Genomic DNA, 55320 nt, shown 5'->3' on the forward strand with positions numbered 1-55320 from the left:
TAGAGGCAGCAGATGCTATGACAAAAGCTGCAGAGGTGAATTTAGTTGCTAGAGAATATATTGGAGGTGGATACGTGAGTGTTCTAGTACGTGGCGAAACTGGAGCAGTAAATGCTTCTGTTAGGGCAGGAGCTGATGCCTGTGAGCGTGTTGGAGACGGATTGGTGGCTGCACATATTATTGCTCGGCCTCATGTCGAAGTGGAACCTATCCTTCAAGTTAGTGGAGCAACTCGTCGCCTTTGATGAAGGATTGATTGCTAATGCTCCTTTTATTTAAGTAAGTTTGCTTAAGACGAAATTTCTCTAAAGTTATGCACAAATGGAATGAGAGAAGTCGCCCTTTGAGGCTCGAAAGGAGATTGGAATTTCTAACTTATGAGTCGACTAGAGATTTCCTTGATCGACTTGGTGATCTTTGTGAGAACAGAAAGCGCTTCCCTGACATAAGTTTTGGTAAAACGTATGTAAATTTGACTTTGAAACCTGAAGATGAAAATCAGATAACAGATCTTGATAAGAAATTCGCTTCAGAAATAGATGAATTGACAAATAACTAGCCCTTTAAGGATCGAATATCACTCTTTACCTTCAGAGATGTCACGTTTAATTAGTGCCATTAAGTAAGCAGGAGCCTTATACCTTCCAGGTAGGCACCTATTAAGGGTCTCTAAATGCCCCCAGCAGACTGTTCTCTCAATCTCTTGGCGAGTGCGACCTAGTTCAAGAAGCCTCCTAAGAGCTTTGCAGTAGAGAGGATAACCAGCCTCGAGTTCTCCAATTGTTAGCTTGGCTGCGGACATGTTTTGTCGCAGGTCAACACTTAATCTAGACAATTATGTGACCGGCATGCAAATCAAATATCAAAAATCAAGCGATTTTTTGACTTTCAACCAAGCCACGCTACACAGTCGATCTCTACAAGCCCCCCTTTTGGAAGAGCAGAAACCTCTATACAGGCTCTCGCAGGACTAATGTTGTTCTTGAAAAAATCAGAATAAATATTATTTACTTTCTTGAAGTCTTCTAGGTTGACCAAATAGATAGTTGTTCGGACAACATTGGAAGTATCTCCACCTGCGGCCTTTAGGACCTCTAAAAGGTTTTTAAGAACTTGATGTGTTTGTTGCTCGACATCCTCCTTTCCAACAATATTTCCTGTAGAAGGGTCAAGTGCAATTTGCCCAGAACAATAAAGCCACCCTCCTGCAAGAATGGCTTGATTATAAGGACCTACTGGAGCTGGGGCTGCTTTTGATTCGATTGCTTTCTTCAATAACGCAGTCATAAAAATAGTGATTTAATTATGTTTGGGTTTATCTTTTCTAACATCTTATTTTCACCAACTGTCTTTATGTAAACGTAGTTTAGATAATTCTTTTGGAGTTGAAGAACGAATGAATAAATTACTTTTCCTTTCTTCGTAAAGCGTTGTTGGAAGACTCAATAGACCCTTCGATCTTTTACTAATAACCTCAGCAAGTCTTCTTTTTATTTCTATATCTTCAGGATAAATTGATTTAGCCCAAATTAAGTTGTTTTCTGTGTACTCATGAGCACAATAAATTTTCGTGTTGGCGGGTAGCTTATTGATTCGCTTTAAAGAATCAAACATTTGATGAGCAGTGCCTTCAAATAAACGGCCACAACCAGCCCCAAATAAAGTATCACCGCAAAAAAGAACAGGGTTTCTCTTCACTCCTGATGCTTTTGAAGCATGTAAATAGAATGAAATATGATGTTTTGTGTGACCTGGTACGCTTAGAACTGTAATTTCTTCTCCTAGTAGAGAAAAAGTTTCGTTGTCTAATACTGAACGAGTTTGAAATGGGATTCGAGCTATATCTTCTTTAGAAGCAATTACTGAAGAAGCTGGCCAAACCCTTAGTAAACCTTCAGTCCCACCAATGTGATCATCATGGTGATGTGTTTGTAAGATCGATTCGAGAGTTAGATTCTTTGATTGCAACCAGCTTATAACTGGCTCAGAAATCGCAGGGTCAATTACGACAGCTTGATTTTTTTTCACCCAGATCCATATGATGTTGTCCTTTAGTACAGGGATAGGATGAATTATGAAATCGTTTTTTTCTTGCTTCATAGCTTTAAAACTAATTCAAATAGTTAGAGTCAGGTTGATTAATTAACTCATGATTACTGTTGCCTTAGCCAAAGGAGCCCTGTTAAAAGAATCTGTTGCAAGATTCGCTAAAGCAGGATTGGACTTTTCAGCAGTCCTTGATCCTAGGAATCGTCTTCTAATGGTACCGTCAGTCTGCGGGAGAGCTAAGGCCCTTCTTGTTAGGAATGGGGATGTGCCTGTTTATGTTGCTTATGGGCAAGCTCATTTGGGAATTGTAGGATTTGATGTTTTGAGTGAGAAGCAAATGCCAGTAGCAAGTTTGGTAGATCTTGGGTTTGGTAGTTGTCGTATGTCTGTGGCAGTAAAAGAAACCAGCGTTTATAAGCATGCTGTTGACTTACCCCCTCATTGCAGAGTCGCAAGTAAATTCACGGGTTGTGCAAGACGTTTTTTTGAAGGGATTGATCTTCCTGTCGAATTGGTTCATTTAACAGGCTCTGTTGAGCTTGGTCCTTTGACTGGTATCGCTGAGGCAATTGTTGATCTAGTAGCTACAGGGCGCACATTGCGCGAAAATGGCTTGATTGAAATAGACCAACTCTTTTATTCAACCGCTCGATTGATAGCACATCCTCTTTCTTTGCGATTAGACAATGGCACTCTTCAGGAGATTGTGGAAGCAATTCAATCTCATAATGATACTTTTGCCCCCTAACTATAATGAGCGTTAAAGACTTACATAGACTTAAAAGAATTGCTCATTATCTCCACAAAGATAAAAAGCGATTGTTAATAATTCTTTTGTTGCTGCTACCTCTTTCTTTTGCAGGAGCAATGCAGCCATTACTTGTTGGACAAGCAATAAGTGTTTTGAAAGGTGAGCAGACTTTTATGTGGTTAAGAGTGCTGTCCATGGGCGGTGAAATTAAAATATTAATAATCTTTTTGCTTGTTTCTGTCCTCATTCGATTAGCCCTTCAGGGTTTTCAGTCGTATACAATTCAATCCGTCGGTCAAGGCTTAACAGCTCGTATTAGGAAGGATTTATTTTCACATGCAATTAATTTATCGCTGAAATATCATGATTCAATGCCTGTAGGCAAATTGCTTACAAGGCTAACTAGTGACGTTGATGCATTGTCTGAAGTCTTTGGGAGTGGAGCTGTTGGGGTGATTGCAGATGTTGTGACTCTGGCTGTAATTTCCATTACAATGGTTTTAATTGATTTGAAATTAGGAATATTACTTTTAACAACACAAATTCCGGTTACTCTTTTTATTCTTTGGTTACAGCAGAGATATAGAAAGTCTAATTATCGAGTTCGGGAAGAATTGTCTGAACTCAATGCAGATTTTCAAGAGAATCTTCAAGGAATTGAAGTTGTTCAGATGTTCAGAAGACAATCTGTCAATGCGAGGCGATTCAATCAAACTGGAATTGCATATCGCAATGCCGTTAATAGCATTATATTTTACGACAGTAGTATTTCCGCTTTTATTGAATGGGTCTCATTGGCCGTAGTTGCTTTGGTAATTGCCATAGGAGGTTGGTTTGTAACCTCAGGATCAATGGGTTTAGGAACTCTTACGACTTTTATCCTTTACTCTCAGAGACTCTTCGAACCTTTGAGACAACTTGCTGAAAGATTTACTCAAATTCAAGGAGGCTTGACAGCGGTAGAAAGAATTGGTGAATTATTAGAAGAAAAGATTGAAATATTAGATGTCTACTCTAATGAAGAGAAAAGTAAGAACGATTTAATCAAGTCAAAATCAGTTGGCTTAGGAGAGATTGTGTTTGATAATGTTAGTTTTCACTATAGATCCGATGACCAAATCATTAGCAATCTCAGCTTTCGGATATCACCAGGAGAGCATGTTGCACTTGTTGGCCCAACAGGATCAGGAAAAACCACCTTAATCAGGTTGTTATGTAGATTATATGAACCTCAGGAAGGAAGGATACTTATAGACGGAGTAAATATAAAGGATATTCCTTTGATTGATTTAAGAAGACAAATAGGTGTTGTTCTTCAAGATACTTTTTTATTTAGTGGTAATGTTGCCGATAATCTTAGGTTAGATGCATCTATAACTGATGAAAAACTAACTGAAATATGTAAAGAATTAGGCTTGATACCTTTGCTGAATAGATTCCCAAATGGTTTACATACATTGTTAAGAGAGCGAGGAGGTAATATATCTTCTGGTGAAAGGCAATTGCTCTCAGTTGCACGAGTGGCAATTCGAAGTCCTAAAATCTTGATTTTGGATGAAGCCACAGCTTTTATGGATCCTTCTACTGAAGCAACTCTGCAAAGAGATTTAGACAGACTGCTTGAAAAAAGGACAGCATTAGTGATTGCACATCGGCTTGCGACAATTGAACTTTCAGATCGTATTTTGGTTATGAAGAAAGGAAAGCTGATTGAACAAGGTAGTCACCAAGAGCTCCTCAAGCAAAGTGGTCTCTATTCCCAGTTGGCAAGGCTGCAAGAACAAGGCCTGGCTAAATTCTGATAGGTATAGATGTAAAAATGATTAGGAAACTAGGAGAAGGAAAAATAAGACCACTAGGCTGGGGAAACAGTCGTCAGTTGATTAATGAGTGGCACCATGTCTATGGTGAAGAGTCATATGAATGTATATCGACTAATAAAAAACATCAATTTATCTTCAGCCAATCTAAGCCTTTCGATTTAATTGAGCTGGAACAGTTGCTTCAGTCAGTTGGGTGGAGTAGAAGGCCTCTTCGGCGTGTTCAGAAAGCATTGGACAATAGCTTGTTGAAGGTTGGTTTGTGGCAGCATGACCCTAGATTTCCTAGATTGATAGGCTTTGCAAGATGTACAGGTGACGGAGTCCTTCAGGCAACGGTATGGGATGTTGCTATTCACCCTGTCTATCAAGGCTTTGGCCTTGGCAAAGAGTTGATGTCGTATGTCATGAAAAGTCTTAAGATAATGAATATAGAGAGAGTTATTCTTTTTGCAGATCCAGGAGTCGTAAGTTTTTATAAAAGTCAAGGGTGGATGCTTGAGCCAAATGGCTATCGTTGTGCATTCTGGTACGCTAATTAAGATTTAATTCTTTGAAGCATCACTTAGTTGAATAGTATTTTTTTGCTAGAGTTTTTACATCGACTCCTTTCTCCCAAAGCATTCTTAGAATTGCATTCTCCAAAGAATTCAGAAATATATTGCTTTGATGATATTTACGACTACTTGTTCTAAGTGCCATGCCTATTCGTTTGAGCTTATATTGCTTGTTAAGTCGTTTTATCAGATCAAGATCTTCCATTATCTGAAGGCTTCTATAGCCACCAATCTTGAAATATAAATCTTTGCTTATTAGTAGACCTTGATCACCATAGGGCTTGTGAAAAAAATTGCTTCGTAATGCGACGCTTTTTTCTAACAAGAACCAACAAAGTCCTTTTCTATTGATCTTGAAATCGAAAAACCAGCCATGCTTTTTGTTTAATGGGTTTCGGATGATCTGGTTTATTGTTGATGGCCAGTCGCTACTAAGCCTACAATCCGCATGTAGAAAAAGAAGCCAATCTCCTGATGCTTTACAAGCACCTTTGTGAAGCTGATCTCCTCTATTGGCTTCTTTTGTCTTTAGGACTTGTGCGCCTCCAATTTCAGCAATAAAAGTACTTAAATCTAAACTGCTTCCGTCAACTATGAATAACTCGAATTGGTAAGGGCATAGGTTTATATCTGCTAGTAAAAGAGGAAGTCTCTCTGCTTCATTAAGAGTTGGGACAATAATACTTAGCTTTTTTTTAGGACTCATGAATGCCATGAAAACAAGTCTGCTTCAACATCAAGATCAGATCTCTTGACGATTGATTTATGTTTGAGACCTTCTAGATCTGCTCGCCTAAGTGTCTCTTTAAAAACAGAACTCGTACCCCAATTTATTCCGGTAAAAGGCCAAGATATTATTGGTGAAAGAATATTTTTTGAAAAAGCTATTAGCCAGTACCCACCATCTTTTGCAGGCCCTATTACTAAATCATTCCTTGCTAAATAATTAACAGCGGAATCTATGTCTGATTGGCATAGGCTGGGCACATCTGTACCTATAAGAATAGTATCTCTTGGTTCTGCTCTGCCAGCGCTGCTTTTCCTTTGAGCAAGGACTAATTGTCGCTTCATCTTAACCCCAAGATTTCCCAACCCTTGTGCACCTGCTTGACTAATCCCTTTACTCCTTGCCCAGGTTGCAATCTTTTTGTTCCCTATTCCATCTACAGCTAATTTGATATCTAATATTCCTTTCTCGCTTAGCTTTTTGGCTACAGCAATTGTGTGATTAGTTAACTGCCTTTGTATCCTTGCAGCTTTATAGGGCCCTATATCCTTGCTTAGCCTCGTTTTGCACCTCTTAGGTGCAGGCCATCGAGTCATTAAAACAAGAATAGGCTTACGCATTTTTAGAGACAAATGATTGCGCAAGTAAGCAATTTTGCATTTGCTTTGTTCTGAGGTTTGATAATTGAAATGTTTTTACAGTAATTTTTCTTTGCATGATGTATTTCTTTAATAAGCTTTTGAATGTACTAATCATAACCCTTTTCGCTTGAACACCTTTGTACGCCTTGATTAAAAACAAAGAGGGGATAATTTTCCGAATAATTTAAGATATGATTCTCTGATTAATTTCTGCTTAATCCTAAAACCACGTGTAGATTCAGCCTCTGATTAAAAAATTCTTGGCTAATGCGTGAAGAGTCATGGGCAGAGGTTCAGAGCTCGTTGAAAAAAAATCTAAGTAAGCCTTCTTATGAAACTTGGATTAGACCTACTCAATTTAGAAGTTTTGAGAATGGAGAGCTGACTTTAGTAGCTCCTAATAGTTTTTCAAGTGCTTGGTTAAGGAATAATTACTCTCAAACAATTCAAGAAACAGCCGAAAAAGTTTTTGGAGAACCAGTTACAGTAAATGTGAAAGTAAAAGAAATTACAGATAACTCTCCACAATCTCTGCATTCTCCTAATGCTGTTGAAACCTCCTTGAAGATTCCTTCTGACCCTATTAATAAATCAAAGGAAGCTTTGAGGTTGCCTAAAAAGACACGCTCCTTGCTTAATTTAAGATATGTTTTCAATCGATTTGTCGTAGGACCTAATAGTCGAATGGCACATGCTGCTGCAATGGCTGTAGCAGAATCCCCAGGACGTGAATTTAACCCTTTGTTTATTTGTGGAGGAGTTGGTTTAGGGAAAACTCATTTAATGCAAGCCATTGGGCATTACCGAATAGAAATTGATCCGGGAGCAAAGGTTTCTTATGTTTCAACTGAAACTTTCACTAATGATTTAATTCTTGCTATTAGGCAAGACAGAATGCAGTCTTTTAGAGATCGATATAGAGCTGCAGATTTGATACTTGTTGATGACATTCAATTTCTTGAAGGCAAGGAATACACTCAGGAGGAGTTCTTTCATACTTTTAATGCCTTGCATGATGCTGGAAGTCAGATTGTGCTTGCTAGTGATCGACCCCCTAGTCAGATTCCACGGCTTCAAGAACGATTGATGTCAAGATTTTCAATGGGATTAATAGCCGATGTTCAAGCGCCTGATTTGGAAACAAGAATGGCGATTTTGCAGAAGAAAGCTGAGCAAGAACAAGTGGGCTTGCCTAGAGACTTAATTCATTTTATAGCAGGACGTTTTACTTCTAATATCCGTGAATTAGAAGGTGCACTCACTAGAGCTATAGCTTTTGCTTCTATTACTGGTCTTCCTATGACAGTTGAATCTATAGCACCAATGCTAGATCCAAATAGTCAAGGCGTTGAGGTTACCCCTAGGCAGGTTATGGAGAAAGTCTCTGAAGTTTTTAACGTTACCCCTGAAGAAATGCAAAGTGCAAGTAGACGAAGACCAGTAAGCCAAGCAAGACAAGTAGGCATGTATTTGATGCGACAAGGCACTAATTTAAGTTTGCCAAGAATAGGTGACTCATTTGGTGGAAAGGATCACACTACGGTTATGTATGCAATTGAGCAAGTGGAAAAAAAATTATCTAGTGATCCTCAGATAGCTAGTCAAGTACAAAAGATTAGAGATCTGTTGCAGATAGATTCACGAACTAAAAAATGAGTTTTTTTGGCGCAGTATTTTAATTAGAGCTTTTAAGAAAACAAGATGGGTCTTGATCAAATCTATTTTGAATTGGGATTGAAGGACCTTCTGTAGTTCCATCAATTATAGCTGTTGCTTCTAATGCGATCCGTAATTTTCTCGCTGATAGTAGAGGCATGTCTCTAGGGACACAGATTCTATCTCTTAAATATCTTAATCCTAGTGCGCTGCCTTTTGTCGGTAAATAGGTCTCATTTAGAACCATTTTGCTTAGAGCCGCTCGTAATGGTTGGTCAAAATTTTCAGAACCTAAAGGATTAACGGCTTTTATTTGATCACGGTGTTTTAAAACTCTCATTAATGCAATTCCTGTATGAATGTTTTCCGCAAGAGGCTTAAAGGTTGTTTCGTCTTCACCAAGCCCTTCTCCACTATTGATTTTATTTGAAAGTAGATTTTGATTCGAATTTTCATCTATCCAGCATCCTCCCATTTGTGGTGGTAAATCATGAGAGTGAGTATGAAAATCTCCTTGAGTCCCTCTATATGCATCAAGCTTTTCAAGTGCTTTAAACCAGTGATCTATATTTGGAAAATCTTTACGAATTCTTACTCCTTTGTAGTAAGCCAGAGATGCATTCATCCTTTCTAAATAAGGAATGAAGACAATATCAGCACTGCCAGGGAATAATTCCATTGAATTGCTTCGAGAAGGGGCTAACCATGGGGAATTTGTTTTTGATAATTGGTCGTCTACTTCTTGAGCTATGACTTTGAATTGTTCTGCCCTTCTCGAGGCTTGCTTTTCCCAAAAGCTTGGTGGGCTACATAGCCAAATGCACCAAGCCCTAAAGAGTTTCCGTTCAAGTTTACGTAAATTTATGATTTCTGGATGCTCAAGGGGCATGCCTAAAGGCCCAAAGACCTTCTCTAGATTTAAAAGTATTTGGTCGCTTTCAGTTATAAGCTTCTTATCCAGTTCGATGGCAGGGAAAATACCGGACGGTACTTTTTCTAAGTACCAACTTTCCTTTTTCCCATAGCATCTCATTGTCACTTTCCTTACTTCATAAGGAATCCTTTTCCACTCAAGCCATAACCAAACCTTTTGACAATATGGACACCACGCATGCTTATCTCTATAAAGGACTACTCTTATAGAAGACTTCTCTTGATTAAAAAGTCTTATATAAGAATATGAGTTGTTAGGCCCATTAATCAGGTCCTCTTGCTCTGAAGAAAATTTCTCTAATTCTTCCCAACTAAGAGCTTCGCTGGCTTCTTTCATGGTAATTATGGAGAATAAGTAATGAGTTAACGGTAGGCTTTTCTTGGAAAACCATTCTTTTGATTTGATTGTATTAGGTGCAGGCTCTGGCGGATTGGCTGCGGCTAAAAGAGCCGCCAGTCATGGTGCCCGAGTTGCAATTATAGAGGGTGATCGTGTTGGAGGGACCTGTGTCATAAGAGGTTGTGTCCCTAAAAAACTATTGGTATATGGATCTCAGTATGGGGAATATCTAAAGCATGCCCCCAGCTTTGGTGTAGACATATCTGAGGCTAAAATAAATACAGCAACTTTACTAGGGAATATTCGGAGCGAAGTTGACCGTTTGAATAAATTGCACATTGATTTACTTGCTAAAGCTAATGTTGAACTTATTAAAGGATGGGGATACATCTCTAACCCGAATTTGGTTTCAGTTAAAGTTGCAAATGGCGTTTCACCTCTTGAATTGGCAGCTAAAAATATTCTTATAGCTGTAGGAGGACGGCCTCAACGCCTTGATATTCCTGGATCTTCTTTAGCTTGGGTTAGTGATGATGTATTTATGCAAAAAAGTTTTCCTGAAAAAGTTGTTGTAATTGGAGCAGGTTTTATTGCTTGTGAATTTGCTTGTATTCTAAATGGCTTAGGAGTTGAAGTCACTCAACTGGTTCGAGGGAATAAGTTGCTTAAGGGTTTTGATAGAGAAATTGTCTCAACATTGCAAGAAATGATGCTTTCAAAAGGGATTAATATTCACTTTGCTACTAATGTCACTGCCTTAAAAGGTGAAATTGGTAACCTGACTTTATCTACAAGTAAAGGTAAGAATATTAAGTCTGGAGCAGTCCTTTTTGCTATTGGAAGAAAGCCATTCCTTGAAGGCTTAGACTTAACCGGGATGAATCTGGTTGCTGACAATAAAATCTTAGTAGATAAACATCATAGAACTAATGTTAGTAGTATATTTGCTGTTGGAGATGTTACTAATCGGATTAACTTGACTCCCGTAGCTATTGAAGAAGGAAGGGTTCTTGCTGATAATCTTTTTGCTGGGAAGAATAGACATGTGAATTATGACTTTGTTCCGAAGGCGGTTTTTTCACAGCCTGAGCTTGCTTTTGTTGGAATTACAGAAGAAGAAGCTTTGGATAAGTATGGAGAGGATAATATTGTTGTTTTTAGATCAAAATTTAGACCCATGTCTCAGATGTTGCCTAAGTCGACAGAGATATGTTTGTTGAAATTAATAGTGGATAGAAAAACAAGCAAAATAATTGGTTGTCATATGATCGGAGAACACGCGTCAGAGATAATTCAAATGGCAGCTGTTTCTATTCAAATGGGAGCAAAGAAATCGGATTTTGATAAAACAATGGCTCTTCATCCAACTATTGCTGAAGAGTTTGTGACCATGGCATAATCTCACACCTTTCCCCAACCATGCCAACTATAAAAAATTAGCTTTTCTTAGATTCCTCCAATAATTAGCAGTTTTAAACATTACTAAAATCAATATAATTGGTAAGACGATAACTAGACTAATAAAGCGAAATTTCGCTTGAAATATTGGAACACTGTATGGGATAATTTGATCTAATAAATATAATATATATAGTATCAAAAGAATTACTCCTTCAGATCTACTTATTTTGCCCTTTGTCCAAAAGATGGGCATACAAGCTAAAACTGAAAGGATCATGATTGGAAAATCACGTTGAATCAATATTTCTTCGACGACCAGACCTTTGCTTCCTGAAAATAGAGCACAGCTGCCAAGAACTAGTAATTGATTAAGTAGGCTGCTGCCAACAACATTACCAATTGCTAAATCTGTTTTGCCTCGGAGTGAGGCGACTAAAGAAGTAATTAACTCTGGCATAGACGTGCCAGCAGAAATAATTGTTAGTCCTATTAGTGTTTCACTCCATTCATATGAATTAGCTAGAGACTTGGCTCCATTAATTAAAAGATTAGAGCCAAACCCAAGTATTATTATACCGATGATGATTTTCCCAGTAGCAATTAACCATTTTTTAGATTCAGATTTGATATAAATTACTGGTTCAGCATCTTTAATCCCTTGAGGCTCCTCTCTTGCGGTTCTAATTTCCCAGATAGTGTTAATTCCAAGTGCAACCAGTAAGGCAAGCCCAGACTGCCAAGTGAAATTACCGGAAGACGCCATTCCCCACACAGCCACTGAAACTGCAAGTAAGACTGGTACATCTCTTTTGACTAGACGACTCTCGACCTTAAGCGGCACTATTAGAGCGCTGCTACCAAGAACAACCAATACGTTGAATATGTTGCTGCCGACAACATTCCCCACCGCAATGGCATCTGAGCCTTTAAAGAAGGAGCCAACACTTACAAATAATTCTGGCGCACTTGTGCCAAGAGAAACTACAGTTAAACCAATTACAAGTTGAGGGATTCCTAATATAATTGCAAGAGTTGCAGAACCTTGCACGAAGAACTCACCGCCAAGGAAAAGAGTAATTATTCCAATAATTATTTCTAAAGATGACTTTATTAACATTGCTGACATGAGTGGGATGATTTGGGTAATGTGTTGCGTTTGGCCTAGAAATTTAATCCAATCATAATATTCAGGTTATTTTAAGGGTAATGGTATTTGCCGTTTAGATTAATTTACAGTTTCCTCCTTTGCATTTGTCCTCAGAACGGATCACATTACGTCAACCAGACGATTGGCATTTGCATCTTAGAGATGGGGCGATCTTAGATGCAGTAGTGACTCCGACTGCAAGAGTGTTTAGACGTGCTGTTGTAATGCCAAATCTTCAGCCGCCAATTTCAAGTTGCGAATCTGCAATGAATTATAGGCAAAGGATTATAAAAGCAATACCTAAAGGACTTGCTTTCACGCCTCTTATGACTGTATATCTTACAGATGACCTCCCTTCTGATGTATTGAGAAAGGGTTGTAGTGAAGGTATATTTGTAGGAGCAAAATTGTACCCTGCAAATTCAACCACTAATTCATCTGCTGGCGTAACAAAGTTGGAAAATATCTACTATCTTTTTGAGACAATGGAGGAAATCGGACTGCCATTGTTAATTCATGGCGAAGTAACTGATCCTGATGTAGATGTTTTTGACCGAGAAGCTGTTTTTATTGAACGTCATCTTAATCCGTTGCTTGAGAAGTTCCCTTCTATGCGCGTAGTCCTAGAGCACATAACAACAGAGGAGGCTGTTCAATATATTCAAGAAAATCAAGCAAATTTAGCTGCCACAATCACCCCTCATCATTTGCATATAAATCGAAATGCTCTCTTCCTGGAGGGATTAAGAAGTGATTTTTATTGTTTACCTGTTGCAAAAAGAGAGAATCATCGGCTTGCATTGAGACGCGCTGCCACCAGTGGAGAGCCTTGCTTCTTTCTTGGTACTGATTCGGCTCCTCACATTCGAGAATTTAAAGAGAGTTCCTGTGGTTGTGCTGGGATTTTCAATGCAATGAATGCAATTGAAAGCTATGCGCAGGCTTTTGACGAAGAAGGTGCACTTGATAAACTAGAGTCCTTTGCAAGTGAATTTGGACCTGCTTTTTATGGATTACCAGTTAATGAAAAAAGAATAACTTTGATAAGAAAACCACATATTGTTCCTTCTCGCTTTGAAATTAGCAATAAAGATACTTCTGAAAACTATATAGTCCCATTTCATGCGGGAGAAAAATTAAATTGGTCATTTGAACCATCTAATGTGAATTAAGGATATGCCTTCTATATAAGCCTGTTCCTATTCTAGGCTTTAAATTCTATTGAACTCTTTAAAAGCATTGGTATGACATTCACCTGCTTAACTATAAGCATGTCAGAATAAGTGGTTAATTTGCAGAATTTTCTTTTGGATCGACGTATGATAAGTAATGAGTCCTTTCACCTCTAGGTTCAAGCTTTGCGAGTGTGGTGGAATTGGTAGACACACAGGACTTAAAATCCTGAGACCAGCAATGGTCGTGAGGGTTCAAGTCCCTCCACTCGCATCAATTTATGATATGAACAGAATAATTTTTAGATATATGGGATTTTATCAATATGCCTTTGGAAGACCAAACTCTCTAATTGAGGGATATTAATTCTAACTTAGAAAAAGCAGCTTCAATCTTTAAAAGATGTTCAGTTGGTATTGGGCACGAAAAAAATTTAGACTCCTTTGTAAGTTAATAGGTGGACTTTATATAATTGGTTAGAACTTAGATCTTAAAGGGTTTGGGAATTAAGAGATTGATTGACGCTGTTAAGTTAAAAATGTTTAGTTGGAAATCTTAAGCCGATATGATTAATCTGATATTAGAATTAAATGTATATCCTTCAGGGAGCAAGCCTTTTAATGGAGAACGAAGTATTGAATAATTCTTTCCTTGTAATAGTCACATACTTCGTATTGGGCTCTATCTATTTGGTGGCAGTTCCGATTTTTCTTTACTTCTGGATGAATGCGAGATGGAATTTCATGGGTAAGTATGAAAGACTATTTATTTATAGTTTGGTTTTTCTTTTTTTTCCAGGAATGATTTTGTTTTCCCCTTTGCTTAATCTTCGTATGAATGGACAAGGAGATTTATAAAGATTGACTAAAGCTAATGTTATTCAATTAGGATTATTTCTTTTTGTACTTGGAGGTTTAGGTTATGGAGTATTTCTCCTAGCCGGTCTAGAAGGAAGCAAAGCTGGTATAGCTTCGGAATCTGTGATTATATTTCTTTTGATCGTATGGATTTCCTCTTATTTTTATAGAGTTGTTACTGGCAATATGACTTTCATGGAGCAACGTAAACGTTACAACGATGAATACAAGCTGATTACTGATAGAGAATTGCAAGATAAATTTGATTCAATGTCTAACGAACAGAAGAGTGATTTAATTAAAGAGCTTGAAAAAGATAACAATGATAATGGAGCAACACTTTAAATAGAAGCTAATCTTTTAAAACTCTTCAATGCATTTGATCAGAAAAAATCAACTATCACTCTATGAAGAACTCTGCTATTGCTGAATGTTTTATTCAATCAAAGAAACAAGGTCGTATTGCATTAATGCCTTTTATAATGGCAGGCGATCCTGATTTGAATACATCTGCACAGATATTATTAAAACTTCAAGAGAAAGGAGCAGACATTATTGAATTAGGTATTCCATATAGTGACCCACTTGCTGATGGGCCAATAATACAGTTAGCAGCATCACGTGCACTTTCTTCTGGAACTTCTCCAAAAGCTGTTTTAGAAATGTTGTCTAATTTAAAGGGCAGATTAAATATTCCTATAATACTTTTTACTTATAGCAATCCATTGCTTAATTATGGTATGGAGTCTTTTTGTGAGCTAGCGTCTAATGCTGGCGCCTCTGGACTAGTTGTTCCAGATTTACCACTTGAAGAGGCTAAAAAATTATCTTTAATTGCTGTAAAAAAAGGATTGGATTTAGTTCTCTTGGTTGCACCTACTACACCTTCAGATCGCATGAAAAAAATCTCTGAAAGTAGTAGTGGTTTTACCTATCTTGTAAGCGTAACTGGAGTCACAGGAGAACGCACTGTAATAGAAGATCGTGTTAAGTTGCTAGTTAATAAACTGAAGAAAATACATTCGAATCCTGTTGCTGTTGGGTTTGGTATTTCAGAGCCTAAGCACGTAAGTCAAGTTAGAGAATGGGGTGCTGATGGTGCAATAATTGGGAGTGCTCTAGTGAAAAGGATTAGCAAAGCATCTAAAGAGAATGCTGTAGAAGAAGCAGGGAAATTTTGTAGTGAACTTCGTAAAGCAGCTGGTTACTGATCGTTTGATGTGGAATATATTAGTTGGTTAATTAAGTAAATAAAAAAGCCCCAGATTTATTCTGAGGCTTAAGATTAATAAATTAAAAGAAATAAGTATTCTCTAAAAATCAAGTTAAATATTAATTCTTTTAGTCGTCAGAATCTTCTGCTCCAGCAGGAACAAGTCTGATTTGCTTGCGACCTAATTTAATTTCAAATTCATCGCCAGCTTTGAGATCTAGTAAAGCTGTATATGCTTTACCAATTAATAGATTTCCGTTGCCTTGAACAGTTGCAACATAGCTAAGCTTTCTACCACCTTTTCCAATTCCTGCTACACCAGTTGCTCCTAGGCTTACACCTTTAGCTTCTAGCAGAGCTTCATAAAAAGCAGTGAAGTTTAGTCTTTCACCACCATCCTTCTTGTTGGATACATATCCACATGCACGAACAAGATCTGATTTACTGACATCACCAAGTTCTTTGACTTTAGTGAGCAGGTCGCTACCTGTTAGCATAGTTAAGTAATAAATTGATCTACTTAAATAACATAGCAATTAGTATGCCAATTGTGCAATCATTTAAGTGTAATTTTCATTTAATTGTTTAATCTCTGATTCTAATGGAGAAATTTGTTCTGATTGGTACTTACTGTGAAAATGCTATTCAAAAGCGCAACCCTTTTCGCGAAGAACATCTCTATAGACTAAATAAACTCAAGGAAGAAGGGATACTGATAACCTTAGGTCCTACAAAATGTACTAGATATGTATTTGGAATTTTTGAAGCTTCAAGTATTGAAGATGTAAAGAAACTTTTAAAAGATGACGTTTATTGGAAAGAAGGAATATGGACTTCGTTAGATGTCTATCCTTGGATCCAAGCTTTCTGAGCTTGTAGCAATATCCAATTTGCAACAATTTCATCTCCATTTTCACCAAGAACTTCTTTATATCCACTCATACTTCCTATACCTTCTCTTGCAATTTTTGCAATTTCCTCTGTAGTATCTAGTCCATTACGATGTAAGTCTTTTAACTTTAAGGTTTTGTTTCTTCTAATGATATTTCCACCTTTTATATGACAACCTGAACAATTTTTAATAAAGAGATGCTCTCCTTTAGATTCATTTTGAGCGAAGACTTTGGTTGGAAGCGTTAAAAATGATGAAACGAGAGCTGTAATTAAAATACCAAGCTTAAAGAAAGTCAAAAATTGATCAAAATGAACCTTTAATTGTCTTTTAAAGTTCACAAAACAAACACTACTAGATCTCATCTAAGTATTACAGTCTTCCTTGATTTCTTCTAATAGCAGGTCAAGTTGACCGAAAGGATCCTCTGCTTTCTTCTCTTCTTCATTAGTTGAATTGCTTTCAGACCATCTTTGTTCTATATCGCATAAGACGCCTGCAAGTTCAGCTAATCCTCCAGATCTATATTTTTCTTTAAGCACTTCCATTAGAGCGGGCATTCTATCGGAACCTGCTTTGAGAATTATCCGAAGATCTTTTTGAGTTTTTCCTTTCTGCTTAAGCCAATCTTTAATTAAAAGCGAGATTTCTTTTTCAATATTTTGATTCCATTTTTCCATAGTTATTTAAAGAGGGAACCAAGTGTCAAGTTTTCTACGTGCTCTATTGCGAATCTCAGGGGTCATGTGTTGGCTCCATAGACTAATTACTGCAGTAATTGCAACAAGATCATCACTGAAACCTGCAACTGGAATGAAATCTGGCATCAAATCGATAGGCATAATTAAATATGTTAGTGCCGCAATTAAAGAAACTCTTGCTTGGGGGGGAGTTGAAGTATCTAAGAGCATTTCAAATGCCTCTAGTGCTGGTTTGGCCAAAGTCCTACCAGCTCTTAATAGAACTTTTTTAAATATCCCTTCATCAATAACAGAACTATCAATGACTTCTGTGTCATAAACTTTTTGTTCTTCAGTGTTGTTATTGGTCATATTTATTAGATGTGATTTATAGAAAAATGATTTTGTAAAATAGCTTCTTCATTCATCTTGTAAGCTAACCTCAACCAAGCCATTTTGGATCCCTGTTTTTCGAAGCTTCCTGAGAGCTCTGTGAACTACTTGTCTGCAATATTCCCTGCTACATTTCATATGTTGTGCTACTTCTGCAAGAGTTCTCCATTTATTTGTTCCATCAAGTCCAAAACGTAAGCTAACAATTGTTCTCTCTTTATTAGTTAGATTTGCTTCTCTAAGTAATGACCATGCTGAGTCATTGCGTTCAGCCAACTCTGCAAGTTCCATTGGAGGCGCTTCTTCGCTTGGCAAGATATCCCCTAACTCTGAAGGTTCTGATTTGGATTGTATTGCTCCTTGCAGGCTTACAGTGATACTTCTAAGTTCACATTCAAGTAGTTCACCTAAATCTTCTTGAGAGATGTTTAACTTATTTGCCAATTGTTCTAAAGAGGGTGTGCTACCACTTTCTTGCATTAATTGTGATTTTGCGGATCTAAGCTTTGTTAATTTCTCATTTATATTTACAGGGATTCTAATAGTTCGACTTTGTGTTGATAAGGCTCTGTTTAGCCCTTGCCTAATCCACCAGTATGCATAAGTAGAGAAACGATGTCCTCTCTTGGGATCATATTTCTCTACTGCTCGTGTTAATCCTAGTGTTCCTTCTTGAATGAGATCTAGTAGTTCAAGCCCTTTCCCTTGATATTTCTTAGCTAAATTAACTACTAGTCTGAGGTTTGCCGTAATCATATGGTTTTTAGCTTTTTCACCTTCTTGGATTGCTTTTTTCTCAGATTCGGTGAAATTCTGGTTATTTGTATTTTGGGTTGATGTTTTGCTTCTTTCCATTAGAGATACCATTGCTTGTACCTTTCTCCCCATGGTGAGCTCTTCTTCTGGTGTAAGTAGTGGGTGACGCCCTATCTCCCCAAGAAAATCACTTAAAGAACTCACGATTTAAAACTCCTTATCATTTATGTGAAATCAGTTTGAAATTTGAAAGTATTAACTTTCGATTAATGCAGCCAAGATTCTTGATTTCATTTTAGATTGTAAATAGTGTATTTATTCTGAATATTTCTCAATATCTAGCCACTTTTTTATGCAAGTTATTACAGAAATGACATCTTTCTTCTCCGCCTATCTCGTAGTATTTATGAAATACGCTCGTAAACACTTTGATTGACAAATCGATTCTGAATAGTGCACTAGTTGCATACTTGCATTATTTATGCATTATTCTCTGTTTTGGTGCTTTGCTTTTTGAGAGATTACGTTTAAAAGTTGATCTGAATAGAGAAGAAGCTATATCCATAATTTTGGCAGATATTATTTATGGGCTGGCTGGGGTTATGCTTATAGTGACAGGCATTCTTAGGGTTAAATTTTTTGGACAAGGGCCAGAGTTTTATACTGAAAATCCCTTGTTTTGGTTCAAAATAGCTTCTTATATTTCTGTTGGATTGCTCTCCCTTTACCCAACTATTACCTATATTTTGTGGGCAATTCCTATAAGTAAAAATAAGCTCCCAACTCTTACAGATAATTTATTAGCAAGGTTTCGCTTAATAATAAATATAGAAATTATTGGATTTTCTTTAATTCCATTAATGGCTACTCTAATGGCTCGAGGAGTTGGATTAGCTACATCTTAATGTCTTTAGATTGCAGGAATTAGTTATTTTTTCTGAGAGTTATTTCTTTTGGAATTTCTCCTGCTATCAAGTACTTCTAATACATCTCTCCAGTCTACGTTGTGGTATCTGAGAGCAACTTGTAGGTGGAAAATTAGATCAGCAGCTTCATTTGCAATGGATTTGGGATCATTATCTTTGCATGCCATTACAAATTCTGATCCTTCTTCTCCAATTTTTTTGAGGATTCTATTCTCACCACTTTCTAAAAGACTATTTGTATAACTTCCAGGTTGAGGGTTGTTGGACCTTTCTTTGATTGTTTGAAAGAGTTCACTACAGGAGTTTGTTAAGGGTGGAAGAAAAGTGGGTTTATCACTTCCCAAAGAAGAATCTTTACCAAAATCCTTGAAAAAACAGCTTCTTGCTCCTTCATGACAAGCAATGGAACCAACTTGCTCAATAGAAAAAATTATTGCATCCGAATCACAATCATATCTAATACTTTTAAGTTTTTGAAAATGCCCACTGGTTTCACCCTTATGCCAAAGCTTTTGCCTTGATCTGCTCCAGTAATGGATTTCGCCTGTCTTTAATGTTTCCTTTAAAGCTGTTTTGTTAACCCATGCCATCATTAATATTGCCCCATCAAGGTAATCTTGAGCAATTGCTGGTATAAGCCCTTTTTCGTTAAAACGAAGTGTTTCTATGATTTCTTGGCTCAGTTGCGTCATATCCTTAATTGATGAAAGAAAATTTAATTGCAATGATGTGGGTAGTGTATTCCCTCAAATATGAAGTAGATGCCTGATCAAACTACTGGTTTTAGCTGTAGCAAGCATTTTGAAGGATTCCCTTGTTGTCATAGGCAATGGAGGCACTCTGGCCATTGTAGTTTTGTTCATGGATATAGTAGAAAGTTTACTTTTTGGTTTAGAGCAAATGCCTTGGATCAACATGGATTTGTGGTTGATTTTTCAAGCCTTTATTTGCTAGAGCAAAAATTGAAAGATCATTTTGATCATACTTTTCTTGTTAACAAAGACGACCCTATGCTTCCACAATGGCAAAAATTACATGATGCGAAAGCTTTAGATCTTCGAATAATGGAAAATGTAGGAATGGAATCAACAGCAAAGATTATTTGGGAATGGGCAAACTTGATTTTATTAGAAAGGGACTCTGGGAGAACTTGTTGCTTTAGAGCACAAGCAAGCGAGAACGATTTCAATTCTGCTTGTTTTGAATTGGTTCCCGATTGGTTTAGGTTTACTTAAACTACAATCGACTCCCACAATCAGCAATATTATTTAAGTCTCATTTGATTATTTTGGTAGAGACCAAGGGTTAATGCCTAGCTTGGCTCCAATTTTATGAGCACAAGCAAAACCACTAAAAGCCACTGCATTTAAACCTTGACCAGGGAAGCAAGAGTCGCCTACACAGTAGAGACTTTCTATGGCTGTACTATTAAAAGGCATTGGCAACAAACCAGGGAGGCGCATTGCAGGGATCGGACCATAACTGCCATTGTGACGACCAAGGAATCGACGATGGCTTCTTGGTGTTCCAATCTCTTGATGAGTGATTAGCTCCTTCACTCCTGGAAAAACTTGTTCGATTTTTGTTATTAGACGATCACAGGCAAGAGCTTTTTTCTTTGCATAAGTTGGTGGATCAAGCCTTTTCCATTCAGCCATGGAGGAAGGAGTAAAGGCATGGATGATGTGATGTCCCTTAGGCGCTAGTGATTTATCTAATAGCGTTGGAATTGAGATGAAAACTACACCTTGTTCTGATTCCATCTTTTCCCATTCGTTAAGTATTAAATGGTGGCAGTGTGACCCTTTAGGGATGCAATCTTCTTTAACCCCTAGATGGATCGATAAGAAGGATGGAGAGGGCTTGTAACGATTCCTCCATTTTTTTTCAGGTTGTGGGGTGTATTCTTCTTCCACAAGAGGTTCTTTAACCCCTTCTCCTCCAAAGGTATCCCACCTTGTGGCATTAGACACTATTATATTAGATTGAAGTTCTTCTCCTGTTGAGAGCTTTACTCCAACAGCTTTCTTTCCTTCTAAAATAACTTTAGTAACTCTGGCTTTATATAAGATCTTGCCCCCATTTGCTTCTAGCCCTTTGACTAGCGTCTCTGCGATAACACCAACACCTCCTTTGGGGTAGTTAATTCCTCCTGCATGACGGTCTGAGAAGACCATGCCACCATTGATCATTGGGGTTTTTTTTGCTGGCATTACTGACCAACAGAAGCATTCTAAGTCTATAAAACTTAATAGCTTTTGATCTGTTATGTATTTACGTGCAACTTCCCCAACATTAAAAGGCAACCACCTTGCTAATCCTAAACATGACAATGGTGCTTTAAAGAAGACCTTGGCTAAATATGCGGGATCTTCGATTGATAATAAAGGCATTGAGTCAAGACAGTTAAAGACTTGCCAACAGACTTTGTAAAAAGCTTTTATTCCTTTCTCTTCATGTGGAAAATGAGAGACTAAGTGCGAAATGAATTGATCATAGTCTCTATCAACTGTAATATCATCTCCTTCTGGTAGGTGATAAGTTAGTTGAGTAGGGTCTGGTATGGTTTCACACCTTTGTCCTACGTCGGCAAGAGCTCTTGTTAGGAGGTTTGTATAACCTTTCTCTCCGAATCCAAATATCATAGAGGCTCCAACGTCAAACTTATAACCATTTCTATTAAATGCACCACTGCTTCCTCCTGGAATGGTGTATCTCTCAAGAACTAAAACTCTTGCTCCTTTTGCCGCTAGCTGGGTCGCAGTAACCAAGCCTCCTATCCCTGAACCAATTACTATTACGTCCCATAAGGACTCTTTGTGCTTAAAAGTTTTCTCTCTAGAGTTCATTGTCTTAGGGGCTCCATGCTAGTCCTAATGGTTTTTGTTGCTGTTTGAATGCTCTTAATGGCTTCTAATGATCTATCACGATAAGCCCTATGTCGTGACTGTTTGTCACGTATCCGTTTATCTAGTTTTGGCAAAAGACCAAAATTTGGAGGCATTGGTTGGAAATTGTTTTTATTAGTTAATTCCTTATCCCATTGCGAGGTGCTTATGAAATCTATTAACGCACCTATCATTGTTGTTTTGGGAAGTATTATAGGGTCACAATGCATTGCTAATAGAGCTGCATTAGTTCCTGCCAGCCATCCTCCTGCTATAGCGGCTGAATAGCCTTCTGTACCAGTAATTTGACCTGCAGCAAGGAGAGAAGATCTTTTCTTGAATTGAAGCGTTGGATTCAAAAGCTTTGGTGATTCAATAAATGTATTCCTATGCATAACTCCAAAACGAACAAACTCTGCCTTGTGCAAGCCAGGAATTAATTGAAGAATTCTTCTTTGTTCTTTCCATTTTAGATTTGTTTGGAATCCTACTAAGTTCCAGAGTCTTCCTTCTTTGTCTTCTTGCCGAAGTTGGACTATGGCATAAGCTCTTTTTATTTTTCTTAGTTCACGATCATTTAAATCCCCCCATCTTGGGTCCCATAGCCCAATTGGCTTGAGTGGACCATATCGCATGGTGTCTTCACCTCTACGAGCAAGTTCTTCAATTGGAAGACAACCCTCAAAAAAGATCGCAGATCCTTTTTCAAAATCTTTTAGTTCTGATTGCTCAGCGTTAATGAGAGCAGATCTAAATGCAATATATTGCTCTTTATTCATTGGGCAATTTATATAATCAGCATCACCTTTGTCATACCTGCTTGCTCTAAAAGCTATCGATAGATCGATGCTTTCCCCATCAATAATTGGGCTGGAAGCATCGAAGAAGTGACATTGTTCAACACCTGTGAATTTGTTAATGTCCGTTGCTAATAAATCACTGGTAAGCGGTCCAGAAGCTATAACAGCTATCTGCTCGGTTGAAGGTAATACTTTGATCTCATTCCTTTCGATAGTTATTAGTGGATGAGAAGATAACTTCTCAGTTATAAAGTGGCTAAATTTACCTCTATCAACAGCTAAAGCTCCTCCTGCGGGAATTGAATGCTGATCTGCCGTTTGGATGATAAAGGAATTAAGAATCCTTAGTTCTTCCTTTAGAAGACCTGATGAGCGATCATTGCTAAGCGATCCAAAACTATTGCTGCAAACTAATTCTGCAAAGTTGCTTGAATGATGTGCCGGAGATCTCTTGAAAGGTCTCATTTCTATTAATTTGACAGATAACCCTGCACTGGCTATCTGCCAAGCAGCTTCAGCTCCTGCCAAACCTGCACCAATTACTAATAAAGGGGTTGATGGCTTCAAGAAATTAACTCTTAGAAACTATCAAGCTTCTAGAACGTAGAAGGAAATTCAGAAAGGGTTATTATCGCCAAATTGACGATTCCATTGCTCTCTAGCAGGTTTTTGTATGTTAAAAGTTACCCATCCAATCGCAGCAAGGATAGGCAGAGTTATAACTAAAATGTTGAGGAGCATAGGGATATAGGGGATTTGATGGTGATCCTACAGAATAGTGGGCGCAATTTGCTAGTTAGTAAAGCAATTCGACTAATAAGCCTCGGACAAGTCTCATTATTTCTTCTTCATAATCGGACTATTTTGAATATAATCATTTTTCATATGAAGATTGTCACGTGACAACTTTCCTATGGAGCTTTAAGGTTCATGAGTGTGGGTCGCTAGCTCAGCGGTAGAGCATCCGGCTTTTAACCGGCTGGTCCTGAGTTCGAATCTCAGGCGACCCATTTTGTCCCAGAAAATTTCTAAGAAATGAGAATCTGCCTGCCAAGGCTTTTGGCTGTTTATATGGCTTCTTTTTTTTTCTTAGATATTTCTTCTGGGCATTCTGGCCTTAATCGTTTTACAGAAATTGATTCTTTTAATAATTGGATAATTGAGCAGAAATTTGATTCTGAAACGAAAAAGGTGGTGTGTAGGGCGTCAATGAAGGGAGATGGAACCTGGTTTGCAGCAAAGATCAGACTAAATAAGAATGATGAAGTTCTCTTGCCCCATGGAGATTCAAAGCATAAAGAAATAGAACTTGATGATTTGGAGCATGTTCGATCACTGTTGCGAAAGTGTCGAGCTAGTCTTCTGTATTTGCTCCCTTAAGGCTTCTTTTGGTGATTCAGATTTGTTTTGATATAGACATAAAGACTCGCCTGTTGAGGGGATGATTTGTTGGATTAGAAATATCCTTTCAGGATTTGAAAATGAAGTTCGCTGCTATTGGGCTCGCTATCTCAGCAAATGTCTCCCTCTATTTTTGGCTTTTAGTGAACAACCCTCTCCCTTAATGGCTTTATGCTTATTGGTATGAGGTCGTATTTGCTTGAAATCTCCTAGTCCTAACTTTTTTACAAATTGCCTAGAATTCTTTAACAGATTTATTATTTCTTTAAGTATTAATAAAGGAGATGTCAGAGAGCAACTTTTTAGGTTGATATGGCACTTTTAGACTCATCCTGAAAGAGATGAACATAGAAATAGATCCAATGCCTAAGAAGTCTTCAACTCTTTCAAAAGTAAATCGTCCTTGGCTCTTACGTTGGTCTGAGGAGGAGAGTGTTTTAGCTGTAATACCCAAATCAAAGACCAAGCGGCTTGCTAAACAAGCTCAATTAGCCAATATTGACGCAGAAAAAGCAGTTAACAGAGCTTATCAGCAGGAACTTCTCAGAGCCAAAGCAATCAGTGAGGCAATGTTTAAATCAGGAAAGGCTGTTAGATATTCTCTTGCAAGTTCAGCTAGGCAAATCGTTTTGAGATTATCAGTAGCCCAAAGAAAAATAAAGGGATGGTTCGATTCTTAATATCTTCTTGCGACCCAATAAAGACTTATTCTTTAAGTAAAATATTAGTTTAATGTGTATCTTATCTCTAAGATGACTTTGCTATATATTGAAGGAGATAAATAACTTTGTATTTTATTTTTTGTTAGAAATGCAACTTTATGTAGTTACCTGGAAGTTTCAATCTTCTGAATATCAAACCTTTGCAGCAGATGCTTTGATTAAATATGTGGACAGCGGTGATTCAGAAAATCAAGTAGAAGGTTATGAAAGAATTGCTTGGGTACATACTCCCCAAGATGGAACTGGAACTATAATTTGCAAGGCTGAGAGTGCAGCTGTTTTATACAGAGTTTTTGGAGCATGGAGGGAGAAATTCGGAATGTCATGGGACTATAAACCAGGCCTTTCTACAGAGGAACTTATAACTTTACTTAAGAAGGAAAGTTGAACTAATTTATTTTTTTCCAGGTTAAATGGAAATTAAAAATATATATGAGTTCTTTTATTTAAGACTATTTTGATGATTATTTATTTTTTGGTTAGAACTGTATATCAAAACATTATCGACGACGCTTTTGTCTGTTCTTTAGACGCTGCTTCCTTTTGTATTTTTCAACAGGAGTTTCGTGATGGCGTATACGCTTTAACTCATTAAATATCCCTGCTTTTGATACCTCTCTTTTGAATCTACGTAAAGCAGATTCGACGCCTTCGTTTTCTCCAACTATTACTTGAGTCAAAGTGAATTTAATTAATGTTCCATCCTAACAGGTGATTATCGAAAATATTGGATTTTTTGAAGATTAATTGAGCATTTTAGAGGTTTGTATCGAAAATTTGTTTCGACTCTAAAAAAGCCATCTTTTATGGCTACTCGTTAACAGGAAAAGCTTTGGGACACATTATTCATTTGATCTCAATAACTTTGGAATCAATTCCTAAGCTTTTCCTATGGCTTTTTAGAGCACTTGTCAGATTTTCAAAATCAATTAACTTCAAATTCTTTATTTATTCCCCTTAATCGTTTAGACAAGAAATGTCAGAACCTTATGGACTCCTCACAATATTTTATTTGGTTCTGATAGCTGGGAGTCTTTGTGATCTACCAAGACTCCCTAAATATTTCTGTTGATGCCTGAAGCTTTAAGAATATCTTTGATTGCTTTAAGGACTTGCTTGATCTAGTAATAAATTTGAGTACTTGCGTTTAAAATTACTTTTAGATACTAGGACTCACAACCATGACTTTTCAAGATAAGGCAATGATTGGCGCGTTAGTATTTTTTGCCTTATCTGGTATCTACTATGTATGGCTGTGGTTTAGTGGATTTATTAGGGAAAGTAATTCAGAAGGCATTAAGCAGCCTTGGGAATAGCAAGGCTTGATTAGAGCTTTATTATTAAGAGCAGCTAACATGACCATATTCAATTTCCTTTTAACTTTTCTCATAGCAATTTCCCCACCTTCTAGCTTTGAATGTGATGGGGATACACTTACCGCAACTATTAGGAATAATCTCAATGGAGATTTTGCAGTTGTTCATGATCTTCAGTTAATTGATGAAGGTGCCTTTGTAGTTCTTGAATGGAAAAAAATAAGCCTTATGCTTCCGGTATCTTTTCAAAAGGGGGAAATTAGTTTTAGCGATAAAAAGTGGTTGTGGAGTTACCAGGATAATCAAAACGGTCTTCATGAAGAGACACCAAGATTTGCCCAACGTCTTTCGGATGGTTCAGTTATTGAGCATAAATGTAAGTTTAATAATGAACTCTACTAATAGGGTGCGCATGCAAATAAGCAATGTTTCCCTTTAAGCCTTTAAAATGACTTTATATTTATCTATTAATTATTTACCTGTTATCAACGAAACATTAATTTGTTTCCACTTCCTGATTGTTTATAAGTCATTGGCCTCTTTAAATAAAGCATCCTTTTGTTGAGATAGCTCCTCAAGCCGTTTTTGCTCTAATGGGTCATAGTGCCTTATTAAGGATTGGCTAAATTCAAAAATCTCTTTGTCTGTTATTCCATTGTCTCTTAATTCTGCAAGTACACTTGAGATAATCTTATACGCATCATTCATTAACTCACGCTTATCATCAGTTGATTTGAAGTTGGACATTTCACTTGAATAGTTTTTTTTAAACTAAAGGGAATTAGAATCAAATGTTAGGAAAATATTTATATTAAGGTTTTTTATATGATCGATATGTCTTTAATGAGCTTTCCCGAGACTAAGTCCAACCAGGTCATCATTGTCTAGTTCGAAATAATAACAAGTATCAGCAATGTCAACCATGATTTGATTCTTGATCTTTTCAATATCAACTTTTTCTATCAGAGGGTTTTTCACGAACTCACTATTTGTTTCCCCTAATGAAAATTTTAAAGCACCTTCGTTAGAGATTCCAAAACCAGTGCTGTTACAGAATGTCTTTGAGAATTTCTTTGAAATCTTATTTTCTAACTTGATTACTTTCGCTTCTATATCTTGTTTTGCTATTGCAGGCTTTGCAAAGGAAAAACTAATGATAAGAATTAGTAAAAGAGTGAAAAAGCGTTTCATTGTTAGAGCATTGCTTTAAAAAAGCTAAGCATGAGATCTTTATCAATACATACGATAGATCGTTGTCTGTGGAAAGTGCATGGAATATTCATAACAGAAAAACTTTTCAGGAATTTCCTGAAAAGTTTTAATTGAGACATGGTTTATAGATTTTGTTGCCTAAAAGATCCACTTGGGAACTAAGATTGGTTTATACGGGGCGTGGCGCAGTTTGGTAGCGCGGGTGCTTTGGGAGCACTAGGTCGCAGGTTCGAATCCTGTCGCCCCGACTAGGATCTCAAGGAATGGGTTTTTGGCTTGTGCCCTAGGCGTGCCCTAGGAGTAGCTTAAGAAAGGATTAAAGGACTTATGGAAACAATCTTCCCAATGCTTTTGTTAGTTGGTTCAACCCTCTACTTGGTTTGGATGTTTCAAAAGTTTTTTAAGAAGACAGATTCATAGCCTCTAAAACCGCCTGAAGAGTTGAGCTAGATCAGCTAGAAAGGGAATAAGCGAGAATTTTTTATGTCTAGGCGGTTTGTTAATGACTTTAATGAAGCAATCAAAGGAACTGCTCCTGGCTCAACTGGAATTGCGATACTTAATGTTCTAACTGCCGTTGGTTGTGTAGTTGCTGCCCCTTTTACTTTTGGAACAAGTCTTTTTGGACTATTAGCCATCCCTGTCTACTCATCTCTGAGTTCAATAGCGAATGAAACTTACAGGACAAGACGTCTTCTGCAAATGGATTTAGAAATCAAGGCTGACAAAGAAGGTCTGTTCGAAATAAGACCACCTAGACCTGTTAGACGAAAGCTTTCAGATGAAGCTTATGAGCAAGAATCTTTTGAAAATGATGACTGGGATACTGACCCAGAAGAAGAAATATTTGATGATATAGAAAATCAGGTTTCTAATGAAAATGATTCTGCAGATCAAATCTTGACAGAAGAGAAAGAGAAGAAGGAAGGTAAACCTGAAGACGATTGAAACGCTTACTACTACCTCAATAAACTCAAATCATGCCTATCAATAAACCTATTCCTGATTCTGTTATTCGTTCTTGGCAGAAGTTCTTTAAACACCTCAAGGCGAGATTTAAAAAATCAAGATATGCTTAAAACATTATATGAGGGAGTAAATGGGAAATATTATGCAAGGGAGGATGCATGGAGTTATATAAAAAATGAGATAAAAATAGATTTAAAAAAAATTATAAAAAATATTGCCTCAGAAAATTAATCTTGAAAAATCAATACCAAGACAAAATAATTCATGGGGATTGCTTAGAAAAATGCAAAACCATTCCTTCTGAAACTTATGATTTAATTTATTTAGATCCACCTTTTTACAGTCAAAAGGAGCAAAAACTTAATTCAAGAGATGGAAAGGAAAATTATGCCTTTGAAGATAGATGGGCGACCATAGATGACTATAGAGAGTCATTATTAGAAAGGATCAAGATTTTGTATTTTGTTTTAAAAAAAGGAGGTTCTATAGTTGTTCATTGTGATTCTTCTGCAAATTACATAATAAGAAAAATACTAGATGATGTTTTTGGATATTCTAATTTTCGTTCAGAAATAATTTGGCATTACAAGAGATGGACCAATTCCCAAAAATGTCCAATTCCAAATCATCAGACAATATTTGTTTACTCAAAAAATAAAGATTATAAATATAATCAAATTCTTGAAGATTATGCTCCAACCACGAATATTGATCAAATACTTCAGGCTCGTAAAAAGGATCATAGAGGCAAATCCGTTTATGCTAGAGATGAATATGGAAATATTAAAGGTTCAGGTTCAAAACGTGGGGTTCCAATTTCGGATGTATGGACGATACCTTTTTTAAACCCCAAGGCAAAAGAGAGAGTGGGGTACCCTACTCAAAAACCTTTAGAGCTTCTTGAAAGAATAATAAAACTTTATTCAGATGAAAATGATTTGGTTCTTGATCCATATTGTGGTAGTGGTACAACCCTTGTTGCTGCAAAAATATTAAATAGAAAATTTACTGGAATTGATATCTCAAAAGATGCAATATTACTTGCTAAAGAAAGACTAGAGAAACCAGTAATTTCTAAGTCAAATTTAATTAAAAAAGGATTTAATTCTTATATTAATGCTCAAAAAGAATACCTGAATATATTAACTGGAATTGATTTAGTTCCTGTTCAAAGGAATAAAGGTATAGATGCTATCGTAAACATAAAGGATAAAGATCCCGCTCTATTAAGGATTCAGCGTTTTAATGAATGCATTCAAGATACGATTAACTCTTTAAATAAAGCATCAATAAACAAAAAATTTTCTTATTTAATAGTGATACAAACAACAATATCTTTAATTGAAGTTGAGAATATTCAAAACAATTTGTATATTATTAATTCTGCGGCATTTTCTCTAAAAGAATTAATTAAAAATCTAAAATAATATTTAGACTTTTGTTCTTATATGCTAAGTAATTGAAATTAGCGGATAAATTGCGGACAAATCTTTCATAGTTTGTCTGGACAAATAACGCAACATAACGCAAATATTTAGACATAGCTTAAAAACCTAGTGTTACCAATAGGGTGTGTGGTGCTTTGGGAGCACTAGGTCGCAGGTTCGAATCCTGTCGCCCCGACTAGGATCTCAAGGAATGGCTAACAGGGTAGGTGCCAAAAAGGTGCCAAAATTGTCATAGTAAGTCCAGTCATGGACATGTTTATCGACTACAAACTTCCATGCTTTTAGCATTCTTTCGATCTACAGCGTTGAGTTTCTCTTCGCACTTCTCCAGGTCGTAGAGGTAAGGAGAATTAGGTATAGCTGGTGTTTTTCTTCTGTAATGGATACCTGCTTTGATTATTTGATTAGTCCTCCATCTCTGAATGGTTCTTTCGCTGACGTTGAAATAGTCAGCAGCATCTCTTTGCTTTACGAGCTTGGGTGTAAGTCTCATCATTGAAGGTTCGATTAAAGGTGGTTAGGTTTGAAATTCTTTGGATATTCGAAGTCATCGATCATCTGTTCTTCTGCTAATCGCAAGATCTCTTTTCTATTTGGATGGTTTTCAATCAGTGCAATTAGCTGGTTTAAGCGTGTGGAATAAGGCCTGCTACTCATACAAGTCATTGAGTTCTTCTTCTGGTAGTAAATGGTGAACGGTGTCTGAATCACAGACGGTAATTTCGTAATCGCCTCTATTAATCAAGCGGATAATTTTGTTTCGAGCTGCGCCTTCTTTCTGATAGGCGAACTCTTTTGTTTTCTTAGTTTTGAGATCAGTTACTCGAATCAAGCAAAGGATTGAACTAGGTCATTGCCAACCTGCAATCTTCCAAGATGCAAATAGCTTGACTCAATACCTCTCACTTCTACTTGTCCAAGCCTTTTGGACAGAAAAATGGACGAAGTCATACCCTTTTCTCCTCTAATTATCTTCGAGAGCCCTACGGGGCCCATTTATTTCGCCTACCCTATACGTACTGACTTCTCAAATTTATCTCATTTTTTAAGGACTCTCCTTGCTTTCTTTCTACTAAGACAGGTCTCTTCTCTGCCTTTGATATAAGCTTTATCCTTCTTTTTTCTCTCTTCTTCACTCAAGTTAAGGTTAGTTTTAATGCTTCTGCCATAGACCTATAACTCATTCCTACATATATCTGTCCTACTACCACTGACACAGTAGCGATAGACCAAAAGACGTAGTACCAGTTGGATTTAATCTGTTTAGTTTGGGTGGGTAACATTATGGTTCTGTATTGCTTATAGGGGTGGTTGATGTTAATACGTGATATACGTGTAATACGTTGCCAGCGTTAGAGTTAGGAGAGAGAAGTTTGAGGATAGTTCTCTAACTTTTACTTACTCCCTCCACTCCAAGTAGAAGTAGTACTCACAATGCCTAGTTCGCTTCGCTCACACGGCAGAGAGCGGAGTTTAAGGGAGGAAGGTTTGTCTTTTATAACTCTTCTTCCTCACTTAAGGGAAGGTTCCACCCTTACTCTTCCCTGTATAGACCCCTTATTGCACCTAAACCCAGGTGGGGACTGATTTGTTGTCTTCCTTTAATCTTGCTTGTCTTCTTTGGTCTACATTCATCCCAAACACTATGTGGTTAGCAGAAGAATGAGGGTTGTCTATGAAATCTTCAAGCATATCGTTCCATTCTTCTCTCTTCCGTAACTTAACCTGTTCCATTGCTGAGATAGAAAGGCAGTCAGTGAAGTATTGAACACCCTGAGCTTTGGAGGAACTTAATTCTTTAATATCTAAAATTCCTTTTTACTATTGTTGACCTTGCCCCTTTAGTCCATTCTTCTTCGCTCCAGTAATAAGTTGCCAAGTTCCTCTCCATCCCTAGAAATTGATTTGTCTCGGATTCATTAGAACACCATCTTTTGCTCGCTTTAGGGATATCTTTCTTATTCATCGATGGGTTAAACGAAATCGATGCAAATTCATCTTTTTCAACCCATTCCTCGCAGGCAACTTTTGCTTGAAGCATTGAAGGATATTTCCCAAAAGCAGGAAAAGAATTAGCTGCTTCTGGGATCGCTAGTACAGAGATTAGGGTCAAGAATAAGATTTTCATGATTACTCACAAACCCACTCTGGTCGCCCGCCGCTCGAATACCAGGTTTTGCCAGTTTCATAATAAACGCATGATGATTTAGCTTCAGCAGAAGATGTCATTGCACTGAGCCCAACGACAGAAGAAACAAGAGCAAGGCCTAATACTGCTCCAATTCGCTTGTGTCCTTTTGCATTTTTGTTTGAAGTAGTCATTTTCTTTTTGGTAGTGGAGGTTGCCTCCTTACACTTAACTCTTGTTCTGATTATTTAGGTTGATTCCACGGAATGAATCACTTATTTTATTGCAGTTATATAACTTTCCGGTCCATCTATCTTCACAGACTTTGATTCCAGAAGGCCCATGGGCTTCAGCAGAAGATGTCATTGCACTGAGCCCAACGACAGAAGAAACAAGAGCAAGGCCTAATACTGCTCCAATTCGCTTGTGTCCTTTTGCATTTTTGTTTGAAGTAGTCATTTTCTTTTTGGTAGTGGAGGTTGCCTCCTTACACTTAACTCTTGTTCTGATTATTTAGGTTGATTCCACATGGGTTCGGATGATTCATTCTTTTCATACTTCTTTTGTACATTCATTCCCCCTCTCCGTTTTCACTGATAAGGAATACTCCTAAGTAGTCATAATGACCCAAAACACCTCTATCAAAGAGCTCTTAGAGAAAAGACTTATCCTGAAGCATTCAGGATATTTCAACTTCGGAATATTTGTGTTCGGGTTGTGTTCGGGATATTTTTAAATTTTATTATCTTGAAGATTATTGGAAAGTTCTACATTAGAGATTAATTATTGATCTCATTTTTTCTAATTGACCTCATATGAAAAATTATTCTCAGAGGGAGTATTAACCTCCAAAATACTAAATATGAATAAGTAAATATGATTTCATAGAGGGGTTTTGTTTTGAGGAGTTCAACAAAGACGTCTTCTCCTCCTATTGAATCTATAGTATCCCAACTGAGGGGAAGTATGATTAAAGATAATATCAACCAAGAAAAGATAAATAATCTTAAAGTTGTTAGTAATTTGATTGGAAAATATCTTCCAAGGAAATCATTACCATACCTACCTCCATTAAATCTATATGATGCAAAAACCTCTAAAAGATCAGCGATTAATACTGCTGGGTATGTTATCCATTTCGATATAGGGGGAGTGTAGTTACCTCCAGAGGCCCAAATTGATGCAATCCAAAATAAAAAGAGAAAATAAACTAGATATTTGAATATCTCATCCTGCGAGAGAGGACCCTTCGCCAAGGTTCTCTTTAGTTTCTCTATCTTCCAGAAGTACATTCTCTAATATTGATTTGATATTTGTTGATTCTATTGTAATCCCTTCTTAAGGCAGCTATAGAGAGAATCATAATAATTGGAATTTATTTGCAACTTCTTCTCATTAAGTTCTTGGCTTGGGAGAACCCTAATCGGTAAGCATTGCGAAAATCAGAACATGCACCAGACTCGTCTTTAATCAACTCTTTTGCCATGGCTCGATTGACATAAGTTCTTATGTTATTTGGATCTAATTTTATTGCTTTTGTGTAATCACTAATAGCTCCTGCATAGTCTTTCATCTCCTCTTTTGCAAGTCCTCGTCTCACATAATTGTCTTTGTTATATGGATCTAATTTTATTGCTTTTGTGAAATCACTAATAGTTCCTTCATAGTCTCCTGATTTCATTTTTGCAATAGCTCGATTGAGATAAGAGCCGGTTATGCTTTTGTTATCTGCAGGCTTTATTCCTATTGCTTTTGTAAAATCATTAATAGCTCCTTCATAGTCTTCCAATTCTGCTTTTGCTATGCCGCGAAGGTTATAAGCCTTGGATTTGACCATTTCTTCCGTAGACTTTAGCTTTATTACTTTTGTGAAATCATTAATAGCTCCTTCAAAATCTTCTAAAAATATTTTTGCTCTTCCTCGACTCGTATGAATTCTGGCTAGGGTCCTTCTATAAAGTTTAGTTTTTGATTTGGATTTAAAGTCAACCGGCCATAATTCCACTGCTTTTGTGAAATCATTAATAGCTCCTTGATAGTCTTCTAATCCTGCTTTTGCATAACCTCGATAGGAATATCCTAAAGCACTTTCTTTTAGAGCTAATGCGATATTTGCAAGGTTAATAACCTCTCTATTTTTACCTGGAATTCTAGCAATCTCTTTAATTCTGTTTATATGGTCTTTAGATTTTTTGTGAGCTTTTTCATTGTTATCATTACTTTCACTTTCACTTTTGCTTTTACGATTATCAATAGCTTCATTGCTTTGATAGTTGTTTTGATTGCTTTTTGACTCATACTTATCAACAAAACGTTTAGCGGTTTGGCTTGAAATCGCAAAGTTCAATCCGACATCTTTTGTAATTCCTAAAGTATTAATTCCAACTACACAGCCAGATGTATTTATTAATGGCCCACCTGAACTCCCTGGATTAATAGCAGTATCAGTTTGAACAATTGTCCCTGCATTTCTAAGACTACTAATAATCCCTTTAGTCAAAGAGAATCCTAAGCCTCGAGGTGCACCTATCGCTATAACTTCTCTTCCTACCTCTGCTTGCTCTTTCTTCAATGGAAGTACTCGTCCTTCTAGCCCTGAAACTTCTAACAAAGCTAAATCAGTCAAAGTTGTCTTAGCACCACCATCCAGAACAATTTGTGCTTTATCCTGATTACCATCAGCCCATTCAACTGTAATTGTTTTGGCTGCTTTGATTACATGGCTATTAGTAAGGATGAGCGTTTTGTTTTTTATATGACGCACGACAAAACCGCTACCAGATGTTTTATCAGTAAATATCATCACTATGCCAGGTTTAGATCTTGCCGTTAATACCTTTGTTGAATATTCTTTTTTGCTGCAATCAGGTGAGAAGCTCCACCATGCAGCATTAAAAAAAGGAACAGAAAAACTAAGTGAAACTATTAGGGGGATTAGTATACGTTTCATGTACTCTTCCTTTAATCCATTAAATCTAGTTTTGTCATATCTACATATCTAGAAAAACCATTAGCTGTTTTCCTAACATTAGGGTGATTAGTTATCACTCTTGAAGACGCATTTCCAAAAATCGCAAAAGCACCGACCATTTTATCCCAACCTTCATAAGTAATCGCTTTCTTTGATTCTTCCTTGCACTTTACTGTAAGTAAATTTGTATAAATACTCCCCACTTCTTTATCTAATTTGAGTTTTTCTTCTTCAGACATATTTATTAAATCTTTTAATTCTGGATGCTCTGATTGTAAACGCAAAGTCCATTTGTTTAATGTCTGCTTGTCTTTAATGCTTGAAGAATTAATCATGCAACTTGCTAGTTTTTGAGTAAATTGATTTGCAAGAGCTGTCTCCCCATTTGCAAGAAGTAGGGAGGGGAGAGTCAGCAATGGAATTAGAAATTTTTTCATTTGGAAGTTATTTAATTCATTCCCTATTAGTTCTGAGTAATTTGTCGTGATTCCAGTTTTTGTAATCCTTGGTTCATACTTAAAGTTATGAAGTTGGACAGATTAGATTGATCGCAACTCTTGTTACGCCCCCCCTGCTAGGAACTTTTTTGGGAAGAAAAGTAGAGAGAGTAGTAGCAATAGATTTCAGCAAAATCCAACAACTTTTTGAGTTCCCGCGTCAAATCACTCGCTCATATCTCACTCCAATAAACGCTTTCAAGCAAGGAGATTTAAACAATTGAGTTAAAATAATTTAAATCTAATAGGAATACTCCTGAGTAGTCATAGTGACCCACAATGGTTCTATCACAGAGGTCTTTATAGAAAAGACTTAGCCAGCAGTATTCAGGATGATTTAGATTTTGAAATCAGGTTCTCTGGATATTCAGTTAATATGTTTTGACCTTCAATATTGAAGTTATTTAATTTAATTATATGAATTATTACGTATAGATTCTATAGATAATTGAACAAGAGGTTGGCGATCAGAGATTGTAGGTAATTTTTTAATTATTGTGCACTTTGCATTAACTCTGTGTTGAAAAATGCTGTCATAATTCATGCTAGGAGTTTCTTCGTAACTCTTTAATGTAAGCGCTTTTAAATCTATCTCTATGGTTTCTTTTGTAGATATAATATTGTATCCGTTTATTGGTTTTCCTGTGTGATGCTTGGTAATAATAAGAGTCTTATTTAAAGGATTTAAGATATTTCTTTTGAATCTCGATTCATAGGTGTATTTATCATTAACATGATGATCAACTCTATAAATATTACCTAATTTATTCGGCACATATACTTCTTTATTTATCATATAGGGTTTATATTTATTCCAACTACTAGTTATTTCATTGTACAGATAAAGTTTCCCATAAGGGTAGTTACGGTCCTTATAGAATACTAGAGAGTCTTTTATATAGATTTGACCATTCTTAGAATTTATAAGAAACTTTTTAGGTAAATATGGAAAAGTAATTGATGTTTTTTTCTTTGGGTTGTAAATCTCTTCAGTGCCTTTGCATGAAATAAATACTAGGTTTTTATTGGGACTTGGTGTAAAACCCATTAAAAATGGGGATATTAACAACAAGAAAGGAATTCTCTTTTTCCTGAGATTCATAAAAGAGCCTTTTGTTTTGAGCATTTGATTATTTAATGTCTACATTCATCTATTTCTGACTTTTCAGGAAGATTCCAAATAAACAACACCTTTTTATATCAATATCTCTTGGCAACATCCTCTTCTGAAAAAATGCCATTGGAATAGGCTTTGGGCAAAAGTAAATCATCAGCCAATTCATGAAGAATTTGTAGTCTGACACTATCAATAGAGCCATAAGACTTAGCCATTTCTATGGAAGCTCTAAGGATGGCTTCCTTACCATCATCACTTAGGTAAGGCGCAACTGATCTCGCTACTTCTTGAATTGAGTGATTGCTATGTTTAACCCGTTGAATTGTTTTCATGAGCATATCTTTTTCGATAGTTATATTTGTAGCTCGCTTAAAACAGATAACTATTCCACCAATATCCAAATCTTCAATATTCTTATTAGCAATAGCTACATTCACAATTATGTCCAAAGTGGCCGATAAATATAATGTCCTCATTTCTTCTTCCTGTTTTTCTGGATCATGATCTAGAATCGATTTCTTATATGTTGTTTGACACGAAGAGCATTCAACATATTCACCTAAATCTTCTGTTGGGAAAGTCCTAATAAAGTAAAGAGTGAAATACTGCTTTGCATGCTTAAGTTCGTATTGCCTATAGCCACCACATTCCGGGCAATAGAATCTACCCCCTTCAGTTGTGTGTGCATGACTTCTACTGCCCCAAATAAGCATTGTTCTAAACCTGTTTTATATGGCACTTTCACCTAGTTCTGGAAATAATTAGTTGATTCCAAAAGGCCTGAATAAAAAATATCTCCAACAATTACTAAAAAAGCTAATAGCGAAAATGAGCTTTGACCTCCCCTCCAAAAGCAGCGCTGCCGCATTCTCTTTTCTTATTCTTTGCGCACTCCTTAGCAATCTTATGTAAATTTTTATCTCTTCTTTCCCAACCAAGATATTGCTGTGTTCGTTCTTCATGCCTACAAGCTCTCAGATAAACTGATTCTGTCCATGTCTCCGTATAAAAACGGTTAAGATAAGGTACGTCTGGTTCAGATCCGTCTGGGTTTGTCCGATTAGGGAGCCATCTAGTACCTTCATATGAATAATCCACTTTACCCCCCCTCCTTGACCATTTGCGGCATTCCGCGCTTGCTTCTATAAAAGAAGAACATCGGCCGAACAAACAACCAGCATGAGCATTAGTTGAGAAGGAGAAAGAACTGATTATTGCGATAAGTACATACCGAGAATAATCATGTTTAGTGAATTTAAGCAGTTGGATTAATTTCATAACTGAATTTATAAAGAATATATAAATGCCTTATCTACTCCAAATAAGGCATTAAAGCTTCCATATCACTAATCTCCGCTTTTTGATTGCAATCAGGACCTTTCAACCGACGAATCTCTTTGACAACGTTCTTTCCATTTGATGACTTGAGCCATCCAGACAAGTGTGAGAGATTTTTTCTATCCAGAGCATTTCTAAGTGCTAAATTTTCATAGTGTTTACTCACTATCCCTTTATCAATGGCACAGTCCAAAGAGACCTTGATACCTGCAGCACCAGCTCTTTCAACAATTCTATCTTCTTCATACTTCGTATAAGCTAAGGAAGATGTCCCTTGAAAAGAAAACAACCCTACTGAAAAAGCTGTCAGAAGAATCAGTCGCTGTAATTTCATATCTATAAAATGGACTCACCTTCTTCTTGTTCCACTCCTGAAAGAATGATTCCAAAAACATCTGGTTAAAATAGGAATCCCCTTTTTATTCGATTAATTGACTCAAATAGAATCACTCTATAAATGCGAGAACTACCAATACATACTGAATAAATTTCACTCATGCACAAAATCAAAAAAGCCTGGTTACTTAGACAAAAAGACACAGGCTGGGGGTATGCATGTGGACATGCATTGCCACCTATTATCAGTATTTTTATAGCAATCTTTTACGCAGTTACTAGAAAAACCATCACACCACTTCTATTAACCTTCTCGTTAAATCTTTTATTAACACCACCTCGAATAATTCTCTTCTTAGCCGCCTCTGGATCCGATGACCCACAAGTTCAGCAAGGATTATCTGGAATTGCTGTACTACTGTTTTTAATAAAATTTATAGCTACAGCAAATATTGCTAAGTTTGGTATTAGAAAAGCAAGATTATTTGCAAAACAAAAACTTGGAGAAGTAGTTGGATAATGAAAAGCCAGGGTTCTCATTAGAATGCCGATTACACGACCTGATTTTGTGATAACTCAAAAATATTGGTATTACACTAAAAACTCATTAGGTGTGTAATACATTTTGCGATAGTGTGATTAGATTGTGATAACCAATTACTAAAAAGTCGCGTCCCGTTTCCTTTTTGGAATCACCATTCAAAATCTAGAACTAGGAGAGATTGTAATTGCTTTCAAGGTAATGAAAATCTCTAAATTTTTAGTTGCTGCTGCTATTTTATTTGGAGGTGTATCAGGTATTGCGTCTTCAGCTCGGTCAAGATTTGAGTGTAAAGACGAGGGTGTGTATGGGATTAGCTGTTATGGAACGATACATTGGCGCCGTGTTTTTATGGGCATTTACCCCGGATCTAGAGGCATTACGATTAATGGATCAATTGATGGAGCCCCATTCAGCGTAACTTGTGCGAGCACAAGCATCAGGGGGGCAAAGTGTAATTAATTTTCTTTTGATAAAAGAAATCTGATAGCTCTGTGCCCCGATTGTGATAATTGTGTGATATATATCCTTTCTTTTTAGTCCTTAAAATAACTTGCTCTTCTGACCTCTAAAAAAAGGTTTGTATTACACATCCAAAAGGTGCCGATTAAATTTCTTATACCAATATCTGTTAATAGCCAATTATTAGCAGATTTAGAATCACCATAGACAAGTCAGAACTAAAAGTACGTAGTGAAGTCTTTTCCATGCGTACTAATCACCAAACAGGTTTTGCCAATCAAAAAAAAACTGGTTTCATGCCAACCATAAAAAGCGCATGGCATAGAAGACAACTTGATACAGGTTGGGGGGTAGCCATCAAACATATTTTTCCACCTTATGCACTCTATTATGCAATCACACGTAGAACACGAACTCCTATTTTATATCTGTTAGGGCTATCATTTTTTCTAACTTTCTTTTCAGCTTTTTTACAAAGTCTCCTTGATTTAGACCTAAGTTTGTTTCGATTATTTGAAGTCCCTATAACAATTATCTATATTCCATTTATAGCAAAACACGCCATTAAGCAAGCACGTCATTATGCTAAATACAAACTTAGGAGAATAGTTAATTAAAGAACAAACAGCACTAGCTTTAGCCTTACTAATGCCTGTCGCAATTGATGGTGCATTGTTAGCAGAAGTTGTTCCTGAGGTTCTTATCGCAGAAGAAACTTCTAATAATGAAAAAAATGCTGACTTCTATTACAAAAGAGCGAACATAAAAAAACAATTAAAAGACTTTAAAGGGGCAATTGCTGATTACACAAAAGTTATTCAAATTAACCCAAGACATTTAGAAGCTTTTTTTGAACGTGGTTTTAGCAAAGATGAACTTGGTGATCATTCAGGTGCTATAGAAGATTACACAAAGTCAATTGATATTGACCCCAAAAATGAAGATGTCTACTTCAATCGTGGAAATAGCAAAAGTCAGATAAAGGACTATCAAGGAGCTATTTCTGATTACACAAAGGCAATTAAAATTAATTCAAATAGTTTGGATCCTTATCCTTATTTTTATCGTGGTGGCGCAAAAAATGAACTTGGTGATCATTCAGGTGCTATTTCTGATTACACAAAGGCAATTGATATTGATCCCAATATACCGTATTTCTACAACAGAAGAGGCATAACTAAAGCTCTATCAGGAGATTATGCGGCGTCAAGCCTTGACTTTTCCATAGCTATTAAATTAGATCCTCATTACACTAATGCCTATTATAATAGGGGCTTAAGCAAAAGTTTATTAGGAGATTATCAGGCAGCAATAATTGATTACTCTAAAGCAATCGAGTTAGACCCTCAAAATATTTCTTACTATCAAGAAATTGCATTAGATAAAATCTCGCTGGGGGATTATAAAGGCGCAATCAATATTCTTAAGACAACGCTTGGTTTTACAAAGCCCAAAAAGGTACTTGATTCTATTGAGGAATTAATTGAGTTATATCTAATTACTGGAGACTTCCAAGAGATACCTGGATTAATAACCAAGGCTAAAAACCTAATAGAAAAACTCGAAGAAGAAAAGACATTAGAAGCAGCAAGATTTTTTTATTGGGAAGCAAAACTGTCTAGCACACTTGGAGATACAAAAAAAGCTATTGAGTTATTAGAAAAAGGATTGAGTCTCTTGATTTCTATCAACGAGAAAGACAATCTAATAGCAAATAATTCCAGGGAAGCATTAATCTATGCATATATCAATTTGAAAGATTTTAAAAAAGCCAAGAAGCTAATTAAAGTTAGAACGGCTGATGGCCAGTTAGCATTAGTTTGGATAGCTTTCTTGGAAGGTGACATCAAAAAAGCAGAAAAGATGCTAAAAAGACTTGTCAATCTTGAAAAAAAACAATTAAAAAACCAGAAATCTAATCCATATCTAATTGGACAATTAGGCTCAGCTTATTGGTGGCAAGGTGAAAATCATAAAGCACTCCCCTTACTTCAAGAGTCAGTAAACCTCTATGAAGATTCTTATGGGAAATCTAATCCAATATTAATTCAACCATTGATTAATTTAGCAATGACCTATTTTAATCTTCAAGGCTTTCAAAAAACTGATTATTATCTACGCAGAAGTTTAAAGATTCAATTTAAGCAGATACAAGAAGAGTCTATATACCTACCAATTTCCAGAAGAGAAGCTTTCCTTAAAACCTTTGGAATAACTTATGCTGCAATATTTTCTGCTTCTAATATTCATCCAAAAGGAAAAGACCTCGCTCTTTTTGCTCGTTTAAATCGCCATGGGCTATTAGAAGAAATTGAAAAGAAACAAAGCGAATTAGCCTCTTTGCCTGGCCCTCAATTGGTTATTGCAGAGAATATCAAAGGAATAACAAATCAACTTGCCTCTAGAAAAAATATAGCAAAAGCAAGAGTTGATAACTTAATACAAAAGAAGGAACGTCTTGAAACACAGCTCTATAATTTATTGCCTGAAATAAAAATAGGAATAGTTGATGTTTCTAAAATAGCTAATGCAATGCCTATGAACTCTATTTTAATTGAATATCAAAAATTCAGGCCATACAAATTCGACAAACCTATTGATGCATTAGACGTAAAGAACTGGAGAGAAGCGCGTTATCAAGTATTAATCCTCAAGCCTAATGGAGATATCGAGACTGTTGATCTTGGGTTAGCAGAGCCCATTGAATCAAAAATCAAACAAGCACTAAGCCACTCAGAAGAAACACTAGATGATGCACAGCAACTTTGGGATGAGATCAGCCGACTTGTTATTACCCCATTAGCTCAAGCAATCGGTGATTCTAAAACACTATTTATTTCTCCCGATGCAGAACTCAATCGGATTCCTTTTGCAGCACTACGTTCTCCAACTAGCAACAAATTCTTAGGAGAAGCTATTGACTTACGTCTTTTAACAACTGGTCGTGAACTTTTAGAACTAGCCGAGAGATCAACAACGTCTACTAAACGATCACTCGTCGTAGCTAATCCAAACTTTGGTGGCAAACAATTCTGGGCTCGTCCAAAGCAATCTGATCTTGTTGCATCAACTCAACAACGCTCTGGTGATCTTGGTTCATCACAATGGAAGCCATTAGAAGGTACGAAACAAGAAGGTAAAGCTATCTCTGAACTCACTGGTGCAAAATTGTTAATGGGGAAAAAAGCAACAGCATTAGCTGTGCAAGAACGAGAGTCACCTAAGGTATTGCATATTGCTAGTCATTCTTTCTTTTTAGAAAATCAAAAGAAAGAACCATCTAAGGCTGATCCATTTTCAAGAAACTTAGTCACAAGCTCTCCTATACCAAAAGCATTCCGAGAAGAAAATCCACTTCTTAGAAGTGGGATTGTTTTAGCTGGTGCTAATGAACCAGAAGCCAACCCCAACGATGATGGTTATTTAACTGCTTTAGAAATCACCAAACTTGACTGGAACGGAACAGAATTAGCAGTGATCTCTGGTTGTGAATCAGGTAAAGGTGACATCCAATCTGGGGAAGGTGTTTATGGTCTTAAACGTGCCATTGCTGTTGCAGGTGCAAGATCAAGTTTGTTGTCCTTATGGAAAGTGGATGATGCAGCAACAGCAGCCTTTATGAAAAAGTTCTATCAAAAATTAAAAGCAGGAGAAGGTAGAGCTGATGCTTTAGCCGCAACCCAACAAGAATTTAGAAATCATCCCAACAAAGACTGGCAACATCCTTATGTTTGGGCAGCATTCCAGCTCAGTGGTGACTGGAGACCGATTAAGTGGTGATTTTGGAATCACTCTAAAACAGTCAGAGCAAGGAGATGGTGTCAGGAGGAAATTCTCCACTACTTCTAAAAACATGACCACTTCTAATCTCAAAATTCACACTGCTGATGAGTATGTCGATAGAGGGGTTGCCAAGATGAATGATGACGTGGAAGGAGCGATGAATGATTTCAACAAAGCAATAGAAATTGATCCAAATAATGCACTTGCATATTACTTCCGTGGATATGCGAAATATTATGAATTAGAGGTTTACTCAGGAGCAATATCTGATTACAGCAAGGCAATAGAAATCGATCCCAGTAATTCTAATTTCTATACCGCTCGCGGATTTTCTAAGCAAGCAATTAAAGATTCAATTGGAGCAACAAATGATTTCTTCAAAGCACTGGAAATTAATCCAAGGAATGCAGATGCTTATTATGGGCGAGGTATTGCGCAACAACTTTATAACAAGGAAGGTGCTATTGAAGATTACAGCAAGGCAATAGAAATCGATACAAATCATGCAGATGCTTATTTGATGCGTGGAAGTGCAAAAGAAGTATTAAAAAAGGTTGAAGGTGCTATGGAGGATTACAGCAAGGCAATAGAAATCAATGAAAACAATACAAGAGCTTTTTACGCCAGAGGAGCTCTAAAGAGCAGCTTAAAGGATTATTCTGGTGCAATTTCTGACTACACAAAAGCAATTGAGATCAATCCAGAATTTACAAAAGCATATCTGAATCGTGGAATTGCAAAAGAAGTATTAAAGAATAAAGAAGGCTCTTGTGAAGACTGGAAGAAAGGAGCAGAATTAGGAGATCAAGCTTGTGCGCATAACTGGAAAGTATTTTGCAATATTAATAAGTCTGATTTTCCAAAGATCATTCTTGCTAAAGAAAAATTAGATGTTATCCACAATTTAGTTTGTGATTTATGGGAACTATATGATTCCACAGATAGAGAATTACCTGAGATGAGATATAGCTATTCAGAGGATGGTCGAGTTAATTTCTCTTATTATGCAAAAGGCGCATCAGAGTTTTATACAGTAGATAGCGAAGGTATCGTTACTACACAAGGTGGTATTGAAATAGATGACATAAATCATATCCCCGATCTTTTTGCACTTACTAAAACAATAATCTGCGATTTAACAGAAACAAAACCTATAGACTTTGACCAATCCAAGAAACTAGAAGAATATAGGCTGTTAATTAAGAATAGAAATAATGATGGAAATATAGTTGAAGACTCTGATGAAACTAAAAAGGCATTTTCCAATCTAGTCAATAAAGTTAAAGAAAATTTTGATATATATGAAAGAGGGAAGGAAAAAGAAGGACATGGCGATCTAGAAGGTGCAATAGAGGATTATGAAAAAGCATTAGAATTAAATCCAGAAAGTCAATTTATTTTAAATAGTCTTGGCGTTGCAAAAATTCAGCTAGGAGATGCTAATGGAGCAATTGAATGCTTGACCAAAGCATTAGAGATTGATCCTAGAGACCCCCTCATATTAATAAATCTTGCTCGAGCTAAAGACTTCATAGAAGATTATGAAGGAGCAATTCTTGATATTGATAAAGCATTAGAAATAAATGAAAACAGTGAATATGCGTATTGGTTACGAGGAAACATAAAGTTCAAGACTATAGATTTTCAAGGTGCAATTAAAGACTACACAACTGCAATAGATATTAAGCCTGAAGAGAGTAGAAATTATTTTGGTAGAGGCACTTCAAATTTTCATTTAGGCAACTATGAAAATGCAATATCTGACTACAACAAGACAATAGAAATCAACCCAAAATTATGTCAGGCGTATGTAAATAGGGGACGTTGTAAGTCCTTTCTAGAAGATCAGCAAGGAGCATTTACTGATTACCAAACTTCTATTGAGATCAACCCTAATCATGGTCATGCCTACACTCTTATAGGTGATTACTATGCAAATATTTCTTTAGAGGGGAGAGACCTTCATCGTGCTATTAAATATTGGAAAAAAGCTTTAGAATTAGGCTATAAGGATGCTGTGAAATGGATTGTAGACCGTGCTATAGACAAAGGTGAGTCAGAGGATTATGAGGGATCAATTAAGGATTTGAACCTTGCTCTAGAAATCAACCCAAATTATCCTGATGCTTATAGGAATATGGGTATTAGTAAATATCGTTCAGGTGATGTAAAAGGTGCTTGTGAATATTGGGATAAAGGATCGAAATTAGGCGATCCAACATGCATTAAGTTTTACCTAACAGCACTCCACAATAATTAGGGAGTAAAGAATCAATGAACAATTGTCTATATTCTATGAGCAAAAAAATAAAGGAGCATTGCGAATGACTGAACCTAAAATTGCTTCTGAATATCTAGATCGTGGATGCGATAAAGACGATCAAAAGGACTCCAAAGGTGCAATAGAGGACTACAACAAAGCGATAGAACTTAATCCCAACTATGCAGAGGCATATGCGAATCGTGTATGTGCAAAGGAAGAATTGGTGCAATAGTCACTCTTGCTGTTGTTTCTACTGTCGCCGGTTTAAGTTTTCTTACTCCTTCTGCTGAAGCAAGTTCAAATTGTTTTTCAACCAAAACACTATGGATATGTGCAGGACTCACTGGATTATTCGCTAGAGACAAAAGAATCACGATACTTTTCAATAAATAGAACCCTATAGAAACGTGTTCTTTTTTTATGCGGAGCAACTGGTCAAAAGAAAGGAAACAGCCTATCTAAAGTTATCCTTTATCAATGCGTTTATTTATAAAAACTTTTATGAAGAAATTGGAACAAAAACCAGTGAATTATTCTTCCTAGAATATTTCCATTTACCTTCTGTACTCTTAGTTGAACCTTCTGAAGCCATCAGCTTGACTACAACATCTTTAATAGAAAGCATTCTCTCCTCATACCCCGGATGACTACTATTTGGTTTTGTGATGTCCCCAAGACCCGCTAATTTATACATGAAATCAATTTCTTTTAAACAAGTATCTGCTGGGAATCCAGAATTAAAAATCATTTCGGTGGCCTTTGCATCCGCCTCTTTTTCACTTTCTCGATTTAACTTCATTTTAAACAGCTCTTTATCCTTAGCCTCTATATTTTGACTAGCTTTTTCCAATTTAAGTGAATCGCTAAATATATGATCTGATAGAAAATGAGCAATCTCATGAGCAACTGTACAACCTAGGAAGTCATGTCGTTTTCCATAAGCAGGGAAAGAAGACTTGCTAATTGTTATTGTTCCATTTGCAAAACTATAAGCTTCGATGCCGCCAAGCAAATAAGACTGTCTTATTGCTTCTTGAATATCATCAGAAGAAGATCCTTTATGTTTTTTAAAGGGATTTAACATCTCATAAAAACCACAGTTTTCTTCTTTGCAAAGACCCAAGTCTTCTGCTATCCACTTTGTATAACCCCCTGAAACGATTGTAAAAGTCATTGGCCTCTCTCCCAAATCATTATGTTGAGCCAACTTGTCAACAGTCTTTTTGAGAACTTTATATTCCTTAGGCATTAGCAATTGATTATCTCTTAATTTGTTGCTATTCACTAAAACAGAGAGCAGCGAAACAGAAACAGTCAGTATTAGAAATAAGGATTTTTTCATTTTGATTCTGACAATATTGTTTGCATGAGCTACGAGGCAAGGTTTCTAAATCTGGTGAAGTCAGGTTCAAAAAGCAATTTGACAGTTCCTATAGGGCCATTTCTGTGTTTGCAAACTATCAGTTCTGTAATTCCACGATCAGGAGTTTCTGGGTTGTAATATTCATCGCGATACATCATCACAACCAAATCTGCGTTGTTTTCTATGGAGCTAGACTCTCGAAGATCGCTTAACATTGGTCTTTTATTAATACGAGACTCAAGCCTTCTATTTAATTGAGAAAGAACAATAACTGGTACCTTTAGTTCAGCAGCCATTGCTTTCAAATATCTAGTAATTCTTGAAAGCTCATCATCTCTAGAGTTATAAAGTGGTTCATCCATTAACTGGAGATAATCAACAAGAACAAGACCCAGTTCTTTCCCTTGTTGCTGCTTTACCAATTCGCATTTTGCGTGCAAATTTTCAACAGTCATCTTCGGATCATCAGCAATAAAAATCGGCATCTGCCCAAGAGTATTGATCCCTTGCCCAAGAAGTGGCCATTCATCGTGCCTCAATCGACCAGTTCGCAACCGTCCAGATTCAATCCCTACTTCCATCGACAGCAACCTGTAAATCAGCTGCTCTTTGCTCATTTCTAAACTAAAGATGCACACAGGAAGATCATGTACTTGAGCAATATTCTTGGCAAGATTCATTCCCATCGATGTTTTGCCCATTGCTGGCCTGCCACCAAGAATCATTAAATCGCCAGGTTGGAGACCTTGAGTCATGGCATCAAAGTCATAAAAATTCACTGGGATTCCCGTCACGATGGTTCCTAAAGAACGACTTTCTATCTCCTCAAAGGTTGTTGACAAGATTTGATTGATTGGGAAAATATTTGAAAAAAGAGTGTTCATTTCTATTGCATCAAGATTTGTAAGTAAAGTTGAAATCAACCCCAGAATCAATACCAATTATTGGTAAATGGTCGTTATAGATATTCATTGCATTGGCTTTAGGTGTAGCCATTAAAGAAAACCTAAAGCCAACTCCTACTAGAGCTATGCCTAAATAAGAAAGTACAATTGATCGAAAAGTCATGATTCGTTCAAGAATGTTTGCTTAATCTCTTCTTGTTCTGACTCTTTCAAGGTGATTCCAATCCATTTATTCAGTACTCCTCTTATCTACTAAGACACAAAAAAGCCCGGCCAATGCCGGGCTTTCAATTGCTTAAGAGTCAATTTTTTTTAAGCTTTGACTAAACGTGCCGTTTGATCAGAACCGCAAAGTTTTAATTTTTCCTTATGGACGGAGGTGTCGGTGGGTCCGTGTCCATATTATGGAAGACTGTCAAAATGCTTGAAAACTTATCTGTAGGAATTGCAGAAGTTAAAACTAACTGCAGAGAATGGTGTTCTTCATAATTAAATACTGAATCGATTACACCTTCTTTTTGTTCAAAGTTCTTAAAAGTGATTCCAAAACACCTTTTTCCAGCTAAAAAAGAAGTGATAAGAATAATTTCCTTTGATCAGTCCATACAACAATTTATGTGTTCTTGATCCTTCTAGGGAGGGCTATAAGTTCAAAGGAATTGCTAGTGTGACTGAGTTTCTACAAGATAATCAGCTTTCAATAGAAGCCCAATCTGCTGAGGTTGATAATTCTCTCTTAAAGATCAGTCAAACTCAGCCAGATGGTAAAGAAGCTTTGCTCTCACTGAGGTGCAGAGTCAGTCATTCGATAGTTGAAAAAATCAATTTGATCTATGAACAAAAAAACAAATTTCACGAAATCGAGAAAGAAGATATGTGTGTTTATGTTCTTGATGATGCCGGAGAGACTTTCCTTAGGCTTCCACGTAAAACTGAGCAAGGATCTGTTGAACTTGAAAAACAACCTTTCACATGGGCGACTCTCTCCACTCTTTCAATAAATCCTCTTAGACCTTTTGGTGCCGATATTCTTTATAACTTTAACCCTGATCTCTCCAACCTCTCTACATGGACAAAAAGGAAAGTTAATAGCAATTCAGAATTAAGATCTTACTTGAGACAAAAGGGTTGCCTGCTCATTAGTGACTGGGCACTACTGGCCGATAGTTCTCCCAGAAGAATTAAAGAAGCATGGGAATTGTATTGCTCAGGGGACTCATTTTTGGGAGTTAATGATGTACAAAAACTCCATCAGTCTTACCTAATTAATTACAAACAAGCAAAAGCACATCATCGAAAAGTCAAAGGAAGACAAGACAGATGGGAACCTGATAAAGACTTCCTATCTTCTCTAGAGCCCACTCAAAATAATGATGAGCAACTAACTGCAATGGCTACTGCTATTCGTCGATATATGGGGGGAGCAGACATAAGGAGAAACAGGGCTGAATTAAATGAAGAAATTTTGGATGATTCTCAATCTGCCGATGTCTCATTACCAAGTAAGGATCTGATTCAACAGATTCAGCATTCGCTCCAACAATTTGGTCTTCCCATTATCAAAAGGGCAATCGATGCCGATCGTTCAAAATGGCAGAAAGATGCAAGCAGACAATTGGCCTGGGAACTATATAGTCAAGGAATGGGGCAAAGAGAAATTGCAACGCGCTGCGATCACAAACAAGGATGGGTCAGTAAGCTATTGGAAGAAAAAACTCTCTCTGAATCAATTGCTCAAGAAGCCTCTTTATCACTTGTCAGGCGTTCTGGATTTCAAGAAATCCGAAAAGATCCCCAAGGCCTTGATCGCATGATTGATCAATTAAGGAATCACTTGGTTTCTTCAGAACAAGAGGGTGATATATCACCCCTTAGGAAAATGGTTAAATCAGCTTTGAATTAATGCCTGAAAACCTTCCTACTCCTGAACCCCTTGAAGCGTTTACGATCCCAGAAGGATCAATCTTGTTAGATACTAACGATCTTATTGATCCAAGAAGTTTTGCAATAGCTGGTCTTAAAAAGCTTCTAATAGAGCGAGAAATAGACTTAGCTCTTGGGCCAGAACTCGATCTAGATAATCCCAACAGACTTATCAGTTTAAATCGCTTCGCAGTGCAAATAGTTACTGCTGGAATTAATGCAGATGAAATAACAATTCCGATGAATCATTGGTATCGCAATGGAGCTGCACCTCAACTTCTCTTGGCTTGTCACGTCGATGATGAAAATAATTTAGTCTGGTTTTCTGGGGTCTTAACAGGGCCTGAGTTTAAAAAAGCCATATCTAATCAAATTGGACGTAAGAACGAAATCACAATTTCGACAAATGAATTTCAAGGAGGTATTGATCGCCTCTTGAGATTTGTACGAATCCTCGAAACAGACGCCATCCCAAGAATGGCTCTCAACGAACAAGCTCAAACCCAATCATTCTTACAACCAATTAAAAAGACACTTCAATCTGGATTATCAGTTGCTGTTTTTGTAGCAGGTGCAGTCATCTTTGGACCAGCAATTTTCAGACCAAGATTGATCGGAAATATAGCGATGCTCTCTGGAGATCCAATAGAAATGTCTGCCTATAAGACGCGAAGTTCTTATTCAGGTGATCCAATAGAAATATGTCTACTAACACCAAATGTCATAACCACTAGCGTAAAACCTGTCGCCAAAATTTCTATTGACCGACCCATTGTTTTCCCCTTAGAACCACTCAATGAAATCAAGGTTTATAGAAATGGAGAGTTGCTTTGGAGAAAAGGAAGAACCTCAACAATCAACTTGATTGGTCCAATTCCATGGCCTAATGAGATCACACCAATTAAAGCGAATGAAAAACTTCTTTTAAGCATTACTAAAAAAGGTAGTTCCCTAGGAGAAGAAGCAACGATTACTTTACAAGCAAACTCTCAAGAGTCATTTCAAAAGCTTACTGATTTAGAGAACTCTCTTGGAAATAAGAAATCCAAGTGGATTAGCACTATTAATCAACAACTGAAAAATGATCGAAACCTTGCTTTGACATTACTATTTTCAGAGAAGGCTCCTAAATCCAAAGCCTTAAATCAAGCAAGATCAATTGTCTTAAGCAAAGAAGGTTGCACAAGGACTAAATAGTGAAAATGATTAGAGTTATATCTTTAACTAAACTCGTATGAACTAATTAGAATCACCTGCCTTGAATTAGCAGTATTTACTGTTTATAAACAATGTTCGGTCTTCGATTTGATTTATATGTCTTATTTGTGGTAGATATAGAAGTTCGAAATTAACCCCCTGCTTAATGTCTCAACTAAAAATCAATATCTCTCCAAAGGCGGAGGCAATGATTGCGACTCTCCAGAAGGAGATCTTTAACCGTCGTCGTAAGAAGATCACAGCAGTAGGTGTGGTTGAATCTCTTGTCGAAAGTGGTGCGAAGTCACAATCTGACAAGCGTTACGCCTCTTCTTGGAAGAATCTAATTAAGGATATTGAGAAGGCAGCAAAGCAGACAGAAGTACACGGCAATAAGCCAGCAAATGTAACCGCTGAAGAGTGGGCAATGCTTGTAGCACATCGCACTCGCAAAGGATCTACTACTAAGAAAGCTGCTGCTAAGAAGCCAGCTGCTAAGAAAGCAACTGTTAAAAAAGCTGCTGCTGCTAAGAAGCCAGCTGCTAAGAAAGCAACTGTTAAAAAAGCTGCTGCTGCTAAGAAGCCAGCTGCTAAAAAAGCTGTTGCTAAGAAGCCAGTAGCTAAGAAAGCTGCACCAGCAACAACAGCACCGAGAAAAGCTAGACGTGCTAAGAGAGCACCTGCTAAGCCAGCTGCAAAACTTGCATAAGGCAGTCTTCTAAAACTGATTTATTAAGTCGCTCTTAATGGGCGGCTTTTTTATTTGCTATTTACTCTTTCAAACTCAGCTGTTGTTCCACTCTTAGATGCCCAAGGGTATTCTCTGCAATGAGTTTCATAACTATGTCCCATAGCGGTTGCCATCGAACCACCGTTTATATCAAGTTCATGTCCACGAACGCTATAACTGTGGCGAAAGCTGTAGGAACCTGCTCTTTCATTTCTCTTTTCAACTTTCTTAATTAGTTTCTGCCAACCTTTACGTCGTCTGAGGTATTTGACACAAGCTTCTCCTACTCCGTTTTTGCTTTGAAGAGGAGGAAGCCAAAAACCTTTAGTGGCAAACAATGCAACTAAATTCCAATCTTGCTTAACTCCTTTTTTATTTATTGGATACAGCGGATATAACCGTCGAGGTTGGGTCATTCCTCCGCCTGCTCTTTTTTGATAGGAACACCATAAATATTCTTCCTTTGTTTTTTTATCAACTCTCTTCTCTAAATGTTTTAGTTCTTCAGGTCTTAATCCAAAAGCTGCCAGCAATTTAATTGCTCTTGCCCAATTCAAAGCAGCAGGTTTATCTCGAAGTAATCCATCGAAGTTCTCAAGGGAATCAATAAGATCAATTATTTCTTGGTCTGTAACAGGGTGAACCTTTTGGCTTCTGGATGTAGCTGTTTTTCTTCCAATGTGATAACTGAGATCAGTTGGAGGAGTCAAATATTCAGGGAACCTCTGGACATTCACACAATATTTAAGGAATGCAGCAAGATTTCTAGCTCTTTGTTGTCTTGTCCTACTTCCAATTTCCCAATCTTCAGTGGTCTTGTTGATTAGTTCAGCTGGATTCTTAGGAGAATTTCTTCCAGTCATTAATGCAATTGCATCTTTGATGACAGGTTCATGTTCTTTTTTCCAAGTTGATTCTTTTATTCCAGTTCCACGGGTGAGCTTCTCAACCTTGTATTCCTTTAATGCTTTATCCCAATCTCGATCTTCATCTGGTTTTGGAGCTTTATCATCAGCAATATCCACTGCTAAGGAAAACTCAATACCTTCAAGCATGAGTTTGTAAATATTTCTTATTCGGATATAAGCGTCATCAGCTTCATGCTCATTCCATTTGAAGGGTAAAACTCTTGAGGAGGGATTTTGATTTGGTGGTCTGTATCTGACTAAAACATTTCCTTTTCTAGGTACCACGTTTAAGTGTGTTTTTAGACCTAGCTTCTTAATTCGACGTCTAAATTCTTCTTCCCAAACCATCTTGCGGGTGCCAAAGATTAATAAAAATATTCTGGCACACTCTTGGCACCTGACAACTGACGAGTGCCAAAAAGGTGCCAAAATACATTAATTGAGTGGTCACACGTGTGGACATCTTGAGACAGGCAGAACAATTGATAAGACAAGATTCTTTGAAACACTCTAGAATGACTGGGGTAAGCCGAATCTCGTCCTATCTCAATACATGAGAGAAGGTGCTTTGGGAGCACTAGGTCGCAGGTTCGAATCCTGTCGCCCCGACTAGTAAAAATCTTTTATTTGCAATAGATTTGGCTATGCTGTGGCTGAGTCTAATTTTTGTTGGCCCATTTGAGCCAACAAATCGCCAACAAATGCTTGAATCCGTTGCTATAGCAGAAGTGCTTGGAGCACTGGGTCTTGGACGGTTTTATAAGTATGGCTAGAGCAACAAAAGCTGAATTAGAACTGCGCATTGGAGAAGCCGCTTCCATGCTTGCTCAAGGTGATGGAGCGACTGTTGTTACGGCCCATGTGGCCGACACTTATCGCTTGAGCCGTAGACAAGCTCGAAGAATTACAGCTGCTGCCTATGAATTACTTGTTCAGGATCTTGAAGATGTGGACTTAAGCAGACCACAAATGACCGCTCAATTAGTTGCCAACCTGCAAAGTGCTATTCAAAAAAGTCTTGTTCTAGGTCGAACATCAGCTGTCGCTACTAATGCACGAGCATTAATGAAGCTCTGCGGTCTTGCTGCTGATAATTCTTCTAGGCAACGTTCAAGAAAGCATTAATCAGCAATTATGCGGCTAATGGTCCTTCTGCTCTTTTTCTTACAAACTCAATAAGGCTGCAAATTTTGTTTAAGTCAGATTCTTTGAAAAGTTCATCAGGTGAAGAAGCGTAGTTCGTGAAAGGTTGCTCATAAAGTCTCCCTACTTCCATTACCCCATGATGAGTTAAGTAATTGATGATTTCATTAACGAATTGGATTTGATTGGAGGTATAAGTTCCTTCACTTAGAAACTCTGAAAAGAGTTCTTTTGCTGCACTGCGATCCAGTCCGACAAGATGACGAATAAAAATCCCTAACCCTTCCTCTTCTTCTTTTACCTTGTTGATCATTGCTTGAGTTCCGGCGCCTTGTTCAATTAGGAATTTTTCCAGCTCTTCTAAGTCGGTTGAGGTCAGAGCTTGATTTCTTTTTAAACGTTGAATGGTTAAGTTTTCTTGGTATTGATCCAATAGATTTCTTGCTTTGAGGCGAAATTGATCAAATTCATCTGAAGCTAATAGTCGAGTGCTATCAATTAATTCACCCTGCCCAATTGTGTCTTCAAAATTGGTGTAAAGAGGCTTTCTTGCTTTCTTCTCAATCAATCCAACAAGTCCCCGTAGCTTTCTTCTTACGTCCTCGATCATCAAGGCAGTGGCATCTTGCCACCACTCATTGTTTTGCAAGTCTTGAATGAGAGATAACTCTGCGGCAACCATTGGGATACTTTCTTTTTCAGAAAGCAAGCCAGCAATTTCTTGAACTTGTTGCTGAAGTGTTTGATAAATAGGTTCTTGCCTGAGTTGAGCTATTTGAAGCTTGTAGAGCAAAAGATCAAAACGTTTGGCATCGGGATCATCTGCTTCTAATCCAAAAGGAAGGTATGCAATCGTTCCAGACAAAACACTGCGATCAGATTCGTTAATCCCACCCCATGTTTCGGCTTTGCTAAATCGTTCAACTTGTTCAAGGTGTGGTCTAATCAAAAAATTATCTGGATTACATGAAGCGACCTCTGCTTTTAAGGCACCAGCAATTTGAGCACGATGCTGACTGAAGCTTTTTGGAAGTTGAGTTAAGTCATCACTGATTAATCCAGATGATGGATCTTTATGTCCCCCTTTATCGAGAGATTGAAGTAACTCAAGACGAATCTTGAATAACTTGGCTGAAATCGTTTCTTGTTTTGAACCAGTCTCGACGCCACCTTGCCCAAGGAAGTATTCAAGGTTTTGGCAATAATCAAAAATCCAAAAGAAGCTCTTATCTGATCCAGGACCAAACAAGTCAGGGCAAAGTCTTGTCCCGCGTCCAACCATTTGCCAAAACTTTGTTTTTGATCTCACCAGCTTGAAGAAAACCAGATTTACGATCTCAGGGACATCAATACCGGTGTCGAGCATATCCACTGAGATTGCTATGTCTAATGATTTTCTTGGATCAGAAAAATCCTCAATCATGCTCTGCGCATAGGGCGCGTAATTATCGATAACGCGAGCACACCGACCTTTTAAGTGGGGATAGTTTGCATTGAATCGATCTTCAATAAAGACCGCATGATCATGGTTCTTAGCAAAGATGATTGTTTTACCAAGGCGATCACTATCCTCTGCTCTTTGACCATTTGTCCAAAGATGTTCTAGAACTTTGTCGACTGTGTCTTTATTAAATAACCATTTATTGAGTGCACCTGAGTCAACTTGATTTGGTGGTGCTTGTTCTTCTGACCATTCCATTTCATCCCATTCAGCTTTCTCTTCATCTGAAAGCTCGTCGTAACGAATCCCTTCTCGTACAAAATGCAAAGGAACAGATAGCGCTTTAAAGGGATTTAGAAACTTATCTTCTACTGCTTGTGTAAATCCATATTCATCAGTTGGCATACCTATATCAAGATCAAATAATCCATATGTATTTCTATCGATCTCATCTTTTGGAGTTGCAGTTAATCCAACAAGAAGACTGTCGAAGTAATCAAAGATCGCAGCATATTTTTGGTAAACACTTCTATGAGCCTCATCAATAACAACGAGATCAAAATGACCAACCCCAAAGCGTCTTTGACCTGATTGATCTTCACTATC

Annotated in this window: 70 protein-coding genes and 3 tRNA genes (2 of these 73 running past the window's edge); 36 read left to right on the top strand and 37 right to left on the bottom strand. The window is 37.1% G+C overall.

The genetic code is table 11. The features are described 5' to 3' along the window. Window positions 1-245, top strand: partial view of a BMC domain-containing protein gene (locus tag EV07_RS10100; RefSeq protein ID WP_036917132.1) — the 3' end only. It extends 265 nt beyond the left edge of the window; 245 of the gene's 510 nt are visible here — the last part of the coding sequence; its start codon lies off the left edge, out of view; the stop codon is at window positions 243-245. Window positions 246-313: 68 nt separating this feature from the next. Continuing rightward, window positions 314-559, top strand: a complete 246-nt coding sequence (locus EV07_RS02650) for a 4a-hydroxytetrahydrobiopterin dehydratase (RefSeq protein WP_036917133.1) — start codon at window positions 314-316, stop codon at window positions 557-559. Between the two features lie 18 nt (window positions 560-577). On the opposite strand, the gene EV07_RS02655 is transcribed toward EV07_RS02650, so the two are convergent. The 3 genes from EV07_RS02655 to gloB form a co-directional block, all read right to left on the bottom strand. Then, window positions 578-802: a DUF3136 domain-containing protein gene (locus EV07_RS02655; RefSeq protein WP_036917134.1), complete on the bottom strand. Its 225-nt coding sequence runs from the start codon at window positions 800-802 to the stop codon at window positions 578-580. 86 nt (window positions 803-888) lie between these two features. After that, on the bottom strand, window positions 889-1287 hold the full coding sequence (locus EV07_RS02660) for a Rid family detoxifying hydrolase (RefSeq protein ID WP_036917135.1): 399 nt from the start codon (window positions 1285-1287) through the stop codon (window positions 889-891). 51 nt (window positions 1288-1338) lie between these two features. Next, entirely contained in the window at window positions 1339-2100 is a 762-nt protein-coding gene (gene gloB / locus EV07_RS02665) for a hydroxyacylglutathione hydrolase (protein ID WP_036917136.1), read from the bottom strand. A 49-nt stretch (window positions 2101-2149) separates the two neighbouring features. Between gloB and hisG the strand changes: the two genes are divergently transcribed. Genes hisG through EV07_RS02680 form a run of 3 tightly spaced genes read left to right on the top strand, consistent with a single transcriptional unit; the run spans window position 2150 to window position 5162 of the window. Then, window positions 2150-2797, top strand: coding sequence for an ATP phosphoribosyltransferase (hisG, locus tag EV07_RS02670; RefSeq protein WP_036917137.1), 648 nt, complete (start codon window positions 2150-2152; stop codon window positions 2795-2797). Between the two features lie 5 nt (window positions 2798-2802). Next, the gene (locus EV07_RS02675; RefSeq protein WP_036917138.1) at window positions 2803-4602 is read left to right on the top strand and encodes an ABC transporter ATP-binding protein; all 1800 of its coding nucleotides are present in this window, start codon (window positions 2803-2805) and stop codon (window positions 4600-4602) included. Between the two features lie 17 nt (window positions 4603-4619). Further along, on the top strand, window positions 4620-5162 hold the full coding sequence (locus EV07_RS02680) for a GNAT family N-acetyltransferase (protein ID WP_081936929.1): 543 nt from the start codon (window positions 4620-4622) through the stop codon (window positions 5160-5162). A 19-nt stretch (window positions 5163-5181) separates the two neighbouring features. On the opposite strand, the gene EV07_RS02685 is transcribed toward EV07_RS02680, so the two are convergent. Beyond that, a complete protein-coding gene (locus EV07_RS02685; RefSeq protein WP_241433986.1) occupies window positions 5182-5883 on the bottom strand; it encodes a TIGR04283 family arsenosugar biosynthesis glycosyltransferase in 702 nt (233 codons plus the stop codon). Further along, entirely contained in the window at window positions 5880-6524 is a 645-nt protein-coding gene (locus EV07_RS02690) for a TIGR04282 family arsenosugar biosynthesis glycosyltransferase (RefSeq protein WP_036918147.1), read from the bottom strand. The genes EV07_RS02685 and EV07_RS02690 overlap by 4 nt, the downstream gene beginning before the upstream one ends. Before the next feature lie 288 nt (window positions 6525-6812). Between EV07_RS02690 and dnaA the strand changes: the two genes are divergently transcribed. Then, window positions 6813-8201: a chromosomal replication initiator protein DnaA gene (gene dnaA / locus EV07_RS02695; protein WP_036917140.1), complete on the top strand. Its 1389-nt coding sequence runs from the start codon at window positions 6813-6815 to the stop codon at window positions 8199-8201. Window positions 8202-8220: 19 nt separating this feature from the next. Here dnaA and EV07_RS02700 read toward each other — a convergent pair whose 3' ends face one another. Beyond that, the gene (locus tag EV07_RS02700) at window positions 8221-9471 is read right to left on the bottom strand and encodes a glutathione S-transferase family protein (protein WP_036917141.1); all 1251 of its coding nucleotides are present in this window, start codon (window positions 9469-9471) and stop codon (window positions 8221-8223) included. Window positions 9472-9514: 43 nt separating this feature from the next. Here EV07_RS02700 and gorA point away from each other — a divergent pair, with 43 nt between their 5' ends. Next, window positions 9515-10873 carry a glutathione-disulfide reductase gene (gene gorA / locus EV07_RS02705; protein WP_036917142.1) on the top strand — a complete coding sequence of 453 codons (1359 nt, stop codon included), beginning with the start codon at window positions 9515-9517 and terminating at the stop codon, window positions 10871-10873. A 27-nt stretch (window positions 10874-10900) separates the two neighbouring features. On the opposite strand, the gene EV07_RS02710 is transcribed toward gorA, so the two are convergent. Continuing rightward, on the bottom strand, window positions 10901-12001 hold the full coding sequence (locus tag EV07_RS02710; protein WP_036917143.1) for a calcium/sodium antiporter: 1101 nt from the start codon (window positions 11999-12001) through the stop codon (window positions 10901-10903). 119 nt (window positions 12002-12120) lie between these two features. Here EV07_RS02710 and pyrC point away from each other — a divergent pair, with 119 nt between their 5' ends. The 5 genes from pyrC to trpA all read left to right on the top strand — a co-directional run bounded on the left by pyrC (window position 12121) and on the right by trpA (window position 15263). Beyond that, entirely contained in the window at window positions 12121-13194 is a 1074-nt protein-coding gene (gene pyrC, locus EV07_RS02715; protein WP_036917144.1) for a dihydroorotase, read from the top strand. 188 nt (window positions 13195-13382) lie between these two features. Next, window positions 13383-13468, top strand: a tRNA-Leu gene (locus EV07_RS02720). Window positions 13469-13815: 347 nt separating this feature from the next. Then, on the top strand, window positions 13816-14052 hold the full coding sequence (locus EV07_RS02725) for an NAD(P)H-quinone oxidoreductase subunit L (protein WP_036918149.1): 237 nt from the start codon (window positions 13816-13818) through the stop codon (window positions 14050-14052). Between the two features lie 3 nt (window positions 14053-14055). Then, window positions 14056-14397: a DUF3007 family protein gene (locus tag EV07_RS02730; RefSeq protein WP_036917145.1), complete on the top strand. Its 342-nt coding sequence runs from the start codon at window positions 14056-14058 to the stop codon at window positions 14395-14397. A 62-nt stretch (window positions 14398-14459) separates the two neighbouring features. Next, on the top strand, window positions 14460-15263 hold the full coding sequence (trpA, locus tag EV07_RS02735) for a tryptophan synthase subunit alpha (RefSeq protein ID WP_036917147.1): 804 nt from the start codon (window positions 14460-14462) through the stop codon (window positions 15261-15263). Window positions 15264-15393: 130 nt separating this feature from the next. Here trpA and EV07_RS02740 read toward each other — a convergent pair whose 3' ends face one another. Then, on the bottom strand, window positions 15394-15762 hold the full coding sequence (locus EV07_RS02740; protein ID WP_036917148.1) for an AbrB family transcriptional regulator: 369 nt from the start codon (window positions 15760-15762) through the stop codon (window positions 15394-15396). 104 nt (window positions 15763-15866) lie between these two features. Here EV07_RS02740 and EV07_RS02745 point away from each other — a divergent pair, with 104 nt between their 5' ends. After that, on the top strand, window positions 15867-16136 hold the full coding sequence (locus tag EV07_RS02745; protein ID WP_036917149.1) for a YciI family protein: 270 nt from the start codon (window positions 15867-15869) through the stop codon (window positions 16134-16136). Here the strand turns inward: EV07_RS02745 and EV07_RS02750 are convergent. From EV07_RS02750 to EV07_RS02765, 4 genes are read right to left on the bottom strand one after another with little or no spacing between them, the layout of a single operon-like run. After that, window positions 16112-16498, bottom strand: a complete 387-nt coding sequence (locus EV07_RS02750) for a c-type cytochrome (RefSeq protein WP_241433987.1) — start codon at window positions 16496-16498, stop codon at window positions 16112-16114. The two genes, EV07_RS02745 and EV07_RS02750, sit on opposite strands and share 25 nt — an antisense overlap. A 24-nt stretch (window positions 16499-16522) precedes the next feature. Next, window positions 16523-16837 (bottom strand): hypothetical protein, encoded by a 315-nt coding sequence (locus EV07_RS02755; protein ID WP_036917150.1) that lies wholly within the window; start codon window positions 16835-16837, stop codon window positions 16523-16525. 6 nt (window positions 16838-16843) lie between these two features. Next, a complete protein-coding gene (locus EV07_RS02760) occupies window positions 16844-17209 on the bottom strand; it encodes a YkvA family protein (RefSeq protein WP_036917152.1) in 366 nt (121 codons plus the stop codon). 48 nt (window positions 17210-17257) lie between these two features. Further along, entirely contained in the window at window positions 17258-18190 is a 933-nt protein-coding gene (locus EV07_RS02765; protein WP_036917153.1) for a sigma-70 family RNA polymerase sigma factor, read from the bottom strand. 224 nt (window positions 18191-18414) lie between these two features. Here EV07_RS02765 and EV07_RS02770 point away from each other — a divergent pair, with 224 nt between their 5' ends. Next, entirely contained in the window at window positions 18415-18891 is a 477-nt protein-coding gene (locus tag EV07_RS02770; protein ID WP_036917154.1) for a DUF2214 family protein, read from the top strand. 23 nt (window positions 18892-18914) lie between these two features. Here the strand turns inward: EV07_RS02770 and hisIE are convergent, their stop codons facing one another. Next, window positions 18915-19604 carry a bifunctional phosphoribosyl-AMP cyclohydrolase/phosphoribosyl-ATP diphosphatase HisIE gene (hisIE, locus tag EV07_RS02775; RefSeq protein ID WP_036917156.1) on the bottom strand — a complete coding sequence of 230 codons (690 nt, stop codon included), beginning with the start codon at window positions 19602-19604 and terminating at the stop codon, window positions 18915-18917. 69 nt (window positions 19605-19673) lie between these two features. On the opposite strand from hisIE, the gene EV07_RS02780 reads away from it, so the two are divergent. Then, window positions 19674-20147 carry a 6-carboxytetrahydropterin synthase gene (locus tag EV07_RS02780; RefSeq protein ID WP_036917158.1) on the top strand — a complete coding sequence of 158 codons (474 nt, stop codon included), beginning with the start codon at window positions 19674-19676 and terminating at the stop codon, window positions 20145-20147. A 48-nt stretch (window positions 20148-20195) separates the two neighbouring features. On the opposite strand, the gene crtH is transcribed toward EV07_RS02780, so the two are convergent. The 3 genes from crtH to EV07_RS02795 are packed head-to-tail and all read right to left on the bottom strand — an operon-like array spanning window position 20196 to window position 23341. Next, window positions 20196-21761, bottom strand: coding sequence for a carotenoid isomerase (crtH, locus tag EV07_RS02785; RefSeq protein WP_036917159.1), 1566 nt, complete (start codon window positions 21759-21761; stop codon window positions 20196-20198). Then, complete coding sequence (gene trmFO, locus EV07_RS02790; protein WP_036917161.1) at window positions 21758-23167, bottom strand: FADH(2)-oxidizing methylenetetrahydrofolate--tRNA-(uracil(54)-C(5))-methyltransferase TrmFO; 1410 nt, start codon at window positions 23165-23167, stop codon at window positions 21758-21760. Before trmFO ends, crtH begins: the two co-directional genes overlap by 4 nt. Window positions 23168-23215: 48 nt before the next feature. After that, on the bottom strand, window positions 23216-23341 hold the full coding sequence (locus EV07_RS02795) for a photosystem II protein Y (protein ID WP_036917163.1): 126 nt from the start codon (window positions 23339-23341) through the stop codon (window positions 23216-23218). Between the two features lie 197 nt (window positions 23342-23538). Between EV07_RS02795 and EV07_RS02800 the strand changes: the two genes are divergently transcribed. The 4 genes from EV07_RS02800 (at window position 23539) to EV07_RS02815 (ending at window position 25111) form a co-directional block, all read left to right on the top strand. After that, window positions 23539-23610 (top strand) — tRNA-Lys (locus tag EV07_RS02800). A 61-nt stretch (window positions 23611-23671) separates the two neighbouring features. Further along, a complete protein-coding gene (locus EV07_RS02805) occupies window positions 23672-23980 on the top strand; it encodes a hypothetical protein (protein WP_052043925.1) in 309 nt (102 codons plus the stop codon). A 362-nt stretch (window positions 23981-24342) separates the two neighbouring features. Next, window positions 24343-24681 carry a hypothetical protein gene (locus EV07_RS02810; RefSeq protein WP_152557586.1) on the top strand — a complete coding sequence of 113 codons (339 nt, stop codon included), beginning with the start codon at window positions 24343-24345 and terminating at the stop codon, window positions 24679-24681. A gap of 130 nt (window positions 24682-24811) precedes the next feature. Further along, a complete protein-coding gene (locus tag EV07_RS02815) occupies window positions 24812-25111 on the top strand; it encodes a DUF3303 domain-containing protein (RefSeq protein ID WP_036918154.1) in 300 nt (99 codons plus the stop codon). Window positions 25112-25223: 112 nt separating this feature from the next. Here EV07_RS02815 and rpsU read toward each other — a convergent pair whose 3' ends face one another. Next, a complete protein-coding gene (gene rpsU, locus EV07_RS02820) occupies window positions 25224-25403 on the bottom strand; it encodes a 30S ribosomal protein S21 (RefSeq protein ID WP_036917165.1) in 180 nt (59 codons plus the stop codon). Between the two features lie 501 nt (window positions 25404-25904). On the opposite strand from rpsU, the gene EV07_RS10105 reads away from it, so the two are divergent. Together EV07_RS10105 and EV07_RS02825 are read left to right on the top strand one after the other, a co-directional pair. Next, window positions 25905-26039 carry a hypothetical protein gene (locus EV07_RS10105; protein WP_275040933.1) on the top strand — a complete coding sequence of 45 codons (135 nt, stop codon included), beginning with the start codon at window positions 25905-25907 and terminating at the stop codon, window positions 26037-26039. Between the two features lie 39 nt (window positions 26040-26078). Continuing rightward, entirely contained in the window at window positions 26079-26441 is a 363-nt protein-coding gene (locus tag EV07_RS02825; RefSeq protein ID WP_036918155.1) for a hypothetical protein, read from the top strand. A 120-nt stretch (window positions 26442-26561) separates the two neighbouring features. Here the strand turns inward: EV07_RS02825 and EV07_RS02830 are convergent, their stop codons facing one another. Both EV07_RS02830 and EV07_RS02835 read right to left on the bottom strand, forming a co-directional pair. Further along, on the bottom strand, window positions 26562-26786 hold the full coding sequence (locus EV07_RS02830; protein ID WP_036917166.1) for a hypothetical protein: 225 nt from the start codon (window positions 26784-26786) through the stop codon (window positions 26562-26564). Window positions 26787-26879: 93 nt separating this feature from the next. Next, window positions 26880-27230 carry a hypothetical protein gene (locus tag EV07_RS02835; RefSeq protein ID WP_036917169.1) on the bottom strand — a complete coding sequence of 117 codons (351 nt, stop codon included), beginning with the start codon at window positions 27228-27230 and terminating at the stop codon, window positions 26880-26882. Window positions 27231-27425: 195 nt separating this feature from the next. On the opposite strand from EV07_RS02835, the gene EV07_RS02840 reads away from it, so the two are divergent. From EV07_RS02840 to EV07_RS02850, 4 genes are all read left to right on the top strand, one after another. Then, window positions 27426-27499: transfer RNA gene (locus EV07_RS02840), tRNA-Pro, on the top strand. 235 nt (window positions 27500-27734) lie between these two features. Then, the gene (locus EV07_RS02845; protein ID WP_036917171.1) at window positions 27735-28199 is read left to right on the top strand and encodes a hypothetical protein; all 465 of its coding nucleotides are present in this window, start codon (window positions 27735-27737) and stop codon (window positions 28197-28199) included. A 60-nt stretch (window positions 28200-28259) separates the two neighbouring features. Then, a complete protein-coding gene (locus EV07_RS09550; protein WP_275040934.1) occupies window positions 28260-28451 on the top strand; it encodes an ApaLI family restriction endonuclease in 192 nt (63 codons plus the stop codon). Window positions 28452-28453: 2 nt separating this feature from the next. Next, window positions 28454-29647 (top strand): DNA methyltransferase, encoded by a 1194-nt coding sequence (locus tag EV07_RS02850; protein ID WP_152557581.1) that lies wholly within the window; start codon window positions 28454-28456, stop codon window positions 29645-29647. A 277-nt stretch (window positions 29648-29924) separates the two neighbouring features. Here the strand turns inward: EV07_RS02850 and EV07_RS02855 are convergent, their stop codons facing one another. The 13 genes from EV07_RS02855 to EV07_RS02910 all read right to left on the bottom strand — a co-directional run bounded on the left by EV07_RS02855 (window position 29925) and on the right by EV07_RS02910 (window position 38053). Next, window positions 29925-30164, bottom strand: coding sequence for a hypothetical protein (locus tag EV07_RS02855; RefSeq protein WP_052043924.1), 240 nt, complete (start codon window positions 30162-30164; stop codon window positions 29925-29927). A gap of 332 nt (window positions 30165-30496) precedes the next feature. Then, window positions 30497-30619, bottom strand: a complete 123-nt coding sequence (locus tag EV07_RS10110) for a hypothetical protein (protein WP_275040932.1) — start codon at window positions 30617-30619, stop codon at window positions 30497-30499. Window positions 30620-31234: 615 nt separating this feature from the next. Next, entirely contained in the window at window positions 31235-31402 is a 168-nt protein-coding gene (locus EV07_RS09555; protein ID WP_193742730.1) for a hypothetical protein, read from the bottom strand. A gap of 64 nt (window positions 31403-31466) precedes the next feature. Further along, entirely contained in the window at window positions 31467-31796 is a 330-nt protein-coding gene (locus EV07_RS02865; RefSeq protein WP_036917173.1) for a hypothetical protein, read from the bottom strand. A 2-nt stretch (window positions 31797-31798) separates the two neighbouring features. Next, entirely contained in the window at window positions 31799-31990 is a 192-nt protein-coding gene (locus tag EV07_RS02870) for a hypothetical protein (RefSeq protein WP_036917176.1), read from the bottom strand. Between the two features lie 34 nt (window positions 31991-32024). Beyond that, window positions 32025-32255 (bottom strand): hypothetical protein, encoded by a 231-nt coding sequence (locus tag EV07_RS02875; protein WP_036917177.1) that lies wholly within the window; start codon window positions 32253-32255, stop codon window positions 32025-32027. A 320-nt stretch (window positions 32256-32575) separates the two neighbouring features. Next, complete coding sequence (locus EV07_RS02880) at window positions 32576-33052, bottom strand: hypothetical protein (protein WP_152557579.1); 477 nt, start codon at window positions 33050-33052, stop codon at window positions 32576-32578. A 119-nt stretch (window positions 33053-33171) separates the two neighbouring features. Continuing rightward, complete coding sequence (locus EV07_RS09220; RefSeq protein WP_052043922.1) at window positions 33172-34746, bottom strand: trypsin-like peptidase domain-containing protein; 1575 nt, start codon at window positions 34744-34746, stop codon at window positions 33172-33174. Between the two features lie 11 nt (window positions 34747-34757). Continuing rightward, the gene (locus EV07_RS02890) at window positions 34758-35204 is read right to left on the bottom strand and encodes a hypothetical protein (RefSeq protein WP_036917182.1); all 447 of its coding nucleotides are present in this window, start codon (window positions 35202-35204) and stop codon (window positions 34758-34760) included. A 469-nt stretch (window positions 35205-35673) separates the two neighbouring features. After that, entirely contained in the window at window positions 35674-36366 is a 693-nt protein-coding gene (locus tag EV07_RS02895) for a hypothetical protein (RefSeq protein WP_152557577.1), read from the bottom strand. A gap of 98 nt (window positions 36367-36464) precedes the next feature. Then, a complete protein-coding gene (locus EV07_RS02900; protein ID WP_036917186.1) occupies window positions 36465-37094 on the bottom strand; it encodes a tellurite resistance TerB family protein in 630 nt (209 codons plus the stop codon). Between the two features lie 103 nt (window positions 37095-37197). Next, window positions 37198-37659, bottom strand: a complete 462-nt coding sequence (locus EV07_RS02905) for a hypothetical protein (protein ID WP_036917189.1) — start codon at window positions 37657-37659, stop codon at window positions 37198-37200. 34 nt (window positions 37660-37693) lie between these two features. Then, window positions 37694-38053, bottom strand: coding sequence for a hypothetical protein (locus EV07_RS02910; protein WP_036917191.1), 360 nt, complete (start codon window positions 38051-38053; stop codon window positions 37694-37696). Window positions 38054-38215: 162 nt separating this feature from the next. On the opposite strand from EV07_RS02910, the gene EV07_RS02915 reads away from it, so the two are divergent. The 7 genes from EV07_RS02915 (at window position 38216) to EV07_RS02945 (ending at window position 45497) form a co-directional block, all read left to right on the top strand. Further along, window positions 38216-38575, top strand: coding sequence for a hypothetical protein (locus tag EV07_RS02915; RefSeq protein ID WP_036917193.1), 360 nt, complete (start codon window positions 38216-38218; stop codon window positions 38573-38575). 222 nt (window positions 38576-38797) lie between these two features. Continuing rightward, complete coding sequence (locus EV07_RS02920) at window positions 38798-39058, top strand: hypothetical protein (RefSeq protein ID WP_152557575.1); 261 nt, start codon at window positions 38798-38800, stop codon at window positions 39056-39058. A gap of 245 nt (window positions 39059-39303) precedes the next feature. After that, complete coding sequence (locus EV07_RS02925; protein WP_036917197.1) at window positions 39304-39675, top strand: hypothetical protein; 372 nt, start codon at window positions 39304-39306, stop codon at window positions 39673-39675. Window positions 39676-39706: 31 nt separating this feature from the next. After that, the gene (locus EV07_RS02930; RefSeq protein ID WP_036917200.1) at window positions 39707-42838 is read left to right on the top strand and encodes a CHAT domain-containing protein; all 3132 of its coding nucleotides are present in this window, start codon (window positions 39707-39709) and stop codon (window positions 42836-42838) included. Next, window positions 42813-45101, top strand: coding sequence for a tetratricopeptide repeat protein (locus EV07_RS02935; protein WP_036917201.1), 2289 nt, complete (start codon window positions 42813-42815; stop codon window positions 45099-45101). Before EV07_RS02930 ends, EV07_RS02935 begins: the two co-directional genes overlap by 26 nt. 64 nt (window positions 45102-45165) lie before the next feature. Then, window positions 45166-45336, top strand: a complete 171-nt coding sequence (locus tag EV07_RS02940; protein ID WP_152557573.1) for a tetratricopeptide repeat protein — start codon at window positions 45166-45168, stop codon at window positions 45334-45336. Then, the gene (locus EV07_RS02945; protein WP_036917206.1) at window positions 45309-45497 is read left to right on the top strand and encodes a hypothetical protein; all 189 of its coding nucleotides are present in this window, start codon (window positions 45309-45311) and stop codon (window positions 45495-45497) included. Before EV07_RS02940 ends, EV07_RS02945 begins: the two co-directional genes overlap by 28 nt. A gap of 106 nt (window positions 45498-45603) precedes the next feature. Here the strand turns inward: EV07_RS02945 and EV07_RS02950 are convergent, their stop codons facing one another. Genes EV07_RS02950 through EV07_RS09740 form a run of 3 tightly spaced genes read right to left on the bottom strand, consistent with a single transcriptional unit; the run spans window position 45604 to window position 47535 of the window. Continuing rightward, on the bottom strand, window positions 45604-46446 hold the full coding sequence (locus EV07_RS02950; protein WP_036917209.1) for a hypothetical protein: 843 nt from the start codon (window positions 46444-46446) through the stop codon (window positions 45604-45606). A gap of 29 nt (window positions 46447-46475) precedes the next feature. Further along, complete coding sequence (dnaB, locus tag EV07_RS02955) at window positions 46476-47351, bottom strand: replicative DNA helicase (protein ID WP_081936955.1); 876 nt, start codon at window positions 47349-47351, stop codon at window positions 46476-46478. Window positions 47352-47361: 10 nt separating this feature from the next. After that, window positions 47362-47535: a hypothetical protein gene (locus EV07_RS09740; protein WP_193742728.1), complete on the bottom strand. Its 174-nt coding sequence runs from the start codon at window positions 47533-47535 to the stop codon at window positions 47362-47364. A gap of 429 nt (window positions 47536-47964) precedes the next feature. On the opposite strand from EV07_RS09740, the gene EV07_RS02960 reads away from it, so the two are divergent. The 3 genes from EV07_RS02960 (at window position 47965) to EV07_RS02970 (ending at window position 51201) form a co-directional block, all read left to right on the top strand. Beyond that, entirely contained in the window at window positions 47965-49275 is a 1311-nt protein-coding gene (locus EV07_RS02960; protein WP_036917211.1) for a hypothetical protein, read from the top strand. After that, a complete protein-coding gene (locus EV07_RS02965) occupies window positions 49275-50492 on the top strand; it encodes a hypothetical protein (RefSeq protein ID WP_036917212.1) in 1218 nt (405 codons plus the stop codon). Before EV07_RS02960 ends, EV07_RS02965 begins: the two co-directional genes overlap by 1 nt. 166 nt (window positions 50493-50658) lie before the next feature. Next, complete coding sequence (locus EV07_RS02970) at window positions 50659-51201, top strand: hypothetical protein (protein WP_036917213.1); 543 nt, start codon at window positions 50659-50661, stop codon at window positions 51199-51201. 50 nt (window positions 51202-51251) lie between these two features. Here EV07_RS02970 and EV07_RS02975 read toward each other — a convergent pair whose 3' ends face one another. Then, on the bottom strand, window positions 51252-52478 hold the full coding sequence (locus EV07_RS02975; protein WP_052043963.1) for a hypothetical protein: 1227 nt from the start codon (window positions 52476-52478) through the stop codon (window positions 51252-51254). Window positions 52479-52877: 399 nt separating this feature from the next. Between EV07_RS02975 and EV07_RS02985 the strand changes: the two genes are divergently transcribed. Next, on the top strand, window positions 52878-53255 hold the full coding sequence (locus tag EV07_RS02985; protein WP_241433988.1) for a hypothetical protein: 378 nt from the start codon (window positions 52878-52880) through the stop codon (window positions 53253-53255). A 7-nt stretch (window positions 53256-53262) separates the two neighbouring features. Here the strand turns inward: EV07_RS02985 and EV07_RS02990 are convergent, their stop codons facing one another. Further along, window positions 53263-55320, bottom strand: the 3' portion of a protein-coding gene (locus EV07_RS02990) for a DEAD/DEAH box helicase family protein (protein WP_036917215.1). 1365 nt of this gene lie beyond the right edge of the window; the window shows 2058 of its 3423 coding nt (coding positions 1366-3423); the start codon falls outside the window, past its right edge — the gene reads right to left on this strand; it ends in the stop codon at window positions 53263-53265.

Origin of the sequence: Prochlorococcus sp. MIT 0603 (genome assembly GCF_000760215.1) — a bacterium.
Lineage (GTDB): Bacteria > Cyanobacteriota > Cyanobacteriia > PCC-6307 > Cyanobiaceae > Prochlorococcus_E.

What these genes read in the sequence shown, in the direction of transcription:
- EV07_RS02650 (WP_036917133.1), top strand. Translation starts at nt 314, where the DNA reads ATGCACAAATGGAATGAGAGAAGTCGCCCTTTGAGGCTCGAAAGGAGA.
- EV07_RS02655 (WP_036917134.1), bottom strand. Translation starts at nt 802, where the DNA reads ATGTCCGCAGCCAAGCTAACAATTGGAGAACTCGAGGCTGGTTATCCT.
- EV07_RS02660 (WP_036917135.1), bottom strand. Translation starts at nt 1,287, where the DNA reads ATGACTGCGTTATTGAAGAAAGCAATCGAATCAAAAGCAGCCCCAGCT.
- gloB (WP_036917136.1), bottom strand. Translation starts at nt 2,100, where the DNA reads ATGAAGCAAGAAAAAAACGATTTCATAATTCATCCTATCCCTGTACTA.
- hisG (WP_036917137.1), top strand. Translation starts at nt 2,150, where the DNA reads ATGATTACTGTTGCCTTAGCCAAAGGAGCCCTGTTAAAAGAATCTGTT.
- EV07_RS02675 (WP_036917138.1), top strand. Translation starts at nt 2,803, where the DNA reads ATGAGCGTTAAAGACTTACATAGACTTAAAAGAATTGCTCATTATCTC.
- EV07_RS02680 (WP_081936929.1), top strand. Translation starts at nt 4,620, where the DNA reads ATGATTAGGAAACTAGGAGAAGGAAAAATAAGACCACTAGGCTGGGGA.
- EV07_RS02685 (WP_241433986.1), bottom strand. Translation starts at nt 5,883, where the DNA reads ATGAGTCCTAAAAAAAAGCTAAGTATTATTGTCCCAACTCTTAATGAA.
- EV07_RS02690 (WP_036918147.1), bottom strand. Translation starts at nt 6,524, where the DNA reads ATGCGTAAGCCTATTCTTGTTTTAATGACTCGATGGCCTGCACCTAAG.
- dnaA (WP_036917140.1), top strand. Translation starts at nt 6,813, where the DNA reads ATGCGTGAAGAGTCATGGGCAGAGGTTCAGAGCTCGTTGAAAAAAAAT.
- EV07_RS02700 (WP_036917141.1), bottom strand. Translation starts at nt 9,471, where the DNA reads ATGAAAGAAGCCAGCGAAGCTCTTAGTTGGGAAGAATTAGAGAAATTT.
- EV07_RS02710 (WP_036917143.1), bottom strand. Translation starts at nt 12,001, where the DNA reads ATGTCAGCAATGTTAATAAAGTCATCTTTAGAAATAATTATTGGAATA.
- EV07_RS02725 (WP_036918149.1), top strand. Translation starts at nt 13,816, where the DNA reads ATGGAGAACGAAGTATTGAATAATTCTTTCCTTGTAATAGTCACATAC.
- trpA (WP_036917147.1), top strand. Translation starts at nt 14,460, where the DNA reads ATGAAGAACTCTGCTATTGCTGAATGTTTTATTCAATCAAAGAAACAA.
- EV07_RS02740 (WP_036917148.1), bottom strand. Translation starts at nt 15,762, where the DNA reads ATGCTAACAGGTAGCGACCTGCTCACTAAAGTCAAAGAACTTGGTGAT.
- EV07_RS02745 (WP_036917149.1), top strand. Translation starts at nt 15,867, where the DNA reads ATGGAGAAATTTGTTCTGATTGGTACTTACTGTGAAAATGCTATTCAA.
- EV07_RS02755 (WP_036917150.1), bottom strand. Translation starts at nt 16,837, where the DNA reads ATGGAAAAATGGAATCAAAATATTGAAAAAGAAATCTCGCTTTTAATT.
- EV07_RS02760 (WP_036917152.1), bottom strand. Translation starts at nt 17,209, where the DNA reads ATGACCAATAACAACACTGAAGAACAAAAAGTTTATGACACAGAAGTC.
- hisIE (WP_036917156.1), bottom strand. Translation starts at nt 19,604, where the DNA reads ATGACGCAACTGAGCCAAGAAATCATAGAAACACTTCGTTTTAACGAA.
- EV07_RS02780 (WP_036917158.1), top strand. Translation starts at nt 19,674, where the DNA reads ATGCCTGATCAAACTACTGGTTTTAGCTGTAGCAAGCATTTTGAAGGA.
- crtH (WP_036917159.1), bottom strand. Translation starts at nt 21,761, where the DNA reads ATGAACTCTAGAGAGAAAACTTTTAAGCACAAAGAGTCCTTATGGGAC.
- EV07_RS02795 (WP_036917163.1), bottom strand. Translation starts at nt 23,341, where the DNA reads ATGCTCCTCAACATTTTAGTTATAACTCTGCCTATCCTTGCTGCGATT.
- EV07_RS02805 (WP_052043925.1), top strand. Translation starts at nt 23,672, where the DNA reads ATGGCTTCTTTTTTTTTCTTAGATATTTCTTCTGGGCATTCTGGCCTT.
- EV07_RS02810 (WP_152557586.1), top strand. Translation starts at nt 24,343, where the DNA reads ATGAACATAGAAATAGATCCAATGCCTAAGAAGTCTTCAACTCTTTCA.
- EV07_RS02815 (WP_036918154.1), top strand. Translation starts at nt 24,812, where the DNA reads ATGCAACTTTATGTAGTTACCTGGAAGTTTCAATCTTCTGAATATCAA.
- EV07_RS10105 (WP_275040933.1), top strand. Translation starts at nt 25,905, where the DNA reads ATGACTTTTCAAGATAAGGCAATGATTGGCGCGTTAGTATTTTTTGCC.
- EV07_RS02825 (WP_036918155.1), top strand. Translation starts at nt 26,079, where the DNA reads ATGACCATATTCAATTTCCTTTTAACTTTTCTCATAGCAATTTCCCCA.
- EV07_RS02830 (WP_036917166.1), bottom strand. Translation starts at nt 26,786, where the DNA reads ATGTCCAACTTCAAATCAACTGATGATAAGCGTGAGTTAATGAATGAT.
- EV07_RS02835 (WP_036917169.1), bottom strand. Translation starts at nt 27,230, where the DNA reads ATGAAACGCTTTTTCACTCTTTTACTAATTCTTATCATTAGTTTTTCC.
- EV07_RS02845 (WP_036917171.1), top strand. Translation starts at nt 27,735, where the DNA reads ATGTCTAGGCGGTTTGTTAATGACTTTAATGAAGCAATCAAAGGAACT.
- EV07_RS02855 (WP_052043924.1), bottom strand. Translation starts at nt 30,164, where the DNA reads ATGATGAGACTTACACCCAAGCTCGTAAAGCAAAGAGATGCTGCTGAC.
- EV07_RS10110 (WP_275040932.1), bottom strand. Translation starts at nt 30,619, where the DNA reads ATGACTTCGTCCATTTTTCTGTCCAAAAGGCTTGGACAAGTAGAAGTG.
- EV07_RS09555 (WP_193742730.1), bottom strand. Translation starts at nt 31,402, where the DNA reads ATGGAACAGGTTAAGTTACGGAAGAGAGAAGAATGGAACGATATGCTT.
- EV07_RS02865 (WP_036917173.1), bottom strand. Translation starts at nt 31,796, where the DNA reads ATGAAAATCTTATTCTTGACCCTAATCTCTGTACTAGCGATCCCAGAA.
- EV07_RS02870 (WP_036917176.1), bottom strand. Translation starts at nt 31,990, where the DNA reads ATGACTACTTCAAACAAAAATGCAAAAGGACACAAGCGAATTGGAGCA.
- EV07_RS02875 (WP_036917177.1), bottom strand. Translation starts at nt 32,255, where the DNA reads ATGACTACTTCAAACAAAAATGCAAAAGGACACAAGCGAATTGGAGCA.
- EV07_RS09220 (WP_052043922.1), bottom strand. Translation starts at nt 34,746, where the DNA reads ATGAAACGTATACTAATCCCCCTAATAGTTTCACTTAGTTTTTCTGTT.
- EV07_RS02890 (WP_036917182.1), bottom strand. Translation starts at nt 35,204, where the DNA reads ATGAAAAAATTTCTAATTCCATTGCTGACTCTCCCCTCCCTACTTCTT.
- EV07_RS02895 (WP_152557577.1), bottom strand. Translation starts at nt 36,366, where the DNA reads ATGAATCTCAGGAAAAAGAGAATTCCTTTCTTGTTGTTAATATCCCCA.
- EV07_RS02900 (WP_036917186.1), bottom strand. Translation starts at nt 37,094, where the DNA reads ATGCTTATTTGGGGCAGTAGAAGTCATGCACACACAACTGAAGGGGGT.
- EV07_RS02905 (WP_036917189.1), bottom strand. Translation starts at nt 37,659, where the DNA reads ATGAAATTAATCCAACTGCTTAAATTCACTAAACATGATTATTCTCGG.
- EV07_RS02910 (WP_036917191.1), bottom strand. Translation starts at nt 38,053, where the DNA reads ATGAAATTACAGCGACTGATTCTTCTGACAGCTTTTTCAGTAGGGTTG.
- EV07_RS02915 (WP_036917193.1), top strand. Translation starts at nt 38,216, where the DNA reads ATGCACAAAATCAAAAAAGCCTGGTTACTTAGACAAAAAGACACAGGC.
- EV07_RS02920 (WP_152557575.1), top strand. Translation starts at nt 38,798, where the DNA reads ATGAAAATCTCTAAATTTTTAGTTGCTGCTGCTATTTTATTTGGAGGT.
- EV07_RS02925 (WP_036917197.1), top strand. Translation starts at nt 39,304, where the DNA reads ATGCGTACTAATCACCAAACAGGTTTTGCCAATCAAAAAAAAACTGGT.
- EV07_RS02930 (WP_036917200.1), top strand. Translation starts at nt 39,707, where the DNA reads ATGCCTGTCGCAATTGATGGTGCATTGTTAGCAGAAGTTGTTCCTGAG.
- EV07_RS02940 (WP_152557573.1), top strand. Translation starts at nt 45,166, where the DNA reads ATGACTGAACCTAAAATTGCTTCTGAATATCTAGATCGTGGATGCGAT.
- EV07_RS02945 (WP_036917206.1), top strand. Translation starts at nt 45,309, where the DNA reads ATGTGCAAAGGAAGAATTGGTGCAATAGTCACTCTTGCTGTTGTTTCT.
- EV07_RS02950 (WP_036917209.1), bottom strand. Translation starts at nt 46,446, where the DNA reads ATGAAAAAATCCTTATTTCTAATACTGACTGTTTCTGTTTCGCTGCTC.
- dnaB (WP_081936955.1), bottom strand. Translation starts at nt 47,351, where the DNA reads ATGAACACTCTTTTTTCAAATATTTTCCCAATCAATCAAATCTTGTCA.
- EV07_RS09740 (WP_193742728.1), bottom strand. Translation starts at nt 47,535, where the DNA reads ATGACTTTTCGATCAATTGTACTTTCTTATTTAGGCATAGCTCTAGTA.
- EV07_RS02965 (WP_036917212.1), top strand. Translation starts at nt 49,275, where the DNA reads ATGCCTGAAAACCTTCCTACTCCTGAACCCCTTGAAGCGTTTACGATC.
- EV07_RS02970 (WP_036917213.1), top strand. Translation starts at nt 50,659, where the DNA reads ATGTCTCAACTAAAAATCAATATCTCTCCAAAGGCGGAGGCAATGATT.
- EV07_RS02975 (WP_052043963.1), bottom strand. Translation starts at nt 52,478, where the DNA reads ATGGTTTGGGAAGAAGAATTTAGACGTCGAATTAAGAAGCTAGGTCTA.